50 protein-coding genes, 4 tRNA genes and 1 pseudogene are annotated in these 56,552 nt (G+C 70.9%); 17 read left to right on the forward strand and 38 right to left on the reverse strand.

Features of this window, described 5'->3' with window-relative positions; translation table 11 throughout:
• Window positions 1-100: 100 nt before the first annotated feature.
• The 10 genes from AB0G63_RS29990 to AB0G63_RS30035 form a co-directional block, all read right to left on the reverse strand.
• Window positions 101-4,000, reverse strand: a complete 3,900-nt coding sequence (locus tag AB0G63_RS29990; protein WP_360756507.1) for a DNA-directed RNA polymerase subunit beta' — start codon at window positions 3,998-4,000, stop codon at window positions 101-103.
• A 94-nt stretch (window positions 4,001-4,094) separates the two neighbouring features.
• Window positions 4,095-7,580 (reverse strand): DNA-directed RNA polymerase subunit beta, encoded by a 3,486-nt coding sequence (gene rpoB, locus AB0G63_RS29995; RefSeq protein WP_360756510.1) that lies wholly within the window; start codon window positions 7,578-7,580, stop codon window positions 4,095-4,097.
• Window positions 7,581-8,139: 559 nt separating this feature from the next.
• Window positions 8,140-8,526: a 50S ribosomal protein L7/L12 gene (gene rplL / locus AB0G63_RS30000; protein ID WP_351890856.1), complete on the reverse strand. Its 387-nt coding sequence runs from the start codon at window positions 8,524-8,526 to the stop codon at window positions 8,140-8,142.
• A gap of 110 nt (window positions 8,527-8,636) precedes the next feature.
• On the reverse strand, window positions 8,637-9,167 hold the full coding sequence (rplJ, locus tag AB0G63_RS30005) for a 50S ribosomal protein L10 (RefSeq protein WP_324789198.1): 531 nt from the start codon (window positions 9,165-9,167) through the stop codon (window positions 8,637-8,639).
• 295 nt (window positions 9,168-9,462) lie between these two features.
• Window positions 9,463-10,383, reverse strand: coding sequence for a hypothetical protein (locus tag AB0G63_RS30010; protein WP_360756513.1), 921 nt, complete (start codon window positions 10,381-10,383; stop codon window positions 9,463-9,465).
• Window positions 10,384-10,577: 194 nt separating this feature from the next.
• On the reverse strand, window positions 10,578-11,303 hold the full coding sequence (gene rplA, locus AB0G63_RS30015) for a 50S ribosomal protein L1 (RefSeq protein WP_360756516.1): 726 nt from the start codon (window positions 11,301-11,303) through the stop codon (window positions 10,578-10,580).
• A 76-nt stretch (window positions 11,304-11,379) separates the two neighbouring features.
• Window positions 11,380-11,814 (reverse strand): 50S ribosomal protein L11, encoded by a 435-nt coding sequence (gene rplK / locus AB0G63_RS30020; protein WP_360756519.1) that lies wholly within the window; start codon window positions 11,812-11,814, stop codon window positions 11,380-11,382.
• Between the two features lie 170 nt (window positions 11,815-11,984).
• Window positions 11,985-12,842, reverse strand: coding sequence for a transcription termination/antitermination protein NusG (nusG, locus tag AB0G63_RS30025; RefSeq protein WP_360756521.1), 858 nt, complete (start codon window positions 12,840-12,842; stop codon window positions 11,985-11,987).
• 80 nt (window positions 12,843-12,922) lie between these two features.
• The gene (secE, locus tag AB0G63_RS30030) at window positions 12,923-13,207 is read right to left on the reverse strand and encodes a preprotein translocase subunit SecE (RefSeq protein WP_360756525.1); all 285 of its coding nucleotides are present in this window, start codon (window positions 13,205-13,207) and stop codon (window positions 12,923-12,925) included.
• Between the two features lie 104 nt (window positions 13,208-13,311).
• Window positions 13,312-13,384: transfer RNA gene (locus AB0G63_RS30035), tRNA-Trp, on the reverse strand.
• Window positions 13,385-13,633: 249 nt separating this feature from the next.
• Here AB0G63_RS30035 and AB0G63_RS30040 point away from each other — a divergent pair.
• Window positions 13,634-14,860 (forward strand): pyridoxal phosphate-dependent aminotransferase, encoded by a 1,227-nt coding sequence (locus AB0G63_RS30040; protein WP_324789203.1) that lies wholly within the window; start codon window positions 13,634-13,636, stop codon window positions 14,858-14,860.
• A 133-nt stretch (window positions 14,861-14,993) separates the two neighbouring features.
• On the forward strand, window positions 14,994-16,022 hold the full coding sequence (locus AB0G63_RS30045; protein WP_360756529.1) for an adenosine deaminase: 1,029 nt from the start codon (window positions 14,994-14,996) through the stop codon (window positions 16,020-16,022).
• 225 nt (window positions 16,023-16,247) lie between these two features.
• On the opposite strand, the gene AB0G63_RS30050 is transcribed toward AB0G63_RS30045, so the two are convergent.
• From AB0G63_RS30050 to AB0G63_RS30085, 8 genes are all read right to left on the reverse strand, one after another.
• Complete coding sequence (locus AB0G63_RS30050) at window positions 16,248-17,303, reverse strand: UDP-N-acetylmuramate dehydrogenase (RefSeq protein ID WP_360756532.1); 1,056 nt, start codon at window positions 17,301-17,303, stop codon at window positions 16,248-16,250.
• Between the two features lie 178 nt (window positions 17,304-17,481).
• Entirely contained in the window at window positions 17,482-18,927 is a 1,446-nt protein-coding gene (locus AB0G63_RS30055) for a DHA2 family efflux MFS transporter permease subunit (protein ID WP_360756535.1), read from the reverse strand.
• Between the two features lie 120 nt (window positions 18,928-19,047).
• Window positions 19,048-19,617: a helix-turn-helix domain-containing protein gene (locus tag AB0G63_RS30060; protein ID WP_360756538.1), complete on the reverse strand. Its 570-nt coding sequence runs from the start codon at window positions 19,615-19,617 to the stop codon at window positions 19,048-19,050.
• A 187-nt stretch (window positions 19,618-19,804) separates the two neighbouring features.
• Entirely contained in the window at window positions 19,805-20,233 is a 429-nt protein-coding gene (locus AB0G63_RS30065) for a MaoC family dehydratase (RefSeq protein WP_360756541.1), read from the reverse strand.
• Window positions 20,234-20,240: 7 nt separating this feature from the next.
• Entirely contained in the window at window positions 20,241-20,693 is a 453-nt protein-coding gene (locus tag AB0G63_RS30070) for a MaoC family dehydratase N-terminal domain-containing protein (protein ID WP_360756543.1), read from the reverse strand.
• 187 nt (window positions 20,694-20,880) lie between these two features.
• Window positions 20,881-21,045 carry a 50S ribosomal protein L33 gene (rpmG, locus tag AB0G63_RS30075; protein WP_003948671.1) on the reverse strand — a complete coding sequence of 55 codons (165 nt, stop codon included), beginning with the start codon at window positions 21,043-21,045 and terminating at the stop codon, window positions 20,881-20,883.
• Between the two features lie 90 nt (window positions 21,046-21,135).
• A tRNA-Met gene (locus tag AB0G63_RS30080) sits at window positions 21,136-21,208 on the reverse strand.
• A gap of 46 nt (window positions 21,209-21,254) precedes the next feature.
• Window positions 21,255-21,327: transfer RNA gene (locus AB0G63_RS30085), tRNA-Thr, on the reverse strand.
• A gap of 274 nt (window positions 21,328-21,601) precedes the next feature.
• Here AB0G63_RS30085 and AB0G63_RS30090 point away from each other — a divergent pair.
• Window positions 21,602-22,828, forward strand: a complete 1,227-nt coding sequence (locus AB0G63_RS30090; RefSeq protein ID WP_360756547.1) for a hydrolase — start codon at window positions 21,602-21,604, stop codon at window positions 22,826-22,828.
• Window positions 22,829-23,363: 535 nt separating this feature from the next.
• Complete coding sequence (locus AB0G63_RS30095; RefSeq protein WP_360756549.1) at window positions 23,364-24,020, forward strand: SDR family oxidoreductase; 657 nt, start codon at window positions 23,364-23,366, stop codon at window positions 24,018-24,020.
• A gap of 43 nt (window positions 24,021-24,063) precedes the next feature.
• Here AB0G63_RS30095 and AB0G63_RS30100 read toward each other — a convergent pair whose 3' ends face one another.
• The 3 genes from AB0G63_RS30100 to AB0G63_RS30110 all read right to left on the reverse strand — a co-directional run bounded on the left by AB0G63_RS30100 (window position 24,064) and on the right by AB0G63_RS30110 (window position 25,869).
• Window positions 24,064-24,276, reverse strand: coding sequence for a hypothetical protein (locus AB0G63_RS30100; RefSeq protein ID WP_360756551.1), 213 nt, complete (start codon window positions 24,274-24,276; stop codon window positions 24,064-24,066).
• Between the two features lie 85 nt (window positions 24,277-24,361).
• The gene (locus tag AB0G63_RS30105; protein WP_360756554.1) at window positions 24,362-24,835 is read right to left on the reverse strand and encodes an NUDIX domain-containing protein; all 474 of its coding nucleotides are present in this window, start codon (window positions 24,833-24,835) and stop codon (window positions 24,362-24,364) included.
• 47 nt (window positions 24,836-24,882) lie between these two features.
• Complete coding sequence (locus AB0G63_RS30110) at window positions 24,883-25,869, reverse strand: expansin EXLX1 family cellulose-binding protein (protein WP_360756557.1); 987 nt, start codon at window positions 25,867-25,869, stop codon at window positions 24,883-24,885.
• 584 nt (window positions 25,870-26,453) lie between these two features.
• On the opposite strand from AB0G63_RS30110, the gene AB0G63_RS30115 reads away from it, so the two are divergent.
• The 5 genes from AB0G63_RS30115 to AB0G63_RS30135 all read left to right on the forward strand — a co-directional run bounded on the left by AB0G63_RS30115 (window position 26,454) and on the right by AB0G63_RS30135 (window position 30,286).
• The gene (locus tag AB0G63_RS30115) at window positions 26,454-26,657 is read left to right on the forward strand and encodes a cold-shock protein (protein ID WP_030173817.1); all 204 of its coding nucleotides are present in this window, start codon (window positions 26,454-26,456) and stop codon (window positions 26,655-26,657) included.
• A 247-nt stretch (window positions 26,658-26,904) separates the two neighbouring features.
• Window positions 26,905-28,518, forward strand: coding sequence for a DEAD/DEAH box helicase (locus AB0G63_RS30120; RefSeq protein ID WP_360756559.1), 1,614 nt, complete (start codon window positions 26,905-26,907; stop codon window positions 28,516-28,518).
• Window positions 28,519-28,754: 236 nt separating this feature from the next.
• The gene (locus AB0G63_RS30125) at window positions 28,755-28,943 is read left to right on the forward strand and encodes a hypothetical protein (RefSeq protein WP_360756561.1); all 189 of its coding nucleotides are present in this window, start codon (window positions 28,755-28,757) and stop codon (window positions 28,941-28,943) included.
• Between the two features lie 97 nt (window positions 28,944-29,040).
• Window positions 29,041-29,355 (forward strand): SCO5918 family protein, encoded by a 315-nt coding sequence (locus tag AB0G63_RS30130; protein ID WP_360756563.1) that lies wholly within the window; start codon window positions 29,041-29,043, stop codon window positions 29,353-29,355.
• A 580-nt stretch (window positions 29,356-29,935) separates the two neighbouring features.
• The gene (locus AB0G63_RS30135; RefSeq protein WP_324789217.1) at window positions 29,936-30,286 is read left to right on the forward strand and encodes a MerR family transcriptional regulator; all 351 of its coding nucleotides are present in this window, start codon (window positions 29,936-29,938) and stop codon (window positions 30,284-30,286) included.
• A 24-nt stretch (window positions 30,287-30,310) separates the two neighbouring features.
• Here AB0G63_RS30135 and AB0G63_RS30140 read toward each other — a convergent pair whose 3' ends face one another.
• On the reverse strand, window positions 30,311-31,828 hold the full coding sequence (locus AB0G63_RS30140) for a hypothetical protein (protein WP_360756567.1): 1,518 nt from the start codon (window positions 31,826-31,828) through the stop codon (window positions 30,311-30,313).
• A 143-nt stretch (window positions 31,829-31,971) separates the two neighbouring features.
• Window positions 31,972-33,408 (reverse strand): hypothetical protein, encoded by a 1,437-nt coding sequence (locus AB0G63_RS30145; protein WP_360756570.1) that lies wholly within the window; start codon window positions 33,406-33,408, stop codon window positions 31,972-31,974.
• A gap of 365 nt (window positions 33,409-33,773) precedes the next feature.
• Here AB0G63_RS30145 and AB0G63_RS30150 point away from each other — a divergent pair, with 365 nt between their 5' ends.
• Together AB0G63_RS30150 and AB0G63_RS30155 are read left to right on the forward strand one after the other, a co-directional pair.
• Window positions 33,774-34,112: a DUF6233 domain-containing protein gene (locus AB0G63_RS30150; protein ID WP_360756573.1), complete on the forward strand. Its 339-nt coding sequence runs from the start codon at window positions 33,774-33,776 to the stop codon at window positions 34,110-34,112.
• A gap of 222 nt (window positions 34,113-34,334) precedes the next feature.
• A complete protein-coding gene (locus AB0G63_RS30155) occupies window positions 34,335-36,347 on the forward strand; it encodes a cell wall-binding repeat-containing protein (RefSeq protein WP_360756617.1) in 2,013 nt (670 codons plus the stop codon).
• Between the two features lie 130 nt (window positions 36,348-36,477).
• On the opposite strand, the gene AB0G63_RS30160 is transcribed toward AB0G63_RS30155, so the two are convergent.
• A tRNA-Tyr gene (locus tag AB0G63_RS30160) sits at window positions 36,478-36,559 on the reverse strand.
• Window positions 36,560-36,782: 223 nt separating this feature from the next.
• Between AB0G63_RS30160 and AB0G63_RS30165 the strand changes: the two genes are divergently transcribed.
• The gene (locus AB0G63_RS30165; RefSeq protein ID WP_159668438.1) at window positions 36,783-37,271 is read left to right on the forward strand and encodes a YajQ family cyclic di-GMP-binding protein; all 489 of its coding nucleotides are present in this window, start codon (window positions 36,783-36,785) and stop codon (window positions 37,269-37,271) included.
• Between the two features lie 208 nt (window positions 37,272-37,479).
• Here AB0G63_RS30165 and AB0G63_RS30170 read toward each other — a convergent pair whose 3' ends face one another.
• Window positions 37,480-37,746: a GlsB/YeaQ/YmgE family stress response membrane protein gene (locus AB0G63_RS30170; RefSeq protein ID WP_360756575.1), complete on the reverse strand. Its 267-nt coding sequence runs from the start codon at window positions 37,744-37,746 to the stop codon at window positions 37,480-37,482.
• 160 nt (window positions 37,747-37,906) lie between these two features.
• Here AB0G63_RS30170 and AB0G63_RS30175 point away from each other — a divergent pair, with 160 nt between their 5' ends.
• Window positions 37,907-39,166 carry an APC family permease gene (locus AB0G63_RS30175; protein ID WP_360756578.1) on the forward strand — a complete coding sequence of 420 codons (1,260 nt, stop codon included), beginning with the start codon at window positions 37,907-37,909 and terminating at the stop codon, window positions 39,164-39,166.
• Between the two features lie 202 nt (window positions 39,167-39,368).
• Here AB0G63_RS30175 and AB0G63_RS30180 read toward each other — a convergent pair whose 3' ends face one another.
• From AB0G63_RS30180 to AB0G63_RS30240, 13 genes are all read right to left on the reverse strand, one after another.
• Window positions 39,369-39,932, reverse strand: a complete 564-nt coding sequence (locus tag AB0G63_RS30180) for an SMI1/KNR4 family protein (protein WP_360756581.1) — start codon at window positions 39,930-39,932, stop codon at window positions 39,369-39,371.
• 120 nt (window positions 39,933-40,052) lie between these two features.
• Window positions 40,053-40,445 (reverse strand): YccF domain-containing protein, encoded by a 393-nt coding sequence (locus tag AB0G63_RS30185; RefSeq protein WP_324789226.1) that lies wholly within the window; start codon window positions 40,443-40,445, stop codon window positions 40,053-40,055.
• Window positions 40,442-41,305 (reverse strand): zinc metalloprotease HtpX, encoded by an 864-nt coding sequence (gene htpX / locus AB0G63_RS30190; protein WP_360756585.1) that lies wholly within the window; start codon window positions 41,303-41,305, stop codon window positions 40,442-40,444. Before htpX ends, AB0G63_RS30185 begins: the two co-directional genes overlap by 4 nt.
• Window positions 41,306-41,521: 216 nt before the next feature.
• Window positions 41,522-43,045: an NADH-quinone oxidoreductase subunit N gene (locus AB0G63_RS30195; protein WP_360756588.1), complete on the reverse strand. Its 1,524-nt coding sequence runs from the start codon at window positions 43,043-43,045 to the stop codon at window positions 41,522-41,524.
• Window positions 43,042-44,670, reverse strand: a complete 1,629-nt coding sequence (locus AB0G63_RS30200; protein ID WP_360756591.1) for an NADH-quinone oxidoreductase subunit M — start codon at window positions 44,668-44,670, stop codon at window positions 43,042-43,044. The genes AB0G63_RS30195 and AB0G63_RS30200 overlap by 4 nt, the downstream gene beginning before the upstream one ends.
• 6 nt (window positions 44,671-44,676) lie before the next feature.
• Complete coding sequence (locus AB0G63_RS30205; protein WP_360756593.1) at window positions 44,677-46,671, reverse strand: NADH-quinone oxidoreductase subunit L; 1,995 nt, start codon at window positions 46,669-46,671, stop codon at window positions 44,677-44,679.
• Entirely contained in the window at window positions 46,668-47,084 is a 417-nt protein-coding gene (gene nuoK, locus AB0G63_RS30210; protein WP_360756596.1) for an NADH-quinone oxidoreductase subunit NuoK, read from the reverse strand. The genes AB0G63_RS30205 and nuoK overlap by 4 nt, the downstream gene beginning before the upstream one ends.
• Complete coding sequence (locus AB0G63_RS30215) at window positions 47,084-47,689, reverse strand: NADH-quinone oxidoreductase subunit J (RefSeq protein WP_360756620.1); 606 nt, start codon at window positions 47,687-47,689, stop codon at window positions 47,084-47,086. The genes nuoK and AB0G63_RS30215 overlap by 1 nt, the downstream gene beginning before the upstream one ends.
• Window positions 47,690-47,703: 14 nt before the next feature.
• Window positions 47,704-48,384 (reverse strand): NADH-quinone oxidoreductase subunit I, encoded by a 681-nt coding sequence (locus tag AB0G63_RS30220; protein WP_360756599.1) that lies wholly within the window; start codon window positions 48,382-48,384, stop codon window positions 47,704-47,706.
• A 2-nt stretch (window positions 48,385-48,386) separates the two neighbouring features.
• A complete protein-coding gene (locus AB0G63_RS30225) occupies window positions 48,387-49,355 on the reverse strand; it encodes a complex I subunit 1 family protein (protein WP_360756602.1) in 969 nt (322 codons plus the stop codon).
• Window positions 49,352-50,764 (reverse strand): NADH-quinone oxidoreductase subunit C, encoded by a 1,413-nt coding sequence (locus AB0G63_RS30230; RefSeq protein WP_360756605.1) that lies wholly within the window; start codon window positions 50,762-50,764, stop codon window positions 49,352-49,354. Before AB0G63_RS30230 ends, AB0G63_RS30225 begins: the two co-directional genes overlap by 4 nt.
• The gene (locus tag AB0G63_RS30235; RefSeq protein WP_360756606.1) at window positions 50,761-51,480 is read right to left on the reverse strand and encodes an NADH-quinone oxidoreductase subunit B family protein; all 720 of its coding nucleotides are present in this window, start codon (window positions 51,478-51,480) and stop codon (window positions 50,761-50,763) included. Before AB0G63_RS30235 ends, AB0G63_RS30230 begins: the two co-directional genes overlap by 4 nt.
• On the reverse strand, window positions 51,471-51,863 hold the full coding sequence (locus AB0G63_RS30240; protein ID WP_360756609.1) for an NADH-quinone oxidoreductase subunit A: 393 nt from the start codon (window positions 51,861-51,863) through the stop codon (window positions 51,471-51,473). Before AB0G63_RS30240 ends, AB0G63_RS30235 begins: the two co-directional genes overlap by 10 nt.
• Before the next feature lie 372 nt (window positions 51,864-52,235).
• Between AB0G63_RS30240 and AB0G63_RS30245 the strand changes: the two genes are divergently transcribed.
• The 4 genes and pseudogenes from AB0G63_RS30245 to AB0G63_RS30260 all read left to right on the forward strand — a co-directional run bounded on the left by AB0G63_RS30245 (window position 52,236) and on the right by AB0G63_RS30260 (window position 56,357).
• The gene (locus AB0G63_RS30245; RefSeq protein ID WP_360756611.1) at window positions 52,236-53,450 is read left to right on the forward strand and encodes a sensor domain-containing protein; all 1,215 of its coding nucleotides are present in this window, start codon (window positions 52,236-52,238) and stop codon (window positions 53,448-53,450) included.
• Between the two features lie 69 nt (window positions 53,451-53,519).
• Window positions 53,520-53,847: pseudogene (locus tag AB0G63_RS30250) on the forward strand (hypothetical protein); the annotation flags it as partial.
• 122 nt (window positions 53,848-53,969) lie between these two features.
• Window positions 53,970-55,427 carry a sensor domain-containing protein gene (locus tag AB0G63_RS30255; RefSeq protein WP_360756615.1) on the forward strand — a complete coding sequence of 486 codons (1,458 nt, stop codon included), beginning with the start codon at window positions 53,970-53,972 and terminating at the stop codon, window positions 55,425-55,427.
• Between the two features lie 270 nt (window positions 55,428-55,697).
• Window positions 55,698-56,357 carry a response regulator transcription factor gene (locus tag AB0G63_RS30260; RefSeq protein WP_324789240.1) on the forward strand — a complete coding sequence of 220 codons (660 nt, stop codon included), beginning with the start codon at window positions 55,698-55,700 and terminating at the stop codon, window positions 56,355-56,357.
• Window positions 56,358-56,552: the final 195 nt, after the last annotated feature.

The following is a 56,552-nucleotide window of genomic DNA, read 5'->3' on the forward strand; positions in this document are numbered from 1 at the left end:
CCACACCCTCAAACCCCCCCGGCGGGGCCCGCACCCCCCCGCCCGGGGGGCGGCGCCCGCCCGGGGGCGCCCCCGCCCCTCGCTTCAAGCGGACGCTCGCCTACTGGTTGTACGGACCGTAGTCGTAGTCCTCCAGCGGGACGGCCTGGCCGGAGCCGGTGCCGAACGGCGAGTAGTCGATGTCGTCGTAGCCGACGGCCGAGTACATCGCGGCCTTGGCCTCCTCGGTCGGCTCGACCCGGATGTTGCGGTAGCGGGACAGGCCCGTACCGGCCGGGATGAGCTTACCGATGATGACGTTCTCCTTGAGGCCGATCAGGGAGTCGGACTTGGCGTTGATCGCCGCGTCCGTGAGGACCCTGGTCGTCTCCTGGAAGGACGCCGCCGACAGCCAGGACTCCGTGGCCAGCGAGGCCTTGGTGATACCCATGAGCTGCGGACGACCGGAGGCCGGGTGACCGCCCTCCTGGACCACACGACGGTTCTCCTGCTCGAACTTCGAGCGCTCGACCAGCTCTCCGGGCAGCAGCTCGGCGTCGCCGGACTCGATGATCGTCACGCGGCGGAGCATCTGCCGGATGATGATCTCGATGTGCTTGTCGTGGATCGACACACCCTGCGAGTTGTACACCCGCTGGACCTCGCCGACCAGGTGGACCTGGACGGCGCGCTGGCCCAGGATGCGCAGCACGTCGTGCGGGTTGGTGGCACCCACGGTGAGCTTCTGGCCCACCTCGACGTGCTCGCCCTCGCTGACCAGGAGACGGGCACGCTTCGAGATCGGGTACGCCGTCTCGTCGCTGCCGTCGTCCGGGGTGATGACGATCTTCTTGGTCTTCTCCGTCTCCTCGATGCGGACGCGGCCGCTCGCCTCGGAGATCGGAGCCACACCCTTCGGGGTACGGGCCTCGAAGAGCTCGACGACACGCGGCAGACCCTGGGTGATGTCGTCACCGGCCACACCACCGGTGTGGAAGGTACGCATCGTCAGCTGGGTGCCGGGCTCACCGATGGACTGGGCGGCGATGATGCCGACCGCCTCACCGATGTCGACCAGCTTGCCGGTGGCCAGCGAACGGCCGTAGCACATCGCGCAGGTGCCGACGGCGGACTCGCAGGTCAGGACCGAGCGGGTCTTGACCGTCTCGACGCCGTGCCGGACGAGCTCGTCGATGAGCACGTCGCCGAGGTCCGTGCCGGCCGGGGCCAGCACCTTGCCGTCGACCACGATGTCCTCGGCGAGGCAGCGCGCGTACACGCTCGTCTCGACGTCGTCCGCCTTGCGCAGCACACCGTCCGCGCCCTGCTCCGCGATCTTGAGCTTCAGGCCGCGGTCGGTGCCGCAGTCCTCCTCGCGGATGATGACGTCCTGCGAGACGTCGACCAGACGACGGGTGAGGTAACCCGAGTCGGCGGTACGCAGGGCGGTGTCCGCCAGACCCTTACGGGCACCGTGCGTGGAGATGAAGTACTCCAGCACGGACAGGCCCTCACGGAAGGACGCCTTGATGGGACGCGGGATCGTCTCGTTCTTGGCGTTGGACACCAGACCGCGCATACCGGCGATCTGACGCATCTGCATCATGTTCCCTCGGGCGCCCGAGTTCACCATCATGAAGATCGGGTTGGTCTTCGGGAAGTTCTCGTTCATCGCCTCGGCGACCTCGTTGGTCGCCTTGGTCCAGATCGCGATGAGCTCCTGCGTGCGCTCGTCCTTGGTGATCAGACCGCGCTCGTACTGCTTCTGGACCTTCTCGTCCTGCGCCTCGTAGCCCTTGACGATCTCCTTCTTCGCCTCGGGAACGACGACGTCGGAGATGGCGACGGTGACGCCGGAACGGGTGGCCCAGTAGAAGCCGGCCGCCTTCAGGTTGTCGAGCGTCGCCGCCACGATGACCTTCGGGTAGCGCTCGGCGAGGTCATTGACGATCTCGGAGAGCTGCTTCTTGCCGACCTCGTAGTCGACGAACGGGTAGTCCTCGGGCAGCAGCTCGTTGAAGAGCGCACGGCCGAGCGTGGTCTTCAGCCGGAAGCTGTCACCCTGCTGCCACTCCGGCTCGCCCTCCTCGCGCGCGGGCGGGGTCCAGCCGCGCGGCGGGATGGTGCCCACCGGGAAGCGGATGTCCACGCGCGACTGCAGCGAGAGCTCGCCGGCGTCGAACGCCATGATCGCCTCGGCCACGGACGCGAAGGAGCGGTCCTCGCCCTTCACGTTCCGCATCTCGCCGTCGGTGGTGAGGAAGAACAGACCGAGGACCATGTCCTGGGTCGGCATCGTCACCGGACGGCCGTCGGCCGGCTTGAGGATGTTGTTCGAGGACAGCATCAGGATGCGGGCCTCGGCCTGCGCCTCCGCGGACAGCGGCAGGTGCACGGCCATCTGGTCACCGTCGAAGTCCGCGTTGAACGCGGTGCACACGAGCGGGTGGATCTGGATGGCCTTGCCCTCGACCAGCTGCGGCTCGAAGGCCTGGATGCCGAGGCGGTGCAGGGTGGGAGCACGGTTCAGCAGCACCGGGTGCTCGGCGATGACCTCTTCGAGGACGTCGTACACGACCGTGCGGCCGCGCTCCACCATGCGCTTGGCGCTCTTGATGTTCTGCGCGTGGTTCAGGTCGACCAGGCGCTTCATCACGAACGGCTTGAACAGCTCCAGCGCCATCGCCTTCGGCAGACCGCACTGGTGCAGCTTCAGCTGCGGACCGACGACGATCACGGAACGCGCCGAGTAGTCGACACGCTTGCCGAGCAGGTTCTGACGGAAGCGGCCCTGCTTGCCCTTGAGCATGTCGGACAGCGACTTCAGCGGACGGTTGCCGGGGCCCGTGACCGGGCGGCCGCGGCGGCCGTTGTCGAAGAGCGCGTCGACGGCCTCCTGGAGCATGCGCTTCTCGTTGTTCACGATGATCTCGGGCGCACCGAGGTCGAGAAGGCGCTTCAGGCGGTTGTTGCGGTTGATCACGCGGCGGTACAGGTCGTTCAGGTCGGAGGTCGCGAAGCGGCCACCGTCCAGCTGCACCATCGGACGCAGGTCCGGCGGGATGACCGGCACGCAGTCGAGCACCATGCCCTTGGGGCTGTTGGACGTCTGCAGGAACGCGGAGACGACCTTCAGGCGCTTGAGCGCGCGGGTCTTCTTCTGGCCCTTGCCGGTGCGGATGATCTCGCGGAGGCGCTCGGCCTCCTCCTCCAGGTCGAAGGACTCCAGGCGCTTCTGCAGCGCCGCGGCGCCCATCGAGCCGTCGAAGTAGGTGCCGAAGCGGTCGCGCAGCTCGCGGTAGAGGAGCTCGTCGCCCTCCAGGTCCTGGACCTTGAGGTTCTTGAACCGGGTCCACACCTCGTCGAGACGGTCGATCTCGCGCTGCGCGCGGTCGCGCAGCTGCTTCATCTCGCGCTCGGCGCCCTCGCGCACCTTGCGGCGCACGTCGGCCTTGGCGCCCTCGGCCTCCAGCTCGGCCAGGTCGGCCTCGAGCTTCTTGGCGCGGGCCTCCAGGTCGGCGTCGCGGCGGTTCTCGATCTGCTGCCGCTCGACGGAGACGTGCGCCTCCAGGGAGGGCAGGTCGCGGGTGCGGCGCTCCTCGTCGACGTACGTGATCATGTACGCCGCGAAGTAGATGACCTTCTCGAGGTCCTTGGGAGCCAGGTCGAGCAGGTAGCCCAGGCGGCTCGGGACACCCTTGAAGTACCAGATGTGCGTGACGGGCGCGGCCAGCTCGATGTGGCCCATCCGCTCACGGCGCACCTTGGCGCGGGTGACCTCGACGCCACAGCGCTCGCAGATGATGCCCTTGAAGCGGACGCGCTTGTACTTGCCGCAGTAGCACTCCCAGTCCCGGGTCGGACCGAAGATCTTCTCGCAGAAGAGTCCGTCCTTTTCGGGCTTGAGGGTGCGGTAGTTGATGGTCTCGGGCTTCTTGACCTCGCCGTGGCTCCACTGACGGATGTCGTCAGCGGTGGCCAGGCCGATCCGGAGCTCGTCGAAGAAGTTGACGTCGAGCACTATGCGTCAATCCCTCTCAGGGTTGTGAGTCTTGGGGTCTGATACGGGGGTCCTGGGGCCGGGAGCCTTCACCGGGAAGGCTCCCGGACTCCCGTCAGACCTCTTCGACGCTGCTCGGCTCGCGCCGGGACAGGTCGATGCCGAGCTCCTCCGCAGCGCGGAAGACATCCTCGTCGGTGTCACGCATCTCGATGGACATACCGTCGCTGGACAGCACCTCCACGTTCAGGCAAAGGGACTGCATCTCCTTGATGAGGACCTTGAAGGACTCGGGGATGCCGGGCTCGGGGATGTTCTCGCCCTTGACGATGGCCTCGTAGACCTTCACGCGGCCGGTGACGTCGTCGGACTTGATGGTCAGCAGCTCCTGGAGGGCGTAGGCGGCGCCGTACGCCTCGAGCGCCCACACCTCCATCTCGCCGAACCGCTGGCCACCGAACTGGGCCTTACCACCCAGCGGCTGCTGGGTGATCATCGAGTACGGACCGGTCGAGCGGGCGTGCAGCTTGTCGTCGACCAGGTGGTGCAGCTTCAGGATGTACATGTAGCCGACCGAGATCGGCTCCGGGAACGGCTCGCCGGAGCGGCCGTCGTACAGCCTGGCCTTGCCGGACGGGAGCACCATGCGCTCGCCGTCCCGGTTCGGGATGGTGTGCTGCAGCAGACCCGCGAGCTCGTCCTCGCGCGCGCCGTCGAAGACGGGGGTCGCGACGTTGGTGCCCGGGTCGACCTGGTCGGCGCCGATCGCCTGGAGGCGCTGCGCCCACTCGTCGCCGAGGCCGGAGACGTCCCAGCCGCGGCTGGCGAGCCAGCCGAGGTGGATCTCCAGGACCTGTCCCGGGTTCATTCGGGACGGCACACCCAGCGGGTTGAGGATGATGTCGACCGGGGTGCCGTCCTCCAGGAACGGCATGTCCTCGATCGGCAGGATCTTGGAGATGACACCCTTGTTGCCGTGCCGGCCGGCGAGCTTGTCACCGTCGGTGATCTTGCGCTTCTGCGCCACGTACACGCGCACCAGCTGGTTCACACCGGGGGGAAGCTCGTCGCCCTCCTCGCGGTCGAAGACGCGCACGCCGATGACCTTGCCGGTCTCGCCGTGCGGCACCTTCAGCGAGGTGTCACGGACCTCACGGGCCTTCTCACCGAAGATCGCGCGCAGCAGGCGCTCCTCCGGCGTCAGCTCGGTCTCGCCCTTCGGGGTGACCTTGCCGACGAGGATGTCACCGGCGATGACCTCGGCGCCGATGCGGATGATGCCGCGCTCGTCGAGGTCGGCGAGGACCTCCTCGGAGACGTTCGGGATGTCCCGGGTGATCTCCTCGGGGCCGAGCTTGGTGTCACGGGCGTCGACCTCGTGCTCCTCGATGTGGATCGAGGAGAGGACGTCGTCCTGCACGAGGCGCTGCGACAGGATGATCGCGTCCTCGTAGTTGTGACCCTCCCACGGCATGAACGCGACCAGCAGGTTCTTGCCGAGCGCCATCTCGCCGTTCTGGGTGGCCGGACCGTCGGCGAGGACCTGGCCCTCGATGATCCGGTCGCCCTCGTTGACGATGACCTTCTGGTTGACCGAGGTGCCCTGGTTGGAGCGGGCGAACTTGGCCAGGCGGTACGTGATGTACGTGCCGTCGTCGTTGGCGGTGGTGATGTAGTCCGCGGAGACCTCCTGGACCACACCGGCCTTCTCGGCCTTGACCACGTCGCCGGCGTCGACGGCGGAGCGGTACTCCATGCCGGTGCCGACGAGCGGGGCCTCGGACTTGATCAGGGGCACGGCCTGGCGCATCATGTTCGCGCCCATCAGGGCACGGTTGGCGTCGTCGTGCTCGAGGAACGGGATCATGGCGGTCGCGACCGACACCATCTGGCGCGGCGAGACGTCCATGTAGTCCACCTCGTCGGGCGCGACGTAGTCGACCTCACCGCCACGGCGGCGGACCAGGACCCGCGCCTCGGTGAACCGCAGGTCGTCGTTGAGCGTGGCGTTGGCCTGCGCGATGACGAAGCGGTCCTCCTCGTCGGCCGTCAGGTAGTCGACCTCGTCGGTGACCTGGCCGTCGATGACCTTGCGGTACGGGGTCTCCACGAAGCCGAACGCGTTGACCCGGCCGTAGGACGCCAGCGAGCCGATCAGACCGATGTTCGGGCCTTCGGGCGTCTCGATCGGGCACATGCGGCCGTAGTGGGACGGGTGCACGTCACGGACCTCGAAGCCGGCCCGCTCACGGGAGAGACCACCCGGACCGAGCGCCGACAGACGGCGCTTGTGGGTGAGACCCGACAGCGGGTTGTTCTGGTCCATGAACTGCGACAGCTGGCTGGTGCCGAAGAACTCCTTGATGGAGGCGACGACCGGCCGGATGTTGATCAGGGTCTGCGGCGTGATCGCCTCGACGTCCTGCGTGGTCATGCGCTCGCGGACGACGCGCTCCATACGCGCCAGACCCGTGCGGACCTGGTTCTGGATGAGCTCGCCGACACTGCGCAGACGACGGTTGCCGAAGTGGTCGATGTCATCGGTCTCGACGACGATCGTCTGACCGCTGTCGCCGACCGTCTCGGTCTCACCGGCGTGCAGCTTCACCAGGTACTTGATCGTCGAGATGATGTCCTCGACGGTCAGGATGCCGGCGTCCAGCGGGGCGTCCGCGCCCAGCTTCTTGTTGACCTTGTAGCGGCCGACCTTGGCGAGGTCGTAGCGCTTGGGGTTGAAGTACAGGTTCTCCAGGAGCGTCTGCGCGGCCTCACGCGTGGGGGGCTCGCCCGGACGCAGCTTGCGGTAGATGTCGAGCAGCGCGTCGTCCTGGCCCTGGGTGTGGTCCTTCTCCAGGGTGGCGCGCATGGACTCGTACTCGCCGAACTCCTCGAGGATCTGCTCGGTCGTCCAGCCGAGCGCCTTCAGGAGGACGGTGACGGACTGCTTGCGCTTGCGGTCGATGCGGACACCGACCATGTCGCGCTTGTCGATCTCCATCTCCAGCCAGGCACCCCGGGACGGGATGATCTTGGCGGAGAAGATGTCCTTGTCGGACGTCTTGTCAATGGAGGAGTCGAAGTAGACACCCGGCGAACGGACCAGCTGCGACACCACGACACGCTCGGTGCCGTTGATGACGAAGGTGCCCTTGTTGGTCATGAGCGGGAAGTCGCCCATGAAGACCGTCTGGGACTTGATCTCGCCGGTCTCGTTGTTCGTGAACTCGGCCGTGACGAAGAGCGGGGCGGCGTACGTGAAGTCGCGCTCCTTGCACTCGTCGATGCTGTTCTTCGGCGGCTCGAAGCGGTGGTCGCGGAACGTCAGCGACATCGACCCGGAGAAGTCCTCGATCGGGGAGATCTCCTCGAAGATCTCCTCGAGACCGGACTTGGTGGGGACGTCCTGACCGGACTCCAGAGCCTCCTCGACCCGACTCTGCCAGGCGGTGTTCCCGAGCAGCCAGTCAAAGCTCTCGGTCTGCAGCGCGAGCAGGTTGGGAACCTCGAGAGGCTCCTTGATCTTTGCAAAAGAGATGCGCAGCGGGGCGGTGCTGGCGCCGTTGTTCGTATTCGCGGTCGAGGCAGTGCGCGAGGCGGCCAAGAGGGGGTCCTTCCGAGGGCTCGGACTCACTACGCGCGTACCGGTCCCTCTCCCGTGCACAGAGACAGAAATCCCAGTTCAGAGATCATCCGGTCATCGGTGCTCGAGCGAGGGCATGCCCCTGGTGACGGGCAGGGGACAGCTAACAGGCAGCGCAAAGGGTCAGTGTAGCCACTTGGCACACTGATGTCCAGCCCCGATTTTTCGTGACCCTCGTCGTCCTCAACGCCCTCGGCATGCTGCCCTCAACGCACGTTGATACTGCCCTCTTCGTCGTCGATCCATGCCTCGGATTCGGATCCTGTGACGACGCGTCCTGAGAATTGCGCGCTGCGTGCGGTTCGTCAAGGCCCCCTGCCCGGACCCTGGGCGGCCGGGAGCACAACGAAGATCACCCTACCTCCCGCGCACGCGGGTTCAAGGCAACCGTGGCCGCGCCCCTCGGAACGCAGAGGAGCGACCACCCGGATGGATGATCGCTCCTCGGTGCGTTCGCGTTACATCCCCAAGGGGGACGCGTTCAGCGGTCGCGACAGTGCGGTACGGGACCGCGGAGGTGTTACTTGACCTCGACGGAGGCGCCGGCGCCCTTGAGGGACTCGGCGGCCTTCTCGGCGGCGTCCTTGGCGACCTTCTCGAGGACGGGCTTCGGGGCGCCGTCCACGAGGTCCTTGGCCTCCTTCAGACCCAGCGAGGTCAGCTCACGCACGACCTTGATGACCTGGATCTTCTTGTCGCCGGCACCGGTGAGGATGACGTCGAACTCGTCCTTCTCCTCGACGGCCTCGGCGGCCGGGGCACCCGGGACACCGGCGGCGGCCACGGCGACCGGGGCGGCGGCGGTGACGTCGAACTTCTCCTCGAACGCCTTCACGAACTCGGAGAGCTCGATGAGGGTCATCTCCTCGAACTGCGCGAGCAGGTCTTCCTGGCTGAGCTTCGCCATGACGGGCGATCCTTCCATTCAATCGGCTGGTGCCGGATGTACATGTCTGGCGGGCGTACGTTGGCCCGCTACGACCCCCGCGTCAGGCGGCGGTCATTTCGCGAGCCGAATTACTCGGCACCGCCCTGCTCGTCCTGCTTGGCGCGAAGCGCGTCCAGGGTGCGGACGAGCTTCGACGGGAGCGCCTGGAAGACAGCGGCAGCCTGGGACTGCTTGCCCTTCATGGCGCCCGCCAGCTTGGCGAGCAGAACCTCGCGGGACTCGAGGTCCGCAAGCTTCTTGATCTCGTCGGCGGACAGCGCCTTGCCGTCAAGGACACCGCCCTTGATGACGAGATTCGGGTTGTCCTTGGCGAAGTCACGAAGACCCTTCGCCGACTCCACCGGGTCACCGGTGACGAAGGCGACCGCCGTCGGACCGTTGAACAGGTCGTCGAGCGTCGAGATGCCGGCCTCGTTGGCCGCAATCTTGGTCAGCGTGTTCTTCACCACGGCGTAGGACGCGTTCTCACCGAGAGAACGGCGCAGCGTCTTGAGCTGCGCCACGGTGAGACCGCGGTACTCGGTCAGCACGGCGGCGCTCGAGTTGCGGAACTTGTCCGTCAGCTCGGCAACCGCGGCAGCCTTGTCGGGCCTCGCCATAGAGCCTCGGCCTCCTTCCGGGTGATTCGGACCGCGCGGACCCGAAGGAGGACTGGGGAAAACGAAACGCCCCGGCGCAGGCGCACGGGGCGGACTCGACCGGTCGTACGAGCGCTGAGCGCACGTACTCCGGGAGCTCTTCCACTGTCACCTGCGCGGGTCGCCCGCATTTTCAGCGGATCCTTCGGCCACCGCGCCCTCGTACGAGCGCACGGCAACGACCAGCGGTCTTTGGCTTCAGTAGGAGGGTAGATACATCGGGCCCGTATAGCAAATCCACCCGGGCCGACCGGGATCAGGAGGTCGTGCCGGTCCTGTCCTGCTGCCGCACGAGCGTCGTGAAGTCCTCGGTGTCGCCGGCCGGGGGCTTGCCGGCGGAGACCCGCACGCCGTAGTCGCTGTAGTACGCGGTCTGGGTGTACTCGCCGACCGACATCCGGCCCTTCTCGACCTTCTTCACCAGCAGGTCCCGGTCGTCGACCCAGATGTGGACGGTCTCGGTGGTGACGCCGGCCTGGGTGAGCTGCCTCTTCAGACCGGCCAGCTGGCCCGCGTCGAGGCCGGAGTTCCCGGCGGCGAGGTCGGCGACGTCCACGGTGCCCGCGTAGTGCGTGGTGTTCTCGCCGCGCACCTTCTCCGTGCCGACCTTCTCGACGTCGCCGGAGGCCAGCAGCAGCTTCACCGACTGGTTGGGCGTGGTGTTCCGCATCTGGTCCCGGAGGAAGGCGCCGGAGCTGCCGCCGAAGTCGGCGAGGTCGGCGTAGCCGTACCGGATCCAGTGCTTGCCGCCCGCCTGCTCGGCGAACTTCTCGCCCATCTTCGCGTAGTAGGCGTCGGGCAGGTAGCGCGCCTCCATGGACGTGGTGCCGAGCCCGCGCATGGAGTCGGCGACCCAGCCGCCGGTGTACGTGATGGTGAGGTTGCCGACGAGGCCGTCCCCCCAGCCCATGGCGCCGTCGGCCTTCATCGACATCATCGAGCCCATGGTCGTGACGGACTCGACCCTTGCGGAGTCGGCCCGGTGGGTGGCCCTCTCGGCGCTGCGCAGGGCCGCGACGGAACGCGCGTGCGTCGCTCTCCCGCCGGACACCCCGTCGTCCTTGCCGGAGCCGCCGGAGGCTCCGGAGGCGCCGAGGGGACCGCAGGCGGCCGCACCCGACAGCACGCTCACCGCCGCGACCGAGAGCGTCATCCGGCGCACCGTCGTGCTCTTCATTCGTCCCACCCCTGTGCGGTCGCGGTGCCGGCACGCCGGCACGGCGCGCTGACGGGCGTGCGGAAAGACCGTACAGGCAAAGGCTGTTCGGAAGAACCGCACGCAAACGGAGACGGGCCCCGCAACCCGAAGGTTGCGGGGCCCGTGCTCGCTGCGACGCGTACCGGACGCGGCTGCCGGGGTGAGCTCGAGGCTCAGACGGCGGCCGGGTCCTCCTCCACGAGGAGGTTGCGAGTGCGGTTGGGGTCGACCGGGATGCCGGGGCCCATGGTGGTGCTGACCGCGGCCTTCTTGATGTAGCGGCCCTTGGCGGCGGACGGCTTCAGACGGAGGATCTCCTCCAGCGCGGCGCCGTAGTTCTCCACCAGCTTGGTGTCGTCGAACGACGTCTTGCCGATGATGAAGTGCAGGTTCGAGTGCTTGTCGACGCGGAACTCGATCTTGCCGCCCTTGATCTCGGTCACTGCCTTGGCGGTGTCCGGGGTCACGGTGCCGGTCTTCGGGTTCGGCATCAGACCACGCGGGCCGAGGACGCGGCCGAGGCGGCCGACCTTGCCCATGAGGTCCGGGGTGGCGACGACGGCGTCGAAGTCCAGACGGCCCTTCGCCACCTCGTCGATCAGCTCGTCGGCACCGACGATGTCGGCGCCCGCGGCACGCGCGGCCTCGGCACGGTCACCGGTCGCGAAGACCAGGACCCGGGCGGTCTTACCGGTGCCGTGCGGAAGGTTCACGGTGCCACGGACCATCTGGTCGGCCTTGCGCGGGTCGACACCCAGACGGAAGGCGACCTCGACGGTGCCGTCGAACTTGGTCGTGGAGGTCTCCTTGGCGAGACGGACGGCCTCGAGCGGGGCGTAGAGCTTCTCCCGGTCGATCTTGGCGTCCGCAGCGCGGAGAGACTTGCTGCGCTTGCTCACTACTGCTCCTGTTGGTTCTTAGGAGTTGTGGTCAGGGCCGAGCAGGCCCTCCCACGACTTCTGCGGGTGGGGAAGGTCAGCCCTCGACGGTGACGCCCATGGAACGCGCGGTGCCGGCGATGATCTTCGCGGCGGCGTCCAGGTCGTTGGCGTTGAGGTCGGGCATCTTGGTCTGGGCGATCTCGCGGACCTGCGCCTCGGTGATCTTGGCGACCTTGGTCTTGTGCGGCTCGCCGGAGCCCTTCTCCACGCCCGCGGCCTTGAGGATCATCTTGGCGGCCGGCGGCGTCTTGGTGACGAAGGTGAAGGAGCGGTCCTCGTAGACCGTGATCTCCACCGGGATGACCCAGCCGCGCTGCGACTCGGTCGCGGCGTTGTAGGCCTTGCAGAACTCCATGATGTTGACGCCGTGCTGACCCAGCGCGGGGCCGACCGGCGGGGCGGGGTTCGCCGCACCGGCGTTGATCTGGAGCTTGATGAGCCCCGTGACCTTCTTCTTCTTGGGAGGCATAGCTCTCCGGGTCCTTTCGATTCGGGTCCTGCCTGCACCGGGTACGCGACCCTGACGCAGGCATACCGCACAACGATAACGGGTATAGATGCGCGGCCAAAAACCGGGCAGGTCAGACGGACGCTCGCGCGTCCGCCTGACCTGCCGGTAAGCGGTTCGTCCGGAACGGACTAGTTCTTCTGGATCTGGTCGAAGCTCAGCTCGACCGGGGTCTCGCGGCCGAAGATCTCGACCAGGCCCTTGACCTTCTTCGAGTCCGGGTTGATCTCGTTGATGGTCGCCTGCAGCGTGGCGAACGGGCCGTCGGTGACGGTGACCGAGTCGCCGACCTCGAAGTCCAGCACCTGGACCTCGACCTTGCGCTGCGGGGCCGGCTTGCCCTCGGCCTCGGCGGCCTCGCGGGCGGCCTTCTCCTCGGCCTCCGGGGCGAGCATCTTGACGATCTCGTCCAGGGTCAGCGGGTACGGGTCGTAGGCGTTGCCCACGAAGCCGGTGACGCCGGGGGTGTTGCGGACGACGCCCCAGGACTCGTTCGTCAGGTCCATGCGCACCAGGACGTAGCCCGGCAGCTTGTTCTGCTTGATCGTCTTGCGGTCGCCGTTCTTGATCTGGACGACCTCTTCCTGCGGCACCTCGGCCTGGAAGATGTAGTCCTCGACGTTCAGCGAGACGGCGCGCTGCTCGAGGTTGGTCTTCACGCGGTTCTCGTAACCCGCGTAGGTGTGGATGACGTACCACTCGCCGGGAAGCGAGCGCAGCTCCTCGCGCAGGGCCTCGACGGGGTCGACCGGCTCGGTCTCCTCCTCGGCGGCCTCGGCCTCGGCTTCGGCGGATTCGTCGGCGGACTCGCCGGACTCGTCCTCGGCGGTCTCGTCCTCGACGTGCAGGGCGGCTTCCTCGGCAGGTTCCCCGGCCTCGGCCTCGGCAGCCTCGAACTCGTCTTCCTCGTCCGCGCCCTCGACGATGTCGAGCTCGTCATCCACCGACTCGTCGGGCTCGATGGCGTCGTTCAGGTTCGGGTCAGACACGGTGGCTGCTTCTTCCTGGATACATAGGGGTGGAACACGCGAAAGGGGCGCCGGTAACCACGGCGCCCTTCGCTCTCGGTTCAGCCGAAGACGTACTTGGCGGCGTGGCTGAGCCCATAGTCAATCACGGTCACCAGGGCGATCATGATGGCGACGAAGAAGATCACGACGGTCGTGTACGACGTCAGCTGGTTGCGCGTCGGCCAGACGACCTTGCGGAGTTCCGCGATGACCTGACGGTAGAAGAGGGCGAGCCGCTTCAGCGGGCCCTTCTTGGCACGCTTGCCGCCCTTGCGGGCCTTCTTCTTCTCCTGCGCCTCGTCCTGGGCATCAGGCGTGTCGATGGAGCCCACGGCGTCCGCCATTCGTCCTCACCTGATTCCGGGTCATGGCCGTGCCGCGCCCGGTCTGAGCCGCACGGCGGTGCATTGCTGTACGTACATGCGCACACCCTGGCGAGTGTGTGTAGCAGGGCCGGAGGGACTTGAACCCCCAACCGCTGGTTTTGGAGACCAGTGCTCTACCAATTGAGCTACGACCCTTTGGTTGTCCCCCAACGTACCGCATCTCGGTGGGTGCTCGATGTGCACCGCCCGTGCGCGGCCCGTGTGAGGCCAACGAGGAGAGAGTGTACGTGCTCCGGGGCCGGTCGTCGAACAGAAAGTGCCTGTAGGGACTTTGATCGCGTGGGATCGCCCGGGCCGGTGGCCGGATCCGGACAGTTGTTCAGTCGCTGTTCAGTCTGTGAAACCCGCGTGCCGGGGGAGTTTCCGGTCTGAAACGATGGACTCATGAGCGCTGCAACCCCTCCCACCGAGCGCCGGGTCTCCGCCCGAGTCGGCGCGATCTCCGAGTCCGCCACCCTCGCCGTGGACGCCAAGGCCAAGGCCCTCAAGGCCGCCGGGCGTCCGGTGATCGGCTTCGGCGCCGGTGAGCCCGACTTCCCGACCCCGGACTACATCGTCGAGGCCGCGATCGAGGCCTGCAAGAACCCGAAGTACCACCGCTACACCCCGGCCGGCGGTCTGCCCGAGCTGAAGTCCGCGATCGCCGCGAAGACGCTGCGCGACTCCGGCTGGGAGCCGGACGTGTCGCAGATCCTGGTCACCAACGGCGGCAAGCAGGCCATCTACGAGGCCTTCGCCGCGATCCTCGACCCGGGCGACGAGGTCATCGTCCCGGCGCCGTACTGGACGACCTACCCCGAGTCGATCCGCCTCGCCGGCGGTGTCCCGGTCGAGGTCGTGGCCGACGAGACCACCGGCTACCGGGTGAGCGTGGAGCAGCTGGAGGCCGCCCGCACGGACCGGACCAAGGTCGTCCTGTTCGTCTCCCCCTCCAACCCGACCGGCGCGGTGTACTCCGAGGCCGAGACCGAGGCGATCGGCCGCTGGGCGCTGGAGCACGGCCTGTGGGTGCTGACGGACGAGATCTACGAGCACCTGGTGTACGGCGACGCGGTCTCCGTGTCCCTGCCGGCGCTGCTGCCCGAGCTGCGCGACAAGTGCGTCGTCGTCAACGGCGTGGCCAAGACGTACGCCATGACGGGCTGGCGCGTGGGCTGGATCGTCGGCCCGAAGGACGTCGTGAAGGCCGCGACGAACCTGCAGTCGCACGCCACGTCCAACGTCTCGAACGTGGCGCAGGTCGCCGCCCTGGCCGCCGTCTCCGGCGACCTCCAGGCCGTGGCGAAGATGCGCGAGGCCTTCGACCGCCGCCGCAAGACCATCGTGCGCATGCTGAACGAGATCGACGGCGTGGTCTGCCCGGAGCCGGAGGGCGCCTTCTACGCGTACCCGTCGGTCAAGGCGCTGATCGGCAAGGAGATCCGCGGCAAGCGTCCGCAGAACACGGTGGAGCTGGCCGCGCTGATCCTGGAGGAGGCCGAGGTCGCGGTCGTGCCGGGCGAGGCCTTCGGCACGCCGGGCTACCTGCGGCTGTCCTACGCGCTCGGTGACGAGGACCTCGTCGAGGGCGTGAGCCGGATCCAGAAGCTGCTGGCTGAGGCGCGGGACTGACGGGACTGAGAGGTCCACGCGCGCGTACGGGCCGCTTCCCCCCGGAGGGGAGGCGGCTCGTTTCTTTGTGCGGGCAACACCCCGTACGGGCAATCCGCTACCGGGACCGCGGGGCGTGCGGCAGGATCTTCGAATGGAGCGTGTACGTGATGTCTCTGAGCTGCCGAAGGCCCATCTGCACCTGCACTTCACCGGGTCGATGCGGCCCAGCACCCTGCTGGAGCTGGCCGACAAGTACGGCGTGCGGCTGCCCGAAGCGCTGACGGAGGCGCTGACCGGCGGGGAGCCGCCGCGCCTGCGGGCGACCGACGAGCGCGGCTGGTTCCGGTTCCAGCGGCTGTACGACGCGGCGCGTTCGTGTCTGCGGGAGCCCGAGGACATCCGGCGCCTGGTGCGGGAGGCCGCGGAGGAGGACCTGAAGGACGGCTCGGGCTGGCTGGAGATCCAGGTGGACCCGACGTCGTACGCGCCGCGGCTGGGCGGTCTGATCCCGGCGCTGGAGATCATCCTGGACGCGGTGGAATCCGCGATGCGGGAGACCGGGCTCGGCATGCGGGTCGTGGTCGCCGCGAACCGGATGAAGCACCCGCTGGACGCCCGTACCCTGGCCCGCCTCGCGGTGCGCTACGCCGACCGGGGCGTGGTCGGCTTCGGCCTGTCGAACGACGAGCGCCGCGGCATGGCGCGGGACTTCGACCGCGCCTTCCACATCGCGCGGGAGGGCGGGCTGCTGTCCGCGCCGCACGGCGGTGAGCTGGCGGGGCCGTCCTCGGTCCGGGACTGCCTGGACGACCTGTACGCGCACCGGATCGGGCACGGCGTGCGGGCGGCGGACGACCCGCGCCTGCTGAAGCGCCTGGCGGACCGGGGTGTGACGTGCGAGGTGTGTCCCGCCTCGAACGTGGCCCTGGGCGTCTACGAGAAGCCGGAGGACGTCCCCCTGCGCACTCTGTTCGACGCGGGCGTCCCGATGGCCCTGGGCGCCGACGACCCACTCCTGTTCGGCTCCCGTCTCGCCGCCCAGTACGAGATCGCCCGCCGCCACCACGACTTCTCGGACGAGGAGCTGGCGGAGCTGGCCCGTCAGTCGGTACGGGCGTCGGTCGCACCGGAGGACGTGAAGGCGAAGCTGCTGTCCGGCGTGGACGACTGGCTGGCCTGACCCGGCCCGGGCCCGGTCGGCCGGCGCGCGGGGTCCGCGCCGGCCGAGCGGCGGAGGCATCCCGAGCGGTGGAGGCGTCGGCCGACCGGCGGAGGCATCGGCCGACCGGCGGAGGCGTAGGCGTCCGGGCCGGTCCGCCCGGGTTCCTGCCCGGCCCGCTGGTTGGGGGCCACGCCGGCGCGCGGGGCCACGGACTGGACGGTCGTCCGGTCGCCGGCCGGGGCCCTACAGGCTGACGCCCACCGTCACCGGCTCGTTGACCAGGGTGATGCCGAAGGTCTCGCGGACGCCGGCGACGACCTCGCGGGCCAGCGCCAGGAGGTCCTCGGTGGTGGCCGCGCCGCGGTTGGTGAGGGCGAGGGTGTGCTTGGTCGAGATGCGGGCGGGTCCGGTGCCGTAGCCCTTGGTGAAGCCCGCCTTGTCGATCAGCCAGGCCGCGGAGGTCTTGGTGCGGCCCTCCCCCGCCGGGTAGGCCGGCGGCTCCACGCCGTCGCCGAGCCGTTCCCGCACGCGCGCGCGGAAGGCGGCGAACTGCCCGTCGGTGAGGATCGGGTTGGTGAAGAAGGAGCCGGCCGACCAGGTGTCGTGGTCCTCGGGGTCCAGGACCATGCCCTTGCCGGCCCGCAGCTTCAGCACGGTCTCGCGGGCGTCCGCCAGCGGCACGCGGTCGCCGGGGCCGACGCCCAGCGCGCGGGCGGTCTCGGCGTACCTGATCGGCGCCGACAGCCCGTCCGCGTCCTCCAGCAGGAAGCGCACGCGCAGCACGACGTACCGCTCGGGGTCGGACTTGAAGCGGCTGTGGCGGTAGGAGAACGCGCAGTCGGCGTTCGGGAGGGTGACCGTCTCGCGCGTGGCGCGGTCGTAGGCGACGACCTCGGTGATCGTGGAGGAGACCTCCTGGCCGTACGCGCCCACGTTCTGGATGGGGGTCGCGCCCGCGGAGCCCGGGATGCCGGCCAGGCACTCGATGCCGGCGAATCCGGCCTCGACGGTGCGGGCGACGGCGTCGGTCCACACCTCGCCGGCGGCCAGCTCCAGCCGGGTGCCGTCCAGCGAGAAGCCCTTGGTGGCGATGACGAGCGCGGTGCCGGCGAAGCCCTTGTCGCCGATGACCAGGTTCGAGCCGCCGCCGATCAACAGCAGCGGCGTCCCGGTGTCGTCGGCCTCGCGGACGGCGGCGATCACCTCGTCGTCGGTGGTCGCGGTGACGAGCCGGTCCGCGGGACCGCCCAGCCGGAAGGTGGTCAGCGGGGCGAGGGGGGCGTCGTGGAGTTCCTGCACGGGCCCAAGACTACGAGACGCCGCCGACAGCCCCTCGCCACCGCCGCACCACCGGCGACAGCGCTTCACCACGCGCGCGCGTGCGGCCCGCCCGGTGGGTGGGACCGCACGCGCGCGTGTGCTCGGCTCAGGCGTCGGCCTCGGACGCGTCCGGCGCGGTGACCGGAGCGTGTCCGGGTCAGCGCAGGGCGGGCTCGGCGACCGCGGCGGGCGCCGGTTCCGTCCGGCCGCCCGGGAACTGTCCGGCGCGCCGCCGGGCGGGGATGAGCAGCGCGGCCACCGCGGCGAGCGCGACCATCGCGGAGCCGGTGACCAGCGCGGGCCGCAGGCCGTCGACGAAGGACTGCCCGGACTCGTAGCCGCCCTGGGCGGAGAAGATCGACGACATGACGGCGATGCCGAGCGCGCCGCCGACCTCGCGCAGCGCGTTGTTGGCGCCGGAGGCGATGCCCTGCTCCCCGGGCCGGACGCTGGACATGACCAGGTTGGCGGCCGGCGCGAAGTACAGGGCCATGCCGATGCCGCTGACGATCAGGCCGGGCAGCTGGACGGCGTAGGAGGCGTCGGCGGTGGCCACGGCGGCCATCCAGCCGAGGCCGGCGGCCTGCAGCAAGAGGCCGGTGGCGACGACGGGACGGCCGCCGACGCGGTCGGAGAGGATGCCGGCGATCGGCGCGACGAGCATCGGCATGCCGGTCCAGGGCAGCATCCGCAGGCCCGCCTCGGTGGGCGAGTAGCCGAGGACACCCTGCATGTACTGGCTGAGCAGGAAGATCGAGCCGAACATGCCGAGGAACATCAGCAGGCTCGCCGCGTTGATCCCGGAGAAGGCGCGGGAGCGGAAGAGACGCATCGGGAGCATGGGGTTCGCGGCGCGGGTGCTGTAGAGGACGAAGCCGACGACCAGCGCGGCGCCGGCGGACAGCCCGGTGAGCACCAGCGGGCCGGTCCAGCCGTCGGCAGGCCCGCGGACCAGGCCGTAGACGATCCCGAAGAGGCCGCCGCTGGCGAGCAGGGTGCCGGGGACGTCGAGCGGGGCGCCGGTGCCGTGGGACTCGGCGAGGCGCAGCCGGGCGAGCGGCAGCAGGGCGAGGCCGAGCGGGACGTTCAGCCAGAAGATCCAGTGCCAGGAGACGTGCTCGGTGAGGCTGCCGCCGATCAGCGGTCCGGAGGCCACCGCGAGCCCGTTGACGGCGCCCCAGATGCCGTACGCCGTCCCGCGCTTGGCGGCGGGCACGGCCGCGGTCAGCAGGGTCAGTGTGAGCGGCATCATGATCGCCGCTCCGACGCCCTGGACGGCGCGGGCGATGATGAGGGCGTCGATGCCGGAGGCCATGGCCGCGGCGGCGGACGCGCCGGTGAAGACGGTCAGACCGGCGAGGAAGAGGCGGCGCCGGCCGAAGCGGTCGCCGAGCGCGGCTCCGAACATCAGCAGGACGGCGAAGGTGAGCGTGTAGGCGCTCACGGTCCACTCCAGGTCGTCCAGCGCGCCGCCGAGGTCCTCGCGGACGGAGGGCAGGGCGGTGGTGACGACGAGGTTGTCGAGGGCCGCCATGAATCCGGCGACGCTGGTGATGACGAGGGCCCAGACTGCTCCCCCGCGACGTGCGGTCTGCTCTGACATCGCTCCCCCTGAGGGTTTTCGGCTTCCGTGGCCGGCCGCCGATGATTAGTTATTGATTACTAACTTTTGCGCTCATGAAGAGGCACCCACGGCACCCTTACGGCTCACCGCCGCTCGCCGCTACTTCTCCAGCCGGCCCTTGATCAGCGCCGATGGATACAGCCCTTCCCAGACCCGGTGGCCGGGAGGGAAGCCCATGGCGACCAGGCAGTTGATGAGCATCCCGTACGCCATGAAGGTGGTGGTCTCCTCGGCGTCGGCGCCGAGCGGCAGGTGCACCGTGTCCCACAGCCGCATCCAGCCCGCCCGGACCTCCTCGCCGAGCTCACGGTCGCCGGCCTGCTCGGCGGCGGCCACGGCGACGTACATCTGCATCTGCATCAGCAGCTGCTCCGGCTGCTCCGCGATGGCCTCGGTGTACGCGTTGGCCATGGCGTGCAGCGCCTCTTCGCCCTCCAGCCCCTCGGCGGCCTGCCGGAAGGTGCGGACCGTGTCCTCCATGCAGCGCTGGGCCACCGCGAGGAACAGGGCCTTCTTGCCCGGGAAGAGCCGGAAGAGGTACGGCTGCGAGACGCCGACGCGCTTGGCGATCGCCTCGGTCGACGTGCCGTAGTAGCCGCCGCGGGCGAACTCGGCCGTCGCCGCGCGGATGACGCTCTCGCGCCTCTCCTCTGCGCTCATCCTGACCATGCGAGAAAGTTAGTACTCAATCACTAACTACGTCAAGGCGGTCGCGTCAGGGGAATCCATCGAGGTCCGCGAACCCGGACACGGCAAGGGGCGCCCGGCTGCGGCAAGGAGCGCCCCGCTGTGGAGTGCGCCCCTTACCTCGCGCGGTTCGGCGTCACGCGCGCGCCCGCGCGTGCGCCTGGGCGCCTCAGGCCAGTCGTACGACCGCCCGTGACATGCCGAGCACCTTCTGGCCGGCGCTGGTCGCCGTGAGGTCCACGCGGACCGTGTTGTCGTCGAGCTTGGCCGCGACCTTGGCGCCGACCTCGATCACGGCTCCCTCGTCGTCGTTCGGGACGACGACGGGCTTGGTGAAGCGGACGCCGTACTCGACGACCGCGCCCGGGTCGCCGAGCCAGTCGGTGACCACGCGGATGGCCTCCGCCATAGTGAACATGCCGTGCGCGATGACGTCCGGCAGCCCGACCTCCTTGGCGAACTTCTCGTTCCAGTGGATCGGGTTGAAGTCCCCGGAGGCGCCCGCGTAGCGCACGAGCGTGGCACGGGTCACCGGGAAGGTCTGGGCGGGCAGCTCGGTGCCGACCTCGACGTCGTCGTAAGCGATCTTCGCCGTCATCGGTTCCTCACGCCTCCTCTGCCGCACGGGCGACCAGCTTGGTCCAGGCGGTCACGACGTGCTCGCCGGCCTCGTCGTGGACCTCGCCGCGGATGTCCAGGATGTCGTTGCCGGCCAGCGACTTGATCGCCTCGATGGTCGAGGTGACGGTGAGCCGGTCACCGGCGCGCACCGGGCGGGTGTAGGCGAACTTCTGGTCGCCGTGCACCACACGGTTGTAGTCCAGGCCCAGCTGGGGGTCCTGGATGACCTGCCCTGCGGCCTTGAAGGTGATCGCGAAGACGAAGGTCGGCGGGGCGATCACCTCGGGGTGGCCGAGCGCCTTGGCGGCCTCCGGGTCCGTGTACGCCGGGTTGGCGTCCCCCACCGCTTCCGCGAACTCCCGGATCTTCTCCCGGCCCACCTCGTAGGGCTCGGTGGGCGGGTAGCTCCGCCCCACGAAGGACTGGTCGAGCGCCATGGGCTCGGCACCTCCTGGTGTCTGCTGTGGTTGACCTGGTGGCCCGCCCCGCGGGGACCTGCCCCTGAGGGCCCGTCCCGCCTGGGGACCCGTCCCCGCGGTCACCGGCGGAACCGGCCGGTAACCGGGGCCGAAACGACACGAGGCCGCCCCCGACTGCGGGGGCGGCCTCATGTACGAGCCTTGTTTATCGCGTTTCGCGGTGCGCGGTGTGCGCGTTGCAACGCGGGCAGTGCTTCTTCATCTCCAGTCGGTCCGGGTTGTTACGCCGGTTCTTCTTGGTGATGTAGTTCCGCTCCTTGCACTCCACGCAGGCCAGCGTGATCTTCGGGCGGACGTCGGTGGCAGCCACGTGAGTGCTCCTAAGACGAACAGATGGACTGATTTAACGCAAGAAAGAGTAGCCGATCGAAGGACCGACCCCACAATCGGCTACTGTGAGTAGCGGTGACCGGACTTGAACCGGTGACACAGCGATTATGAGCCGCTTGCTCTACCGACTGAGCTACACCGCTTCGGTGGGATCGGACCCCGCCTGACGGCGGGAACCTCTCTCACCAGAGCCCCAATACGGAATCGAACCGTAGACCTTCTCCTTACCATGGAGACGCTCTGCCGACTGAGCTATTGGGGCGAGCGATGAAGACATTACACGGTCCGCAGCCGTTCGCCCAAATCCGTTTCGCGGCCCCCGTCCGGGAGCGTCCCCCGGCCCTCCCGTGAGCCGCCGCGGCCGCTCCTGCACCACGCCGGACCACGCCGGATCACAGCGGACCACGCCGGTACGACTATTGCGCTCCTCCCCGCCGGGGACAGGTCACCGCCCTAGGCTCGACTCACTCTGCGTGATCTTGTGCCCCTGCGCAGTCCCCGGGCTTGCGCAACCCCGCCCGAGCCTCTGGAGCGCGATGCCCGACAGCCAGCCGCAGCCGCCCCACCCGTCCGCCCTGCTGTTGTCCGGGGCGCGGCTGACCGACGGCCGGACGGTGGACGTGCGGCTGGACGGAGGACGGATCGAGGCGGTCGGCACGGCGGGCAGCCTGACGGCGGGCGGGGTGCGGGGCGGCGGCACCCGCGTGGACCTCAGCGGCTATCTGCTCGTGCCGGCCCCGGCCGAACCGCACGCCCACGGTGACACCGCCCTGTCGGCCGCCGACGACGGCCCGGCGTCGTACGACCCCCACGACGTCCAGCGCCGGGTCACCGAGGCGGCGCTGCTGCAGCTGGGGCACGGGGCTACCGCGTTGCGGGCACACGTGCACGTGGGCGACGTGCGGGGGCTGGGCTCGCTGGTGGCGGTGGAGCGGGCGCGGCGTTCGCTGCGCGGGCTGACGGAGCTGACCGCGGTGGCGATGCCGCGGCTGCTGACGGGCACGGCGGGAGCGGACGGGCTCGCGATGCTGCGGGACGCGGTGAAAATGGGCGCCGACGTGGTGGGCGGCTGCCCGGACCTGGACCCGGACCCCATCGGGTACGTGGAGGCGGTGCTCGAGGTCGCCTCCGAGCACGGCTGCCCCGTCGACCTGCACACCGACGCCGTCGACCCCGCCCGGCTGGCCCGCCTCGCCGCGATGGCGGGCGGGCTGCGCCCCGGCGTCACCCTCGGCCCGTGCGGCGGGCTCAGCCGGCTTCCGGCCGACGCGATCTCGCGCACGGCCGATCAGCTCGCGGCGGCCGGGGTGACGGTGGTGTGCCTGCCCCAGGGCGGCTGCGGCGGCGCCGAGCGCCTGGGCACGGCCCCGGTACGGCTGCTGCGGGCGGCCGGCGTGCGGGTGGCGGCGGGCAGCGGCGCGCTGCGGGACGTCTCGAACCCGGTGGGCCGCGGGGACCCTCTGGAGGCCGCCTATCTGCTGGCCTCCCGCCACGCGCTTCGTCCCGAGGACGCCTACGACGCGGTGAGCTCAGCGGCACGGGCCGCTCTGGGCCTGTCCGAGGTACGGGTGGAGGCCGGCTTTCCGGCCGAGCTGCTGGCGGTGCGCGGCGACCGCCTCACGGAGGCGCTGTCGCTCGCGTACAGCCGGATCGTCGTGCACCGGGGGCGGGTGGTCGCGCGGACGAGCGCGGTACGGGAGTACTGCAGCTCGGCCGCGGCGGAGCTGGGGCTGCCCCGGCAGGGGCGAGGGGAGCTGTCGTGAAGGGGCGCGGAGCTGTCGTGAGGGGGCGCGGGGAACTGTCGTGAGGGCGCGGGACGGGCGCGCCCGGCGCGCTCAGGACGGTCCGGCGCGTGTATGGGTGCGCACGCCCGGCGTGCGGGAGGAGCACTCGCGCCCCGCTTGCGGGAGGAGCACGCACGCCGCTTGCGGGAGGAGCACGCACGCCGCTTGCGGGAGTAGCACGCGCACCCGGCTCGCGGTGCGAGTGCGCAAGCTCGGCGTGTGGCGTAGGCGTGCGCGCCCGGTGCGTGGATCTCGGTTCACCACCTGGTCGGAGACCCGGGCACCTGGGGGAGCCAGGGGTTGTGCGACGGAGGCACACGCGCTCGGCGCGAAACCGCACGGCGTGCGCGCCGGGAGCAGGCGCCCGGCGTGCAGGAGGCAGGCGCCGAGCGTGCAGGAGGCAGGCGCACGCGCCCAGCGCGTGCGCTGGGCGTCCGGGGGAGCGCGGGCGCCCCCTGGGGCGCGGGCTCAAGTCGTGCGGCGGATACGGCCGTCCGGGCGTACGGTCGGAGACATGCGCATTGTCATCGCTGGTGGTCATGGTCAGATCGCGCTGCGGCTGGAGCGGCTGCTCGCCGCGCGCGGTGATGAGGTCGCGGGGATCATCCGCCACGCCGAGCAGGGCGACGACCTTCGGGAAGCCGGCGCAGAACCGGTTCTTCTGGATCTGGAGTCGGTCTCCGTCGAGGAGGTCGCGGCCCATCTGCAGGGCGCGGACGCGGCGGTGTTCGCGGCGGGCGCGGGTCCGGGCAGCGGGGTGGCCCGCAAGGACACGGTGGACAAGGGGGCGGCCATCCTGTTCGCGGACGCCGCGGTCCGGGCGGGCGTGCGCCGGCACGTCGTCGTGTCGTCGATGGGCGCGGATCCGGCGCACCAGGGGGACGACGTCTTCGACGCCTACCTGCGCGCGAAGGGCGCGGCCGACGCCCATGTGCGGAGTCTGGACGCCCTGGACTGGACGATCCTGCGCCCCGGCAGCCTGACGAACGACCCCGGCACCGGTCTCGTACGGCTGGAGGCCCACACCGGTCGTGGCGCGGTCCCCCGCGACGACGTCGCCACCGTCCTCGCGGAGCTGGTGGACACTCCGGCGACGGCGGGCCTGGTCCTGGAGCTGGTGAGCGGGTCCACGCCGGTGTCGGTGGCGGTGAAGTCGGTGGCCGGGCCCTGAGCCGCCCCGCCGCTCCGAAGCGTTCGCGCTCGGTCACGCACGCTCAGAAGAGGGGCAGTTGCCCGGGGAACTCGGGCACGACGTAGCCGTCGAGCGTGGGCTGGGCCGCGTCGGTTTCGGCTTGGCGGCGCGAGCCGGCGCAGGAGACGAGCATCCCGTTCTCGCGCGCCCCCGGCGGGTCGTGCCGGGCGAACCGGCCGGCCACGACGGCGATCTCGCGCCGGCATTCGGGGCAGCGTCTGCGACGAGTGGACATACGGTCAGTGTGCCCCGGACGGAGGCGCGTTGGGGTGGCGGGGCGGCCGCGCCCGCCTGACGCCGGCACCCCGTGTCCGCGGTCGTCAGCCGATGTGGGGGGCGGTCCGCTTCGGGTCCAGGGCGTGGTCGATCCGCAGGCGCATGGTGGGGTGGATGTCCAGTCCGGCCAGGTCGGCCGGATCGACCCAGCGGACCTGGGTGGTCTCGTCGCTGGTGCGCAGTTCGCCGCCCGTGGGGCGTGCCCGGAAGCAGATGCTGAACTGCTGGCGGACCTCCCCGTCGTCGTACCGGATCACGTGGCCGGGGTCGGTGTAGATGCCGGTCAGGCCGACGACCTCCACCTCGATCCCGGTCTCCTCGCGGACCTCGCGCACCACCGTGTCGCTGATGGACTCCCCCACGTCGTGACCGCCTCCGGGCAGGGCCCAGCGTCCGTTGTCGGACCGCTGCACCATCAGCACCCGCCCCGTGCCGTCTCGCACGAGGGCCACGACGGCGGGCACGACGGAGCCGGCGCGCGGAGCGTCGGGGTCGTGCAGGTAGTCGATCCGTCCCATGCCGACGTGCCTACCACACAGCCCTGCCCCACGGCCTCCGCACGTGATCAGTGGGCGGCGAACTGCACGCGGGTGGGCTGCACGGCGTCCGGCCGGAGCGCGATGCCGTCGACGACCAGTCGTTCGCCGTAGATGTCGGTGATCCTCAGCCCGCCGCCGCACCCGCTGCCGTGCTCGGAGAGGAAGTAGTTGAAGTCGGTGCGGGGCAGCGGACTCCAGCCGCCGCCGGTGCGGACCTCCAGCCGCGCCACCGGATTGCGGTGGCCGATCACCTGCACGGCGCACCAGTAACGGCTGGACCCGGTCTTGTAACGGAGCGAGACCGGGTCGGTGGTGCTGGGGCTCAGCAGGCTCCAGGTGATCGAGATGCGACCGCGCGAGGGGGCGGCGAGCTTGGCGAAGGCCTGGACGCTGAGGTCGAGTTGGCCGGGAGCGCAGGGCAGTGGGCATTCGTTGGTGACACGGACCGTGACGGATGCGCCGTCGGCCGTGCGGACGCGCACGTACGCTCCGCACGCCTTGGCGGACTCGTAGTCGGCGTGGTTCATCGCGGCGATCATGAGGTCGTCGGTCGGGCCGTACAGACAGGCGCCGTCCCCGTCACCGGCGTCGTAGTGGGTGGCGACTCCTCGGTAGGTGACCGCGGGCCGGATCCGTCCCGCCAGCGGCGCCGCGCCGGAGCCCGTCCGGGGGACGGCGGCCGTGGCCGACGGCTGCCGGGAGGAGGCCGCAGCGGTCCGGTGGGGCGCCGGGGTGGACGTGGCGGCGGACGAGGACGGGGACGGGGACCCGGATCGGGACTCCGACCGGGACTGGGACGTCTCGGACCGGGTCCGCCGCGGAGACGACGGGTCGCTCGCCTGATCGCCGGTGAGGGACGTGGCCCGGGCGTGCCCGGCATCGTCCGCCCGGTGACCGGGCTGTAACGCGACGACCAGCAGGACGACGAGCCCGGCGGCCAGCACGGCGATGCCGGGGACGAGCGCGGCGCGGCGCTTGCGGGGCGGGCGGCGGCGGTGCGAGGGGAACGCCACGGATGAGTCCTTACCTGACCGGGTTCGGGGGAACGCGTGGTTGCCGTGAGGTACGGGTGGAGAGGGTCTCCGACTCATCAGTGGCCGCGGGTCGCGGAAAGGTTGCCGGAACGGCCCGACGGTGTTGCAGGAGCGGCCCGACGGTGTTGCGGAAGCGGCCCGACGTTCCTCTCCGGCGGAATCGCGGTGCCGGGAGGACGAGGACTGTGACCTTCGTCGCCGCAGGGGGTCCCGGGGTTGTTCCGCGCCCTCCCGGGCATCGGTGGCGCCGGTGGCCGTACGTCCGGCTTCGCGGGAGGTCAGGGCTGCGCGACCGCCCGGCCGCCGCCAGGAAACACCGCGACCGGCGAGTCAATATCTGTGTTCGCGAAGTGAGAATTAGACACGGCGCGCACCGAGTATTCCCGACCACCGGACCAGGTGGAAATCATCGACAGTGCAGGGCCGGTCGCGCCATGCTACTGTCGATCTCAGTTGCAGGTGTGATTGCCAGAAGGTTCATTTCTTCCTACGGCGTCATCATCACGGCGACACGGAACCCGCACAGGGCGGATTCCCGACACCGCCTCCGAAGGAGAAATGAAATGGCTACTGGCACCGTGAAGTGGTTCAACGCGGAAAAGGGCTTCGGCTTCATCGAGCAGGACGGCGGCGGCGCCGACGTCTTCGCCCACTACTCGAACATCGCCGCCCAGGGCTTCCGCGAGCTGCTGGAAGGCCAGAAGGTGTCCTTCGACATCGCTCAGGGCCAGAAGGGCCTGACGGCCGAGAACATCGTTCCCGCCTGACATACGCACCGTCACACACTTCGCAGTTGGGGCCCGCGCCTAGGGGTGCGGGCCCCGACTCGCTGTATTCAGGGGCCGCCCGACCGCAGGCCCCTCCGCATCACCCGCGGTGGCGCGTTTTCTCGTCGCTCCGACCGCCCTTCGACGACTTTGGCTCGTTCTCGCAATTCTCTGCGCCGCTCATTCGCTGCGGGAATTCCTTGCACGTGCCGCATCAATGCCATGTGCCGCGACAAGGAAGGTCCGCATGAATCGCGCCCGCACGTCCCGCTCCTACGACCGCTCCCGAGGGGGCGCCGGCGCCCACCGCTCCGGCTCCCCGCGCCGCTCGCGGGGAGCCGGAAACCGACCGTCCGCGCCCGCCGAGTTCGCGCTGCCGGAGACGGTCACTCCTCCGCTGCCCGCCGTCGAGTCGTTCGCCGAACTCGCCCTGCCGGCGCGGCTGCTGGCCGCGCTCGGTCACGAAGGGGTGACCGTACCGTTCCCGATCCAGGCGGCGACCCTGCCGAACTCGCTGGCCGGGCGGGACGTGCTCGGCCGCGGTCGCACCGGGTCGGGCAAGACGCTCGCCTTCGGTCTCGCCCTCCTGGCCCGGACCGCGGGACGACGCGCGGAGCCCCGCCAGCCCCTCGCCCTCGTCCTCGTCCCCACCCGCGAGCTCGCCCAGCAGGTCACCGACGCGCTCACCCCGTACGCCCGTCCCCTCGGGCTGCGGCTGGCCACCGTCGTCGGCGGGACGTCGATCGGCAGGCAGGCGGGCGCGCTGCGGAGCGGGGCGGAGGTCGTCGTCGCGACGCCCGGGCGGCTGAAGGACCTGATCGGCCGTGGCGACTGCCGGCTGGACGACGTCGACATCACCGTCCTGGACGAGGCCGACCAGATGGCCGACATGGGCTTCATGCCCCAGGTCACCGCCCTGCTCGACCAGGTGCGTCCGGAAGGTCAGCGGATGCTCTTCTCGGCCACCCTGGACCGCAACGTCGACCTGCTGGTCCGCCGCTACCTCAGCGACCCGGTGGTCCACTCCGTCGACCCGTCGGCGGGCGCGGTCACCACGATGGAGCACCACGTGCTGCACGTGCACGACGCGGACAAGCACCGGACGACCACCGACATCGCGGCGCGCGACGGTCGCGTGATCATGTTCCTGGACACCAAGCACGCGGTGGACCGGCTGACCAAGCACCTGCTGAGCAGCGGCATCCGCGCCGCGGCCCTGCACGGCGGCAAGTCGCAGCCGCAGCGCACGCGCACCCTCACGCAGTTCAAGACCGGGCACGTGACCGTCCTGGTGGCCACCAACGTCGCCGCGCGCGGCATCCACGTCGACAACCTCGACCTGGTCGTCAACGTCGATCCCCCCAGCGACCACAAGGACTACCTGCACCGCGGCGGCCGTACGGCGCGCGCCGGCGAGTCCGGCAGCGTCGTCACACTGGTGACGCCCGATCAGCGCCGCGACATGAGCCGCCTGATGGCCTCGGCAGGCATCACCCCGCGGATCACGCAGGTGCGCCCGGGCGACGAGGAACTGAACCGCATCACGGGGGCCCAGACCCCCTCCGGCGTCCCGGTCGTCATCGCGGCGCCGGAGACGGAAAGCTCCCGCCGCGCGTCCTCCTCGTCGCGCAGTCGCGGGGGGCGTGGCGGCCGTGGCGGACGTGGCACAGGCGGCGGTGGTGACCGTCGTGAGGCTCGTGGCGCCCGTGACGGTGGCGGAAACGCCGGAAACAGTGGGAACGGCGGAACCGGTGGGAGTGGCGGAACCGGTCGTGGGCAGCGCGCTGTCGAGGGCCGCCCGGCCGGTGAAGCGGCCCGGCGCAGGCCGCGGCGGCAGCGTGCCTACGGATCGGCTGCGTGACTGCCGTGCGGCGCCAGGCGCCTGCCGCGTTCGTACCTTTCACCCCGCCGGTTGTCCCGCCGGTCCAGCCGGTCCGGCCCGGACGACCCGTCCGGCCCGTCCGGCCTATCCGGTCCGTCCGGGTCAGCGCATCAGGAGGCACCTTGACGCAGGACCAGATTCAGGACCGTGGGCCGGCTTCCGGTCCCGGGAGCCCGGCAGAGGTGGACACATGCGGACCGCGGGTCCGTGACGACATGACCGTCGAGGTCGCTCTGGCCGTCATGGCCGCCGCCCGGGTCGAGCACCTGACCCTGTGCGACAGGGACGACCAGAGCACGGGCCGGATCACCCTGGCCCGCCTCGTGGTCCTCCGCGAGAGTGCCACGTACACGGACCGGATTCGGCTACGGGACGTCCTCGACGGACCGTTCGCCGCAGCCTAGACCGCACGCGTCGCACGAGCCGCACGCGTTGTGGACACCGTCCACCGACCCATCTGACCAGGGCCCCCTCCGTTCCCCCTTCCCTCTGTGAGGCATCATGCGCTGCATCATCGCCCGCTACCCGTTCGAGCTGACCAAGGCCGGAGTGCTGGAGTCGATGAAGGGCGTCACGCCCGAACTCGTCACGGGAGAGTCCGTCACCATCGGCCGCCGCCGCTACCCCGTCAAACAGGTGGGCCAGATCATCACCCGGCAGGACCGCCGCGACTTCACCAGCGGTGAGGTCACCCGCGCCATGACCCGCCTCGGCTTCACCTGCCATGCGGCCCCCTCCGCCGAGCCGGCGCAGGACCTCACTCCCCTCCAGGCAGCGGCGGCAATGCTGGGCGACAGCGGCCCGCTGGGTGCGTGAACCGGCGAATCCGCCGCCGGTAAGAACAGTTGTGGGGGGGGGGGGGGGGGGGGGGGGGGGGGGGGGCGGGGGCGGAGACCGCCCCCCCCAGCGCGCCCGCCACGCCCCGGGGCGGCCGCCCCCCCACCGCCCCACGCCTTAATCTGCTGGGGGGCCCCGCGCGGCGGGGCCCCCCCCCCCCCCACAACTGTCTCTCCAGGCCCTCCATCGTCCAGCGGGACCCTCCGTGGTCCGCCCAGGACCCTCCGAGCCCAAAATCTACCTTTGTCAGAGTAGACATTCGCTTCCCGCAGGCTTACGCTTTTTCTTGCAGACAGTAAGAGACGAAACAGGAACGGAGGAGCAGACGCCATCAGGATCGCCCGGCCCGAACGCCCTCGGACCGGGTACCGCGAGGACCCGGATGGGATGGTGGTCCACCGTCACGGAGCTGCGATCCCCGCACCCGGCCCGTAACGAGCCGGACAGCGGAAAGACGAGGTCGGCGCATCGATAGCGCCGACAGATGGTGTTCAATTTCCTCGGGGCCCCGGTGCCGCACGGCACCAGGGGCCCCTCGACGCGTGCGCAACGAGGTGAAATGACAGCAGACAGCCCCCTCAACGACCGTCTGGAAGACGACGATTACCCCGCATACACGATGGGCCGGGCCGCCGAGATGCTCGGCACGACCCCGGGCTTCCTCCGAGCCATCGGCGAAGCCCGCCTGATCACGCCGCTCCGCTCCGAGGGCGGGCACCGCCGGTACTCCCGCTACCAGCTGCGGATCGCAGCGCGCGCCCGCGAACTCGTCGACCGAGGGACGCCGATCGAGGCTGCCTGCCGCATCGTCATCCTCGAGGACCAGCTCGAAGAGGCTCAGCGCATCAACGCCGAGTACCGCCGCGCCGCGCAGGAGGCGTCCAGCGGTTCCGCGTCCGAATCCGCCTGACCGCGCTGGACCGCCTCCCGGCCGTCAGATCGTGGAGCGGGCTCCGGGGAGCGCCTTGCCGAACTCGATCTCCGAGTACCGGCGCCCGAGTCCGACCCCGGTTCCGCTGATCGTCGTAGAACCGGTGGTCGTGGGGCCGGCCATGGATCCGCGGGCCGTCCACAGCAGACCGTCGAGGTTCTCGCCGGGGACGCCGACCGCCAGGTCCGCCCTGCCGTCCTTGGTGACGTCGACGAGGTGCGTCGCCGCGCCGAACTGGTCCCCGGTCTCCGCGGTTCCGGCCACGCCGGCCGTGTTCTGGGTGTAGGCGCGGGAGCCGGTCGCGGTGAGACCGGCGGCCGATCCGCGCAGCAGCGTCGCCTGTCCCGCGGCCTTGGCGGATCCCAGCGCCTCGCCCGGAGCGCCGACGACGACGTCGGCGTACTTGTCGCCGTTGGTGTCGCCGACGCTGAGCGACGCACCGAACTGGTCGCCGTCCTCGCCCGCACCGGGCACCCCGGCGGTGTCCTGGTGGATGACCTGCGGCTTCTGGTCCGGCGTGATGCCCTGGGGGCCGCCGTAGAGGACCTGGATCTCGCCGCCGCGGTGGGCCGGGGTGGCACCGGACGTCAGGGACGCGTCGTAGGGCACCCCGGTGACCAGGTCGCCGTAGCCGTCGCCGTCGATGTCGCCGATCTGGCCGGACAGGCCGTCGGCGAGAGGCAGTTCGGTGTACCGGCCGTCGTGCCCCTCGGCGAAGACGGGCCCGCTGACGTCTCCGTCGGTGGGACCGGGCAGCCAGAAGCGCTCGGCCCTTCCGTCACCGTCGACGTCTCCCATGACGACACCGCGGTTGGTGCCGAGGTCGTTCACGAAGGCCCGCCGGGCCGGCGCACCGGTGCGGGTGAACGGCCCGTTGTACGTGGTGGCGCCGCAGTTGCCGGTGACCGCGACGTCGGGGGCTCCGTCGCCCGTGACGTCGCCCACCGCGACGCCGGCGGCGAAGCCGCAGCCCTCGTCCAGGCCGGTCGGCGGCGAGACGGCCGCTCCGCCCTTGAGGCCGCCGGCGCCTCCCCACACCACGGTGAGCGAGCCGATGCCCCACATGGTGCCCGCGGACTCGTCCGGGGTGCCGATCAGCAGGTCGGCGTATCCGTCACGGTCCAGGTCCGCGGAGGCGACCGCGCTGCCGAACTCGTCCCATTCCTCCGGCGCGCCGGGAATGCCGGCGGTGGCCTGCGTGATGACCGTGCGGCGGGAGGCCGAGACCCCGCCGGCCGAGCCGTACAGCACGACGACCGCGCCCGCGGCGTCGACCGTGCCGTTGGCGGCGCCGGGCGCGCCGACGGCCAGGTCGCGGTAGCCGTCGCCGTTGAAGTCGTCCTGCACGGCCGTTGTGTTGGCGCCCTTGTAGGGCGCACCGGCCGCCGCCGCGGGACCGGCCGGCAGCGCGACGACGGTCAGTGTGGCGGCCGCGCAGACGGCGATGGCGGAGGCGACGAACCGCGAGGCGAAGGCGCGAGCCGGGACGCGGGGGGAGGTGACGGGGGCGCGGGAGGACATGACGACTCCGGGCTCGGGGGCGGACGGGACGGGCCGGACGGACTGGACGGGGTGGACGGACTGGACGGGGTGGACGGACTGGACGGGGTGAACAAACCGGACAGAGCGGACGGGGTGGACGGGGTGGACGGGCCGGGGGCGCGTCACCGGCTGGTCACCACGCTTCCGAAGCGGCCGGCGCCGGCCGAACCGAGGCCCACGCCGCCGGTGCTGACACTGGTCGCGGCGGCCGCGGTGACGGAGGCCGCCGAGCCCCGCAGCGACCACAGGGCGCCCGCGCCGCCGTTCTCGCCGGGAGCGCCGACGACGAGGTCCGCGTAGCCGTCCTTGTCGGTGTCCACGACGCGCACGGCCGCACCGAACGCGTCGCCCGTCTCCGAACTGCCCGGAACGCCGGAGCTGTTCTGCGTCCAGGTGCGGGCGTGCGCGGTGTCCAGTTCCGTGCTGGTGCCGCGTACGACGGTGACGGCGCCGCTGCCGCCGTTCTCGCCCGGGGCGCCGATCACGAGATCCGCCCGGCCGTCCTTGTCGGTGTCACCGATGGCGACCGAGGCGCCGAAACGGTCCTTGGCCTCGCCGGAACCGGCCACCCCCGGCGTGTCCTGCGTGATCGTCTGGATCCGGCTCGGGGAGCCCGAGTACCCGGCGTCGTAGTAGACGGTGACCCGGCCGCCGAGTGAGGTGTCCGGGCTCTGCGACGGGTCCTCGGGGTTGCCGATGACGAGGTCGGGAGCGCCGTTGCCGTTCAGGTCGCCGACGGCCGACACGGTGCCGGCGGGCAGGTCGGCGCCCTGGAACCCGGCCGGGTCGGCGAGGTGCGTACGGGGGTCGTCGCCGGTGCCGTCGTAGCCCCAGCCGCCGTCCCAGTCGCCCCGGCCGTGGACGATCAGGCGGTCGTCGTCGGTGTCGGGCAGGTCGATCGCGGTCATCGCGACGATGCCGTACGCCGGGTTGAACGCGAAACCGTTGCCGGAGGTGCCGGACTGCGCCGAGAGGTCCGCCGGCATGAAGGTCACCTCGGCGTCGTTGGCGCCGACGGCGATCGACAGCTTGCCGTCGTTGACCGGGTTCAGCCCGTTGTAGACGCCGACGGCGAGGGTACGGCCGTAGGCGTCGTGCGAGTTCGGCCGCGGGTCGTCGACCGTCTTGCCCTTGGTCAGGCCGGACGCGGTGCCGTAGACGACCGTGACCGAGCCGCCGCCGTCGTCGCCGGCGACGTCCTCGCCGGGGGCGCCCACGACCAGGTCGCTGTAGCCGTCGCGGTTGAGGTCGTACACGACGACGGCGGCGCCGAACCGGTCACCGGCCTCGGCGGTCCCGGGAACCCCGGTGGAGTTCTGGGTCAGCAGGGTGCGCTTGGAGGAGTCGATGCCGTGCGAGGTGCCGTACATCACGACCACGGCACCGGCCTTGGCGTGACCCGCCACCTTGGCGTCGGGCGCGGAGACGACGACATCGCGGTAGCCGTCCCTGTTCAGGTCACCCGGCGCGCCGGCGGCGGCACCGGCACTCGCCGCGACGAGCGGGGTGAGTCCCGAGGCCAGCAGTGTCGCGGACATCAGCAGAGTGCGTTTACGCACGGGCTCCTCCAGAGACGGCATCCGGAACGACGATCGACGCGCCGACCGGCTCCGCCCCGACGCGCGACCACGGCAGACCCGACGTGGCACGGCAGGGCATGCCATGGGGTGGCCTGAGGTGGCATGACAGCGTCAAGGCCGGCGAAGAGAAGACCGTCGGAGGGGCCGGAGGGTTGTACGTGAAAGCCGTTGACACGGGATGCGTTGTTCGCCCGTAGCGGAACGGCGCGGACACCGCAGCACAAGCGGGGCGGCGGTGGGGTGGCGCCCTGCCTTCACCGGACGGACAGCCCTCCCTGACCTACCGCACCACTGCAGCACGCCGTCCCGGCCACAGAATCAACAGCTTGGATAGAATCGAACGTGTGAACGACTCCAGCCCCTCGCGACTCACCCTGCTCCGCTTCCTGGAGCGCGTGCAGGTGCGGGACCTGGAGCGCACCCGCCGGTGGATCGCCGACGAGGAACGCCGCGAAGCCGAGCGGCAGCGCGGCGCCAAGGCCCGCCCTCCCGTCCCGGACTGGCTGATCGAACCGGGCCTGAACCGCGGGACCGCGGTGTACGTCCATGTCGGCGGCTGCTGGAACGCGGCCAGGCGCAGCCGCGCCGCGAGCCGGGAGCAGGCATTGCGCGCACTCACCGAGGGCGTCAAACCCTGCCCGCAGTGCCGCCCGGACAACGCACTGGGCTTCCTGGACGGGTGAGCCGACCGCTCGGATGAGGTGGGAGTCCGCACACCACTTCTCACCAGGCACCCCCTGTCCCCCCCTCCGCCCAGCCCCTTGCCGCATACCCCCTGCCTTCAAAGCCGCCGCGGCCCGCCACTAATGTTTCGCCGCTGCCGTGCGGACGATCACGACGCCGTCCGTTCACCTTGGGGGAGAGTGCACGGCAGCCGTCCATTCACTCGTGGGGGCACCTTGAACATGCGTATACGCCGCATACTTGCGGCGCTCACCGGCGCCGCCGCGCTCGCGGCGGGCCTCGTAGCCGCGCTTCCGGGACCGGCGGCAGCCGTCACCGGCAACTGGCCCGCCACCGACGGGAAGCTGCTGTACACGGACGGCGGCGGCTGGATGCACTTCATCAACACCGACGGGTCCTGGCACTCCCAGTTCGGCACGTCCGGAAACCAGGGCGCCTGGTCCGCCGACGGCAGTCAGGTCGCCTTCGTGAACGGCGACCGCATCGGCACGGCATGGGCCGATTCCGAGGACACCGGCATCAGCATCGCCATGCCGTCGGGCAGCGGCTGGCATCCGCAGGATCCGACCTTCTGGTACGGCGGCGGCGACATCGTCTTCACGGCCGGTGGCCGGCTGCGCCTGACCGCGGCCGACGGCACGCGTACGCCCAAGGCCCTGTTCGGCACCGATGTCGACGGCTGCGACTCCCAGCCGAGCGGCGCGGTGAACGGCATGCTCGCCTTCGTACGGACGGGGACGAGTTGCGCCACGGCCGGCGCCCCGGCCGTCTGGGTCTACAACGGCCGTTCCGGCGCGTTCACCAAGGTGGCCGCCGACGCCAACGAGCCGAGCATCTCCCCCGACGGCCAGTCGGTGGCCTTCACCCGGCCGGTCGACGGGCACGAGCAGATCTTCACGGTCAGGACCGACGGCACCGGTCTCACCCAGCTCACCACGGACGCGACCGACCACTACCGTCCCGCCTGGTCGCCACAGGGCGGCCGGATCGCGTACGACATCTACGTCTCGGGAAATCCGGACGTCGCCCAGGGCCCGCAGGTCTGGATCCACGACCTCGGCACGGGTACGCAGACCCAGGTGCCCATGGCCGACGGCACCAACGTCGCCTGGCAGCCGCTCCGTGACAACGCGATCTCCCGTGTCTGGGGTTCCGACAACTACGGCACGAACATCGCCGCGTCCAAGTGGACCTGGAACACCGTCGGTACGAGCACTCCCGGGTTGAAGAACGCCAACGCGGCCGTGCTCATCAGCAAGTCCGACGCGGCGTACGCCACGACCGCGACATCGCTGGCCGGCAAGAAGCGGGGGCCGGTGCTGATGACCTCCCGCACGGTCCTGGACTCCTCGGTGCAGACGGAACTCAAGCGCATGCTGCCGAAGGGCAAGACGGTCTACCTGATCGGCGGGAGCACGATCCTCAACAGCACGGTGGCGTCCAAGGTGACGTCGCTCGGATACGTGGCCAAGCGGCTGTCCGGCACCTCGCGCTACTCCACCTCGGTGGCCGTGGCGAAGACCGTCACCAGCACGCCGAAGTACATCTTCCTGGCAACCGGCACCGACTACCACAACGCCCTGGCAGCGAGCTCCGCCGCCGGTTCCATGGGCGGTTCCGGAACCGCGAGCGTCCTGCTGACCGACGGCACGACCATGACGTCGTCGGTCTACGGGTACCTCAACAAGTACAGCCCGAGCACGACGAAAATCATCACGGTGGGGACCGACGCCGAGTCGGCGCTGGCCAAGGCGTACAACGCCGGCAAGATGCCGAGCTGGCCAAGCAAGTACAGCTATTACCGGGTCGCCGGCGCCACTCCGCAGTCGAACGCCATGCGGCTCGCCGACCTGTGGTGGTCGCTGCCTTCGAACGCCGCGGTGGCCTCCGTGGGCAGCTGGCGCGACGGTGTCTCCGCGTCGTCGGCGATGACCACGTACGGTCCGCTGCTGTGGACCGACCCCACCTCGCTGCCGTACGACACCAAGCGGTACCTGATGCGCATGTCGTCGAGCATGTACCACGTGGCCGTCTTCGGCGGCGGGGCGTCGGTCGACGCGTCCGTCGTCCCCAAGATCGGTGCGGCCATCGGAGTGGGCACCCACTACGTCTACACGCCGTACTACAAGGGCGTGGTGTCACAGACCACGGCTGCTCAGCCGCTGTCCGCCGGCAGCAACGAGCCCGCCCCGAGCCCGGACCTGGCCTCTCTCCGGGTGACGATCACGAGGTAACTGCCACGCCCTGGGCCGCCTACGGCGACGGCGACGGCCCAGGGCGCCGGCGCGCGAAAGATCACCCTGAAACATGAAGAGACCCCCTCCGCTCTGCTTTGTCGCAGTTCGGAGGGGGTCTTCCCCAGTGTGGCGGCGCCAGGATTCGAACCTGGGAAGGCTGAGCCGGCAGATTTACAGTCTGCTCCCTTTGGCCGCTCGGGCACACCGCCGGGGTTGATGCCGGGTGAACCGCTTTTCGGCGGTGCTCCCTGGCAACGACGTAAACAATACCCGATGCACAGGGGTGCTTCGCCACCCGATTGATCTGCTCCCGGAGGGCGGCAGGTGACTAGGCTTGTCCGGATGCGGCCCGGATCACGCCGGGCTCGGCGGTCGCCCCCACGTACGCCGTCACGCACCCGATACGCACTCTGATACAAGGAGCCACAGGACATGGCCGACTCCAGTTTCGACATCGTCTCGAAGGTCGAGCGGCAGGAGGTCGACAACGCCCTCAACCAGGCCGCCAAGGAGATCTCACAGCGCTACGACTTCAAGGGCGTGGGTGCCTCGATCTCGTGGTCCGGCGAGAAGATCCTGATGGAGGCGAACTCGGAGGACCGCGTCAAGGCCGTCCTCGACGTCTTCCAGTCCAAGCTGATCAAGCGCGGCATCTCGCTGAAGGCCCTGGAGGCGGGCGAGCCCCAGCTCTCCGGCAAGGAGTACAAGATCTTCGCGTCGATCCAGGAGGGCATCTCCCAGGAGAACGCGAAGAAGGTCGCGAAGATCATCCGCGATGAGGGCCCCAAGGGCGTCAAGGCCCAGGTGCAGGGCGAGGAACTGCGGGTCAGCTCCAAGAGCCGGGACGACCTGCAGGCCGTGATCGCCCTCCTGAAGGGCAAGGACTTCGACTTCGCGATGCAGTTCGTCAACTATCGGTGAGCGAGTCACCGGCCGGTGCCCCCGGCACGGAGAGGGCGTGAGCCGGGCCGAGGTGCCCGTCTCGCGCCCTCTCCGCGTCCGCCGTCGGCAACTGCGCGGCGGATGCCGGAGGTTGGGACCGGGGAGGCTTGCGTGCCGACGGCAGGGGAGGGCGTATGCCCGACAGGGGCCCGTCCTTCCCCGCTGCCGGCCGCGGTTCAGGGCGCGCTCAGTCGCGCGAGTTGCCGAACAGGATCCGGTAGACGATCAGCAGGACCAGTGAACCGCCTATCGCCGCGGCCCAGGTCGCACCGTCGTAGAAGTCCTTGGTGATCGGGTGGTCCAGCCAACGGGCCGATATCCAGCCGCCGACGAACGCGCCCGCGATGCCGATGAGCGTCGTGCCGATGAAGCCGCCCGGGTCGCGGCCCGGCAGCAGGAACTTGGCGATGGCCCCGGCCAACAGCCCCAGGAGGATCCAGCTGATGATGGTCATGCCGTGAACCTGCCCTTCTTTGCTGTGCCCGCACCGTCCCGGTCCTGTGACTGCGGTCCGGGCCCGCTGTGCGTCGTGCCGCGCCTGTGTTCGCGCTGCGTTGTCGAGGAGGACGTCACCGCGGCATCCCCCGGTTGCGCTGATCAGTAGGGTGCGAGAAATGACACAGTCCGGTTCGGCCGCCGAAACTCCCGAACTACGGCGCACTCTCGGCGTGGCGGACGCCGTCGTGATCGGGCTCGGCTCGATGGTCGGGGCGGGGATCTTCGCCGCACTGGGGCCCGCGGCACGCGCGGCCGGGTCCGGGCTGCTGCTCGGGCTCGCGGTGGCCGCCGTGGTCGCCTACTGCAACGCCACGGCGTCGGCACGGCTGGCCGCCGTTTACCCGGCGTCGGGCGGCACCTACGTGTACGGGCGCGAGCGGCTCGGGGAGTTCTGGGGTTATCTCGCGGGCTGGTCGTTCGTGGTCGGGAAGACGGCCTCCTGTGCGGCGATGGCACTCACCGTGGGGACGTACGTGTGGCCCGCGCAGGCGCACGCCGTCGCCGTCGCGGCCGTGGTGGCGCTGACCGCGGTGAACTACGGCGGCATCCAGAAGTCCGCCTGGCTGACACGGGCGATCGTGGCGGTGGTCCTGGCTGTCCTCGCTTCCGTGGTGGTCGTGTGTCTGGGCTCCGGCGCGTCCGACGCCGGACGGCTGGACGTCGGGGCGTCCGGCGGCGCGGGCGGGGTGCTGCAGGCGGCCGGTCTGCTGTTCTTCGCGTTCGCCGGGTACGCGCGCATCGCCACGCTCGGCGAGGAAGTGCGGGATCCGGCGCGCACCATCCCGCGGGCGATCCCGCTGGCCCTGGGCATCGCGCTCGTCGTGTACGCGAGCGTGGCGGTGGCCGTCCTTTCCGTGCTGGGTGCCGACCGGCTCGGGCACGCGGCCGCTCCGCTGGCCGACGCGGTGCGGGCGGCCGGGGTGCCGGGGCTGGCGCCGGTGGTGCGGGTCGGCGCCGCCGTGGCCGCGCTGGGTTCGCTGCTCGCCCTGATCCTGGGCGTCTCGCGGACCACGCTGGCCATGGCCAGGGACCGGCACCTGCCCGGCGCGCTGTCGGCCGTGCATCCCCGTTTCCAGGTGCCCCACCGGGCCGAACTGGCCGTGGGCGCGCTGGTGGCCGTGCTCGCCGCCACGGTGGACGTGCGGGGCGCCATCGGCTTCTCCTCCTTCGGTGTGCTGGCGTACTACGCGGTGGCCAACGCCTCGGCCTGGACCCTCGACCGGGCTGCGACGGCGCGGGCGCTGCCGGCGCTCGGCCTCTTCGGCTGCGTGGTCCTGGCTTTCTCGCTGCCGGCCGTGTCGGTGGTCGTGGGCGCTGGTGTGCTGGTGGTGGGTGTGGTCGCGTTCTGGGCGCGACGGTGGATGACCGCCCGGTAGCGCGCCGGGGCAAGGGGCGGGCGCGGGATGGGGGGTCACGGCTGTGGGACGTGCCGAGGGCGCGGGGAGGGGCAGGGGGCGACACCTGACGGACCGGGCCGGCGGTCGACGATGTGGGCGCACCGCCGGGCGCACTGCCGCGGGCACCGCCGCGCGTGCGCGGTCGTCCTGTGCTGCCGTCCTGTGCCGCCTCGGGCCCGCGTCAGGCTCCCGTCCGTGTCGTGCGTATGCGGACGTCGGTCCAGGGCGCCAGGTCCATGTCCTCGTTCGTCTCCTCGTACCAGCCCGTGCCGTCGACCCAGGCGCGCAGCCATTCCGTGAGGCTCGGAGCGTCGATGAACCAGGCGTGGTCGGCGTCGTCCGCGTTCGGCTCGAAGAGCAGGACCGGCGCCTGAGGGCTGTGGCAGTCCACGCACGCGTACATGGCGCAGCCCCAGTGGGATATCGGCAGGACGCCCTCGGGCCAGGGCCAGTCGGGGTTCTTGCGGGCGTCGGCGCGGTTGGCGAGGTACTGCACGACGGCGGCGGGCTCGCCGGCGGGCGGGCCGTCGAGCAGGGGCAACAGGCCGTACTCCGGACCGAATCCGCCGTCTCTTATCCGCAGGTAGAGGTCGGCGAGCAGCGGGGGCAGGGGGAAGCCCAGGGCTGCCTCGGCGCGGGTCAGGGTGGCCGCGTCGACGGGGGCAGGGAGCGAAGTCCAGCCCCAGGGACGGGTGTTCCGCGCCTTCTCGGCCACTCGTGCCGGCAACTGCCCGTTCTCGGTCATGGGTTCATGATGCAGCGCGGCACTGACAACCGGGCCGGCCTGTGGACAGCCGTCGGGCTGTGGAAAACCTGGTCACCCGGACGGGGGCGGACGGGCCGCCCCTGACGGCATCGCCCCTGCTCAGCGCGATGCGAAGGCTTGGTCCGTCCGCACGATCTCGCGCCCGAGCGGCATCAGCGAGACCGGGATCAGCTTGAAGTTGGCGATACCGAACGGGATCCCGATGATGGTGACGCACAACGCGAGGCCCGTGACGATGTGCGCGATCGCCAGCCACCAGCCCGCGAGGACCAGCCAGAGGACGTTGCCGAGGCAGGAGGGCGCACCGGCGTCGCGCCGCTCGACCGTCGTGTACCCGAAGGGCCACAGGGCGTAGACGCCGATGCGGAAGGCCGCGACGCCGAACGGTATGCCGATGATGGTGACGCACAGGAGGATGCCCGCCGCCAGGTATCCGAGGAACAGCCAGAAGCCGCTCAGGACGAGCCATATGACGTTCAGGATGGTTTTCACTGGAGACGACCTGCCATCTTCTCGAGCCGGGCGATACGTTCCGCCATCGGCGGGTGCGTCGAGAACATCTTGGAGAGCCCCTGGCCGGGGCGGAAGGGGTTCGCGATCATCATGTGGCTCGCGGTCTCGATGCGCGGCTCGGGCGGCAGCGGCAGCTGCTTGGTGCCCGTCTCCAGCTTGCGCAGGGCGCCGGCGAGTGCGAGGGGGTCGCCGGTGAGCTGGGCGCCGGACGCGTCGGCCTCGTACTCCCGGGAGCGGCTGATGGCCAGCTGGATCAGGCTCGCCGCGAGCGGGCCCAGGATCATGATCAGCAGCATGCCGAGGAGGCCGGGGCCGTCGTCGTCGTCCGAGCGGCCGATCGGGATGAGCCAGGCGAAGTTGACCAGGAACATGATCACGGAGGCGAGGGCGCCGGCGACCGACGAGATCAGGATGTCGCGGTTGTAGACGTGGCTGAGCTCGTGGCCGATGACACCGCGCAGCTCGCGTTCGTCGAGGATGCGCAGGATGCCTTCGGTGCAGCACACGGCGGCGTTGCGCGGGTTGCGGCCGGTCGCGAAGGCGTTGGGGGCCTCCGTAGGGGAGATGTACAGGCGCGGCATGGGCTGACGGGCCTGGGTGGAGAGCTCTCGGACCATGCGGTAGAGCGCCGGGGCCTCGAACTCGCTCACCGGGCGGGCGCGCATCGCGCGTAGCGCCAGCTTGTCGCTGTTCCAGTACGCGTACGCGTTCGTGCCCAGCGCGACCAGGACCGCGACGACCAGCCCCGTGCGGCCGAAGAAGCTGCCGATGACGATGATGAGGGCGGACAGTCCCCCGAGGAGTACTGCGGTCCTCAGTCCGTTGTGCCGGCGGTGCACGGTACGCCCTCCATGTGGTGCAGCAGGGGAACCCATTGCTTGCGGATCTTGCTCGCTGTCTCCGAGCCACCGGTGCCGTGGTGTCACGTCCAGTGGACCCTCCCGCTCTGGTCAACGCCAGGCGAGGGTCGCTAGTTCCCTTGTGCGCGCGGGCTGCCCGTTGAGCCGTCCGGGTGAGGTGAGGGGCGCGGTCGGACGGCCGGGAGCGCCGGAGGCTCAGAAGAGCGTCGTGTCGGCGAACCGCAGGACGAGTTGGGGGGCTCCGGACAGGGCGACGCCGACGACGCCGGTGAGGGTGACGGCGGCGGTGAGCGGCGCCGGGAGGCGGTGGCTGACGGGCTCGCCTTCGGGGGTCCGGAACAGCAGGGCGGTCCACTGGAGGTAGTAGAAGAGCGCGATCACGACGTTGACCGCCATCACCACGGCCAGCCAGCCGAGTCCCGCGTCGACGGCCGCGGAGAACACGGTGACCTTGGCGAACAGGCCGATGACGCCGGGCGGCAGGCCGGCCAGGCAGAGCAGGAAGAAGGCCAGCAGGAGGGCGGCGAGCGGGTTGCTCGCGTAGAGGCCGCGGTAGTCCGTGATGCGGTTGGCGGACCGGGTGCGGCCCACCAGGGCGGCCACCGCGAAGGCGCCGAGGTTGACGGCGGCGTACATGAGGGCGTACGCGAGCGTGGAGCCGACCGAGCGCTCGGCGTCGTCGGAGTAGGCGGCCGCGGCGATCGGCACCAGGAGGTAGCCGGCCTGGCCCACGGACGACCAGGCGAGGAGGCGTACGGCGCTGTACGCGCGCGTGGCCTGCTGGCGCAGGGCGCCGACGTTGCCGACGGTCATGGTGAGCGCGGCCAGGGCGGCGAGGGCGGGACCCCAGACGTCGGCGTACGACGGGAAGGCGACGACGGTGACGAGGATCAGGCCGGAGAAGCCGACCGCCTTGCCGACGACCGACAGGTAGGCGGCGATCGGCAGGGGCGCTCCCACGTAGGTGTCCGGCACCCAGAAGTGGAAGGGCACCGCGGCGGTCTTGAAGGCGAAGCCGACGAGGGTGAGGACGACGCCGGTCTGGGCGAGGGTGTGCAGCTGTCCGTCGACGTGCTGGATCCGGCCGGCGACCTGGGTGAGGTAGAGGGTGCCGGTGGAGGCGTAGACGAAGCTGATGCCGAGGAGGCTGACGGCGGTGGCGGTGACCGACGACAGGAAGAACTTCAGGGCCGCCTCGGAGGACTTCTTGTCGCCGTGCCGGATGCCGACCAGGGCGAAGGCGGGCAGGGAGGCGACCTCCAGGGCGACGACGAGGGTGGCGAGGTCACGGGAGGCGGGCAGGAGGGCCGCGCCGGCCGCCGAGGACAGCAGCAGGAACCAGTACTCCCCTTCGGGGAGCCGCCGGTCGGCGTCCTTCAGGGCGGTGACCGACAGCAGGGCGGAGAGGAGGGCGCCGCCGAGAACGAGGAACTGGATGACGAGGGTGAAGCGGTCCGCGGTGTAGCTGCAGGCGCCGGCGCCGTCCTTCAGACAGAAGGTGGAGCGGTCGCCGTCGAGGAGGGGCAGCAGCAGGGCCGCGGAGGCGGCGAGTCCGGCGACGGAGACCCAGCCGAGCAGCGGTTTCCTGGCCTCGCCGACGAACAGGTCGGCGACCAGGACGACGAGGGCGACGACCGCGGCGAGGGTGGGCGGCGCGATGGCGAGCCAGTCGACGGACTGGACGAGGTTCGCGGCCGCCGGCTGGGCGAGGTGGCTCATCGGGTGCCTCCTGCGAGGAGCTGCTGCACGGCCGGGTCGGTGAGACCGAGGAGAACCTTGGGCCACAGTCCGGCGACGACGGTGAGGGCGACGAGCGGCGTCCACGCCGCGAACTCGTAGGCGTGGACGTCGGCGAGGGCCGGCGCCTGCTGCGGTACGGCGCCCATGCAGACGCGGCGGACCACGACGAGCATGTACGCCGCCGTCAGCAGCGTGCCGAACGCGCCGATGGCCATGAAGGTGAGGAAGGCGGGGCGGCTGAGGTCCGCGGCGGGTTCGAAGGCGCCGAACAGGGCGAGCATCTCGCCCCAGAAGCCGGCGAGGCCGGGCAGGCCGAGCGAGGCGACGGCGCCGAACGCCAGCAGGCCGCCGAGGCGCGGGGCCTTGCCGTAGAGGCCGGCGCCGGTCCGGAATTCATTCGGCGCGGCGGAGCCGCTCGTTGAGGGGCGGTGGTCGGGCGACGGGAGGGCCAGGGTGTCGAGGTCGGTGGTGCCGGTGCGGTCCTTGAGCGCGCCGACCAGGAAGAACAGCAGGCCGGTGATGAGGCCGTGGGCGATGTTGGCGAACAGGGCGCCGTTCACGCCGGTCGGGGACATGGTGGCGATGCCGAGCAGGACGAAGCCCATGTGGCCGACGGAGGAGTAGGCGATGAGGCGCTTGAGGTCGCCCTTCGCGCCCTGTTTGGCGAGGGCCAGACAGGCCAGCGATCCGTAGATGATCCCGACGACGGCGAAGGCGGCGAGGTAGGGCGCGAAGGTGTGGAAGCCGTCCGGGGCCACCGGAAGGAGGATGCGGACGAAACCGTACGTACCCATCTTCAGCAGGACGCCGGCGAGCAGGACCGAGCCGACGGTCGGCGCGGCGGTGTGCGCGTCGGGCAGCCAGCTGTGCAGCGGCCACATCGGCGTCTTGACGGCGAGCCCGATCCCGATCGCCAGAACGGCGATGACCTGCACGGATGTGGTCAGCGACCGGCCGTTGTCAGTGGCGAGTGCCATCATGTCGAACGTGCCCGCCTTGATTCCGATCAGGAGCAGGCCGAGCAGCATGACGACCGAGCCGAGCAGTGTGTAGAGGATGAAGCGCCAGGCGGCGGCCTGGCGTCCCTCGCCGCCCCAGCGGGCGATGAGGAAGTACATCGGGATGAGCACCGTCTCGAACGCGAGGAAGAACAGCAGCAGATCGAGGACGGCGAAGGTCGCGAGGGTGCCGGACTCGAGGACGAGCAGCAGTGCGACGAACGCCTTCGGGGTCGGGCCCGCGGGCATCTTGAAGTAGGAGTACAGCGCGCAGAGGAAGGTCAGCAGCGCGGTCAGGACCAGAAGGGGGAGGGAGATGCCGTCGATGCCGAGGTGGATCCGCACGTGGAGTGCGGGGATCCAGCTGATGTCGGTCGTGGCCTGCATCTTCGACGGATGGTCGTGGTCGAAGCCGAGCGCGAGGACGATCGCGGCGACGAGGACCACGCCGGTCACGGTCACGCCGTGCCGCAGCACGGCCTGCTCGGGCGACTTCCCCTTCAGCCCGGGCGGGGCCGGCAGGAGAGCGGCGGCCGCGCCGAGCAGCGGGCCGACGACGACGAACGCCAGAAGGAACTGCATCACGGACTCGCTGATATCGATCACGCCTGCTCACGCTCCCGTGGCGACGAGGACGGCGGCGACCACCAGGACGACGGTGCCGGCGAGCAGCGCGCTCACATAGGTCTGCACATTGCCGGTCTGGGCGCGCCGTACGGCAGCGCCCAGCAGACGGGGTAGGGCGCCCGCACCGCGTACGTAGGTCTCGACGACCTCGCGGTCGAGGAACCGGACGAGATCCGCCGCGGCTTGGACCGGGCGGACGAAGAGGGCCGCGTACACGGCGTCGAGGCGGAAGCCGACGGCCGCGTGCCGGTGCAGCGGGCCGAGCAGCAACCGTCCGGGGTCGGCCGGGTCGGGTGCGTGGGCGACGCCTCCGTACGCGGGTGCGTGGGCGGCGATGGCTGCGGCCTCGACGTGCCCGGCGTCGCCCTCGGGGTGGGCGGCGACCGCGCCGAGCGGTTCGCGTGCCGCGAGCGCCGTGGTGTGCCGCCAGGCGGCGTAGGTGACGATGCCGCCGACGAGGGCCACGCCCGTGCCGAGGACGGAGGTGGTCAGGGTCGGGGCGAGGTCACGGCCGTCGAACCAGTCGGGCAGGACCCGGAAGGCGAACCCGCCGAAGGCGAGGGACGGGACGGCGAGCACCCAGAGCACGACGGTCATGGTGAGGGGCTGGCGGCCGTGGTCCGGGGCCTCCGCGCCGTGTCCGCGGAAGGCCAGCAGCCACAGGCGCGTCGCGTACGCAGCGGTGAGCAGCGCGGTGAGCAGTCCGGCGACGAGGACGGTCCAGCCCGCCGCTCCGGGTGCGTGCTCGGTGTGGCCGGTGGCGACGTGCTCGGCGGCGCCGAGGACGGACTCCTTGGAGAAGAAGCCGCTGAACGGCGGGATCGCGGCGAGCGCGAGGAGCGCCACGGTCATCGTCCAGTAGGCGTCGGGGACGCGGTCGCGCAGGTGGCGCATGCGGGACATGGCGGCCAGCGAGTTGGTGCCGGCGGCGTGGATGATCACGCCTGCCGCGAGGAACAGCAGCGCTTTGAAGGCGCCGTGGGACAGGAGGTGGAAGACGGCGGCCGACCGGTCGCCGACGGCGAGGGCGCCGGTCATGTAGCCGAGCTGGCCGATCGTCGAGTAGGCGAGGACCCGCTTGATGTCGTCCTGGGCGAGGGCGGCGAGACCGGAGCCGAGCATCGTGACGGCGGCCATGACGGCGAGGACGACCATCGCGGCCGAGGAGGCCTGGAAGACGGGGAGGAGACGGGCGATGAAGTAGACACCGGCGGCGACCATGGTCGCGGCGTGGATCAGCGCGGAGACGGGCGTGGGGCCCGCCATGGCGTCGGGGAGCCAGGTGTGCAGCGGGAACTGGGCCGACTTGCCCGCCACGCCGGCCAGGAGCAGCAGGGCGATCAGCGTCGGGTGGTCGAGTCCGCCGCTCGCGACGGTGCCGAGGATCCTCGTGATGCGGAAGGAACCGGCTTCGGTGGCGAGCGCGAAAAGACCGATCAGGAAGGGGACGTCACCGAGCTTGGTCACCAGGAAGGCCTTGATGGAGGCGGCGCGGGCCTCCGGGGTCTCCCAGTAGTGGCCGACGAGGAAGTACGAGCAGATGCCCATGATCTCCCAGCCGACCAGCAGCACGATCAGGTCGCCGGAGTAGACGACGAGCAGCATCGCGGAGGTGAACAGGGAGACGAGGGCCGCGTACGACGGGTAGCGCGGGTCGTCCCGCAGGTAGCCCGTGGAGTAGATCTGCACGCACGAGGCGACGACGCCGACCAGGACGGCGACGAGGGCGGCGAAGCCGTCGATGTGGAAGGCGAGTTCGACCGGGACCGAGCCGGTGGGAGTGAGCTCGGAGACGGCGTCGACGGCGCGGCCGCCGCCCTGACGCGCGGCGACCAGTACGGCCAGCACGAGGGAGGTGAGGGGCGGCAGGACGGCGAGGGGGCGTACGAACCCGGGCGCCGATCGGCCCAGGAGCAGGCCCGCGGCCGCTCCCAGGAACGGCAGGAGGGGGACGAGGACGGCGAGGGTGGTCGTGGTCACGCGGAGGCCTCAGCCTTCTCGGCCTGCTCGGTCGGTCCGGCCTGTCCGGCCTGGTCGGACGCGGCGGCGTCGCTGTCGGGGTCGTCGGGCCCGTGGCCCTCGGCGCTGTCGCGGAGCTTGTCGATGTCCGCGCTGCCGCGATTGCGGTGGACGGCGAGGACGATCGCCAGGCCGATGCCGATCTCGGCGGCGGCGATGGCGATGGTGAAGAGGGTCAGCGCCTGGCCGGAGTGCAGGGTCTCCTCGACGGTCCTGCTGAGCCAGACGTCGAAGGCGACCAGGTTGAGATTGACGGCGTTGAGCATCAGCTCGACCGACATCAGCACGAGGATCGCGTTGCGGCGGGCGAGGACGCCGTACAGGCCCGTGCAGAACAGGAGGGCGGAGAGGACGGCGGGATAGGCGAGGTGCATCAGCGGACACCACCCTTGGCGGTCTGTTCGGCGCCTTCGGCCTTGGCCTTGCGGGACAGGACGATCGCGCCGACCAGCGCGGCGAGGAGGAGCACGGAGAGGGCCTCGAAGGGGAGGACCCAGTTCTGGAAGAGGCTCGCTCCGGTGGCCTCGGTGGAGCCGGCGGCCGGGCCGTCCAGGTCGATCCAGGTGGTGCGGAACGCGTCGACGACGACCCAGACCAGGGCGGCCGCGGCGGCGACCGCGACCGTGAGGGCGGCCCAGCGGTTGCCGGAGTCGGCGTCCGGGGAGCGGCCGATGGGGGCCTTGGTGAGCATCAGCCCGAACAGCAGGAGGACGACGACGGAACCGACGTAGATGAGGACCTGCACCCAGGCGATGAACTCGGCGGTGAGCAGCAGGTACTCGACGGCCAGGCCGCCGAGGGCCACGACCAGCCACAGGGCGGCGTGCACGAGCTGCCGGGTGGTGACGGTGACGAGGGCGGCGCCGAGGGTGACCAGGCCGACGAGGACGAAGGCGATCTCGACGCCCGTCGGGGAGAGGAAACCGCGGGTTGCGGCCGTCGTGGTCGTGGTGTGGGCGGCCGTCGCGGTGGCCGCCACGGCGGAGACGAAGGTCACGGCTGTCCCTCCTGCCCCGGCCGGTCGGTCTGCTGCGCGGAGTCGCCCACCGCGCGGCCGGGCTGCTCGGCGGCGCGGGCCTGCTCGTCCGCCTGCGGTGCGGTGTCCGGCGGGGCCTGCTCGACCTGCTGGGCCTGCTGCGCCTGCTCGGCCTGCTGGGCCGCGAGCTTTTCGGCGGTCTTGCGGGCGGCGGCGATCTCCTTCGGTTCCTCCGCGCCGGGGTCGAGGGCGGGCGGGGCGGGAACCGTCCACATCCACTCGCGGAGTTTGTCGCGCTCGTGGGTGAGGTCGCGGATGTCGGTCTCGGCGTACTCGAACTCCGGGGACCAGAACAGGGCGTCGAAAGGACAGACCTCGATGCAGATACCGCAGTACATGCACAGGGAGAAGTCGATGGCGAAGCGGTCGAGGACGTTGCGGCTGCGTTCGCGGCCGCCGGGGGTCGTCGCCGGGATCGTCTCCTTGTGGGAGTCGATGTAGATGCACCAGTCCGGGCACTCGCGGGCGCAGAGCATGCAGACCGTGCAGTTCTCCTCGAACAGGCCGATCACGCCGCGGGTGCGGGGCGGGAGGTCGGGCTGGACGTCGGGGTACTGCGCGGTGACGGTCTTCCTCGTCATCGTGCGGAGGGTGACGGCCAGACCCTTGGCCAGGCCGCTGCCGGGGATGGGGGCCATAGCTACTGGATCACCACCTTGACGATGCCGGTGAGGGCGATCTGGGCGAGGGAGAGGGGGACGAGGAGGGTCCAGGAGAGCTTCTGGAGCTGGTCCTCGCGCAGGCGGGGGTAGGTCACGCGGAGCCAGATGACGACGAAGGCGAGCACGGCGGTCTTCAGCAGCGTCCAGACCCAGCCGAGGCCGTCGGCACCCCAGGGACCGTGCCAGCCGCCCAGGAAGAGGACGGTGGTCAGGCCGCACAGGACGACGATCCCGGCGTACTCGGCGAGGAGGAACAGCGCGAAGCGGAGACCGGTGTACTCGGTGTAGGCGCCGAAGATGATCTCGGAGTCGGCGACCGGCATGTCGAACGGCGGTCGCTGGAGTTCGGCGAGCCCGGCGACGAAGAAGACGATCGCGCCGATGATCTGCCAGGGCAGCCACCACCAGTGGAACGCGTCGAGGATGCCCGGGAGCGAGACCGTGCCGGCGGCCATGGCCACCGAGGCGGCGGCGAGCAGCATCGGAAGTTCGTAGGCGAGGAGCTGGGCGGCGGTGCGCAGGCCACCGAGGAGGGAGAACTTGTTGGCGCTGGCCCAGCCGGCCATGAGTGCGCCGAGGACGCCCACGCCCATCACCGCGAGCACGAAGAACACGCCCGCGTCCAGGACCTGGCCGACGGCGCCCTCGCCCGGCCCGATGGGGATGGCGAGGAGGACCAGGAGGTACGGCAGGAGGGCCACGGCGGGGGCGAGCTGGAAGATGCGGCGGTCCGCTCCCGCGGGGACCACGTCCTCCTTCTGCGCGAACTTCACTCCGTCCGCGACGAGCTGGGCCCAGCCGTGGAAGCCTCCGGCGTACATCGGTCCGAGGCGGCCCTGCATGTGGGCCATCACCTTGTGCTCGGTCTGGCCGATGATCAGCGGGAAGGTGAGGAAGACGACGAAGACGATCAGGAGTCGCAGGGCGACGTCGAGAGCGTCGTTCACTGCGGGCCTCCTGCGGGGTGGTCGTCGGGGGTGGGGGTGTCGCGGTCTTCGGGGGCTTGAGCCTCTTCGGGGGCCCGAGCCTCTTCGGGGGCCCGAGCCTCTTCGGCAGGTTCGGAGCCCGCCGAGGCATCGGAGTCCACGGGGGCACCGGAGCCCTTGCCATCGGAGCCCTGCACCTCGGAGCCATCGCCAGCGGAACCCTCGGCTTCGGGGGCGCCGGGGGCCCGGGCCTCAGGGGTGGGGGTCTCCGGCTCGTCGAAGGCCGGGCGGGCGTGGTGCCAAGGGGCGTCCGGACTGCGCGGGGCGTTCGGCGCCGTGGTCGGCGGAGGCGCCTTGGGCGGGGTCGTGTCCCCGGTGCCCGGGGCCTGCGCATCCTCGGCTCCCTCGCCACCGGCCGTCTTCCCGCCCGACGCGGCCCGCTGGCTCGCGGAACCCTCCGAGGCGCTGCGCGCCCGGCGAGGACCGGCCGGGGCAGCACCCGCTCCCGCACGCTGCGACGCCGACCCCTCGCTCACGCTCCGCGCGCGCCGCGGGGCGGCGGGCGCTCCGGCCTCCGCAGCCCTGTCACCGGCACCGGCGTTCGGGGACGCGCCGGCCCGAGGTGTCGCAGGAGATGCCGTCGGGGATGTCGTCGGGGATGTCGTGGGAGATGTCGCACCCTCGCCTGCGGACTCCGTCCCGGCGCCCGCCTGGCTGACGGACCCTTCCGCCGCCGAACGCGTACGCCGGACCGGCCGCTCCCCCGCGGCTCGGGCCGGCCGTTCCCCGGTCGCCGCGCGCACCGGCCGCTCGCCCGCGGCTCGGCCTGCCGCACGGGCCGGGCGGGCCGGGGCAGGGGGAAGCTGGCCCTTGAGGGGGCCCCATTCGTTCGGGTCGGGGACGCCCGGCGGCAGCATCTGGCGGCGCTTGGGGCCGCCGTGCTCCGACTCGCCGGGTTCCTTGGCGCCCGGCCAGGCCTTGGCCACGCGGGCCGCGAGGACGAAGTCCTTGCGCAGCGGGTGGCCTTCGAAGCCTTCCGGCAGCAGCAGATGGTCGAGGGCGGGGTGGCCCTCGAAGGCGACGCCGAACATTTCGTGCGTCTCGCGTTCGTGCCAGGCCGCGCCGGCGTAGACGTCCACCGCGCTCGGCAGCACCGGCGCCTCGTGCGGAACCGTCGTGCGCAGCAGCAGGCGGCGGACCGGCGACAGGGCGACGACGTGCGCCGAGACGCGGAAGCCGGTGCCCGGTTCGTCGACCGCGCTGAGCCAGTCGAAGTAGGTGCAGGAGAGGGTCGTACGCGCCGTCTCCAGCGCGGAGATCCAGGAGGACGGCGGGACGTCGACCGTCAGGACCTCGTACGACTCCTCGGCCATGGCCTCCGCGCCGAAGAGGTCCTCGACGGGGGCGGGGAGCCAGCCGACCGTGCTCATCGGTCCTCCCCCGGGGAAGTCCGGGTTCCGCCGGCCGGCGGTCGCACCAGGTCGCTCTGCAGGGCAGCCGCCGAGGGCCGGCCCGCGCCCGACGACCCGTACCGCTCCCCCAGCGACTCGCGCGCGATCTTCTCCTGGAGCTTGAGGATGCCCTGCAGCAGCGCCTCCGGGCGCGGCGGGCAGCCCGGCACGTACACGTCCACCGGGATGATCTGGTCGACGCCCTTCGTGACCGAGTACGAGTCCCAGTAGGGTCCGCCGCAGTTGGAGCAGGCGCCGAAGGAGATGACGTACTTCGGCTCCGGCATCTGCTCGTACAGGCGCTTCACCGCGGGGGCCATCTTGTCCGTGACCGTGCCGGAGACGACCATCAGGTCGGCCTGGCGCGGGCCGGGCGCGAAGGGGATCACGCCGAGCCGGATGAAGTCGTGACGGGCCATCGACGCGGCGATGAACTCGATCGCGCAGCAGGCGAGGCCGAAGTTGAAGACCCAGAGCGAGTAGCGGCGGCCCCAGTTCAGGACGACCTTCATCGGCTCCGGGGCGAGGCGGGCCAGCGCGCCCAGCCTCCCCCTGCCCTCGGCGGCAGGACCACCGGCCGGCCCACCGGCAGGACCACCGGGGAGACCCTCGGCAGGGCCGCCGGGCTCCGGCAGGAGGACCGGGTCCGGGAGGAGGACGGGCTCCGGCGTGTTCACTTCTGGCGTCACGTCCATGCCAGGACGCCCTTCTTGTATGCGTACAGCAGGCCGACGGTCAGGAAGCCGAGGAAGACGAACATCTCGACCAGGGTCGTCGCGCCGTAGCCGGGGGCGGCGAAGACCGTCGCCCAGGGGAAGAGGAAGATCGAGTCGACGGCGAAGATGACGTACAGGAAGGCGTAGACGTAGTAGCGGACCTGGGTGTGGGCCCAGCCCTCGCCGACGGGGTCGACGCCGCACTCGTAGGTCAGGAGCTTCTCCGGGGTCGGCACGGCCGGGCGCAGCAGGCGGCTCGCCCCGAAGGCGACGGCGACGAAGAGCACGCCCACGACGGCGAGCAGTCCGACGACCGAGTACGACTGGAAGTAGTCCGCCGCGACGACGGTCGGTTCCCGCACGTCCGTCTCCTCGCTCCCTGTCCTGCGACCCCGCGGGCCGCGTCTCCTGTGGCCGTACGCCCGAGACCGTACGACCCGTGACCGTACGAACAGGGCCCTACCACCCGTGACCGTACGGTCAAGGCCCTACGACCGTGACCGTACGACCGAGGCCTTACGACCCGTGGCCGTGTGCCCGAGACCGTGCGGCCCACCTGCGGCCCTGGCCTCGATGCTGCTGTTCGACGATCTGTACGCACGGGAGTCTAGGCCCTGATAAAGAGACGGTAAGCAGCCCGTCACACCTTGAGATGCGGAGGTGGGGTTTTCCCCAGGCGATCGCGGCGGTCCGCCTCATGGCGCGGCGGCGCGGCGCGCGGCACGCTAGCCCATATGACCGAACGCCTCCCGTCATCGAGCCGCGCCCGGGAAACGGCCGCGGACGATCCCCTGCCGCCCGTCCGCTTCGCCTACGACCCGCACACGTGGCGGGAGATCGTGCACCTGCTGGCGAACTTCCCGGTGGCGCTGGCCGGGTTCGTCTACGTGATGACGGTCCTGTTCACCGGGTTCTGGCTGACCGTCACGGTGATCGGCTTCCCGCTGCTGGCGGCCGGGCTGACCGGCTCGCGGCTGCTGGGCAGGATGGAGCGGGCCCGTGCCAGGGCGTTGCTCGGGGTCCACGTGGACGAGCCGAGTCCGCTGCCCCGGCGCGGCACCGGGTTCCTGACCTGGCTGTGGATGACGCTGAAGGACCCGGTGGCCTGGCGCGCGGTGCTGTACGACTTCGTCCGGCTGCCGTGGGGCATCCTCACCTTCGTCGTCACGTTGACCTCGTTGTTCCTGCTGTGGCCGGTGCTGCCGTTCATCGCGCGGGGGCTCGCCAACGCGGACCGGGCGATGGTGCGCGGACTGCTGTCACCGTCGGACGAACTGGAGCGGCGCATCGCCGAACTGGAGTCCGACCGGGGAGTCGTGGTCGACACGGCCGCCGCCGACCTGCGGCGCATCGAGCGCGATCTGCACGACGGAGCACAGGCCCGTCTGGTCAACCTGGCGATGGGGCTCGGCCTGGCCAAGGAGAAGCTCCTGGAGGACCCCGACTCGGCCGCGACGATGGTCGCGGAGGCGCACGGCGAGGTGAAGCTCGCGCTGCAGGAGCTGCGGGACCTGGCCCGCGGCATCCATCCCGCCGTGTTGACGGACCGCGGCCTGGACGCCGCGCTGTCGGCCGTCGCCTCGCGCTGCACCGTGCCGGTGAAGGTGACGGTCGACCTCACGGCGCGGCCGGCCGCGGCCATCGAGGGCATCGCCTACTTCACCGTCTCCGAACTGCTGCAGAACATCAGCAAGCACAGCGGGGCGCGCACCGCGTCCGTCGAGGTGTGGCGGACGCGGGACCGGCTGCTGATCCAGGTGCGGGACGACGGTCGCGGGGGCGCGCGCCTGGACGGCGGCACGGGGATGCAGGGGCTCGCCGACCGGCTGGGCGCCGTCGACGGGCTGTTCGTCATCGACTCCCCGCAGGGCGGACCGACCACGGTCACGGCGGAACTGCCCTGGCGGGAGCGCGCCCCGGAGAAGGGCGCCCCCGAAAAGGGGTTGTGAACTGCCGGTGGCTGACTGCGCACAGGTGCGTTCTGGCGTGCTTGAGTGAGTGTCCGGGCTGTGGCACGTGCAGCCGCCGTGGCGATCGGACGGCGCGCCCTGGGACACCCGATCCGGCTGGGGGTACCTCCCCCAGGCCCTTGAGGCACTGGGGGAGGGCGGCACCGCCCCTGCTCACCGGAGTGACGAGCAGGGGCATCGGACCGCCCAGGCCCGACCGGGCACCCCGGGGCGTGAGGAAACCCGCCCCCGCGTCCCCGGACCACGGACACGATCCGTGCGCGCCGGACACGGAGCGAACGCGGGCGACCAGGACACCCAACACCGCTCGGGGCGTCCGGCTGAGCAACAGCCCTGGCAACAGGACTCACTCCCGCTCAGTCTTCAGGAACGGTAGGGAAAACCCCCCGCCCAAGACGCCGACGGACTCCATGGTCCGCGGACCTGCGGCGCAGCAGTGTGGAGGTACGGACAGGACAGCCGCGGGACCAGCGGGACGAGTAGAACGGGACGGCACCGATGGCCACGGAATACGGACAGGGCTACGCGCACGGAGACGGGCACGGCCACGACAGGCACGACGGCGGGCCCGGATACGGGTACGACAGCGGGCCCGGCCACGGGTACGGCAGCGGGCTCGGGTACGACAGCGGCCTGGGCCTCGGTCTCGCCGGGGAGCGTCGGCGGCGGCTGCCCGCCGGGCTGCGGGCGCCGTTCGAGGCGCGCAGCTGGCGTGAGTTCGGGTACGTGCTGCTGAGTCTGCCGATCGGGATCCTGCTGTTCGTCTACGCCGTCACGATGGTGTCGCTGGGGGCGGGCCTGCTGGTGACGTTCCTCGGCGTCCCGGTGCTGGCGGCGGGACTGGCCGGCTGCCGGGGGTTCGGGGCGCTGGAGCGGGCCCGGGCACGCGGAATGCTGCGGCTGGAGGTGGCCGATCCGGAGCCGCTGCGGATGAGGAAGCAGGGCGTGCTGGCCTGGATGGGGGCCGTGCTCAAGAGCGGCACCTCGTGGCGGACGCTGCTGTACGCGGTGGTGCAGTTCCCGTGGTCGGTGTTCTCCTTCGTCGTCGCCGTGAACTTCTGGGCCTACGGCTGGGCCCTGCTGACGTACCCCCTGTGGTTCTGGGTCTTCCCGGTGTACGCCGGTCAGGGCGGGATCCAGCTGTACGGCGACTCGACGCACAGCGTCTATCTCGACAACCCCTTCGAGATCACCGTCACCGCGCTGGTGGGGCTGCTGTTCACGCTGGCCACGCCGTGGATCGTGCGGGCGCTGACGATGGTGGACCGGCTGCTGGTGCACGGCCTGCTGGGGCCGTCGCGGCTGTCGGCGCGGGTGGTGGAGCTGGAGTCGGACCGGGGGGTCGTGGTCGACACGGCCGCCGCCGACCTGCGGCGCATCGAGCGGGACCTGCACGACGGGGCGCAGGCGCGGCTGGTGGCGCTGGCCATGGATCTGGGTCTGGCGAAGGAGAAGCTGACGGAGGATCCGCAGGCGGCGGCGCGGATGGTGGACGAGGCGCACGGCGAGGTGAAGACGGCGCTGCAGGAACTGCGGGACCTGGCCCGCGGCATCCATCCGGCGGTGCTGACGGACCGCGGCCTGGACGCCGCGCTGTCGGCCGTCGCCTCCCGGTGCACGGTGCCGGTGCAGGTGGAGGTCGACCTCACGGAACGGCCCGCGCCCGCCATCGAGGGCATCGCCTACTTCACCGTCTCCGAACTGCTGCAGAACATCAGCAAGCACTCGCGGGCCACGTGGGCCGCGGTGGACGTGTGGCGGGTGGACGGCCGGCTGCTGGTGCAGGTCGTCGACAACGGCGTAGGCGGCGCCGACGTCTCCGCGGGCTCAGGCCTCGCGGGGCTGGCGGAACGCCTGGACGCGGTCGACGGGATCCTGATCGTGGACTCACCGACGGGCGGCCCGACCCGGGTGACGGCGGAGCTGCCGTGGCGGGGGGAGCGGGCGACGGGGTGACCGGCCGCGCGCGGAGGCGCCGGCGGCAGGTGCGGGGTCCGAGGTGCAGACGTGCGCCTCGGGCCCCGCCTCGGTGTGCGGGATTCGAAGTGCAGGTGGGGCCTCGGGCCCCGCATCGGGTGCGCGGCCCGCCCACCCGAGTCACACCCCCGACCGGATTCGTGCCGCCCGTGCACGGCATGGCTGGAATGCTGGAATGCTGGACCACTGGACCGCAGAAGCAGTGCAGAGGCATTCGGGCGTGGGGGGCCGGGGATCGTGGAGGACAGGGTGCGAGTGGTCATCGCCGAGGATTCAGTGCTGCTCAGGGAGGGCCTGACCCGGCTGCTGACCGACCGCGGGCACGATGTCGTCGCCGGGGTCGGCGACGGGGAAGCGCTGGTCAAGACCATCACCGAGCTGGACGCGGAGGGTGCGCTGCCGGACGTCGTGGTCGCGGACGTGCGGATGCCGCCCACGCACACGGACGAGGGGGTGCGGGCCGCCGTGCAGTTGCGCAAGGCGCATCCCGGGCTCGGTGTGCTGGTGCTGTCGCAGTACGTGGAGGAGCGATACGCCACGGAACTGCTGGCCGGGTCCAGTCACGGCGTCGGCTACCTGCTGAAGGACCGGGTCGCCGAGGTGCGGGAGTTCGTGGACGCGGTGGTGCGGGTGGCCCGCGGGGGCACCGCGCTCGACCCCGAGGTGGTGGCGCAGTTGCTCGGGCGCAGCCGCAAGCAGGACGTGCTCGCCGGGCTGACCCCGCGTGAGCGGGAGGTCCTGGGGCTGATGGCCGAGGGGCGCACGAACTCCGCCATCGCGCGGCAGCTCGTGGTGAGCGACGGGGCCGTGGAGAAGCACGTCAGCAACATCTTCCTCAAGCTCGGGCTGTCGCCGAGCGACGGGGACCACCGGCGTGTTCTGGCCGTCCTCACCTACCTGAACTCCTGATCCCGGGCCGTCCGGACTGCCCACCCCGGCTGACGACGGCCCGGCCTCCGTCCGGTCCGGAACCGGACAACGAGGGGGGAGCGTCTTCAACGTGAGCGCCGAGGGCGGGAGCATGACAAGTGAGGGCGTCGCTGCGTCCCGAATCCGCGTCCATCATGCGAATGGCCGAGGGAAGGCGACCCTTACGGACGTAGG

The sequence above is a fragment of the Streptomyces sp. NPDC020996 genome, from assembly GCF_040641355.1.
Lineage (GTDB): Bacteria > Actinomycetota > Actinomycetes > Streptomycetales > Streptomycetaceae > Streptomyces.

Coding starts and splice junctions, on each gene's coding strand:
- AB0G63_RS30170 (WP_360756575.1), bottom strand. CDS start 37,746: ATGACCATCATCAGCTGGATCCTCCTGGGGCTGTTGGCCGGGGCCATC.
- AB0G63_RS30155 (WP_360756617.1), top strand. CDS start 34,335: ATGCGTATACGCCGCATACTTGCGGCGCTCACCGGCGCCGCCGCGCTC.
- AB0G63_RS30245 (WP_360756611.1), top strand. CDS start 52,236: ATGACCGAACGCCTCCCGTCATCGAGCCGCGCCCGGGAAACGGCCGCG.
- AB0G63_RS30255 (WP_360756615.1), top strand. CDS start 53,970: ATGGCCACGGAATACGGACAGGGCTACGCGCACGGAGACGGGCACGGC.
- AB0G63_RS30040 (WP_324789203.1), top strand. CDS start 13,634: ATGAGCGCTGCAACCCCTCCCACCGAGCGCCGGGTCTCCGCCCGAGTC.
- AB0G63_RS30090 (WP_360756547.1), top strand. CDS start 21,602: ATGCCCGACAGCCAGCCGCAGCCGCCCCACCCGTCCGCCCTGCTGTTG.
- secE (WP_360756525.1), bottom strand. CDS start 13,207: ATGGCGGACGCCGTGGGCTCCATCGACACGCCTGATGCCCAGGACGAG.
- AB0G63_RS30065 (WP_360756541.1), bottom strand. CDS start 20,233: ATGACGGCGAAGATCGCTTACGACGACGTCGAGGTCGGCACCGAGCTG.
- AB0G63_RS30105 (WP_360756554.1), bottom strand. CDS start 24,835: ATGGGACGGATCGACTACCTGCACGACCCCGACGCTCCGCGCGCCGGC.
- AB0G63_RS30140 (WP_360756567.1), bottom strand. CDS start 31,828: ATGTCCTCCCGCGCCCCCGTCACCTCCCCCCGCGTCCCGGCTCGCGCC.
- AB0G63_RS30120 (WP_360756559.1), top strand. CDS start 26,905: ATGAATCGCGCCCGCACGTCCCGCTCCTACGACCGCTCCCGAGGGGGC.
- AB0G63_RS30125 (WP_360756561.1), top strand. CDS start 28,755: ATGACCGTCGAGGTCGCTCTGGCCGTCATGGCCGCCGCCCGGGTCGAG.
- nuoK (WP_360756596.1), bottom strand. CDS start 47,084: ATGCACCTCGCCTATCCCGCCGTCCTCTCCGCCCTCCTGTTCTGCACG.
- AB0G63_RS30045 (WP_360756529.1), top strand. CDS start 14,994: ATGGAGCGTGTACGTGATGTCTCTGAGCTGCCGAAGGCCCATCTGCAC.
- AB0G63_RS30165 (WP_159668438.1), top strand. CDS start 36,783: ATGGCCGACTCCAGTTTCGACATCGTCTCGAAGGTCGAGCGGCAGGAG.
- AB0G63_RS30130 (WP_360756563.1), top strand. CDS start 29,041: ATGCGCTGCATCATCGCCCGCTACCCGTTCGAGCTGACCAAGGCCGGA.
- AB0G63_RS30010 (WP_360756513.1), bottom strand. CDS start 10,383: ATGAAGAGCACGACGGTGCGCCGGATGACGCTCTCGGTCGCGGCGGTG.
- AB0G63_RS30180 (WP_360756581.1), bottom strand. CDS start 39,932: ATGACCGAGAACGGGCAGTTGCCGGCACGAGTGGCCGAGAAGGCGCGG.
- AB0G63_RS30235 (WP_360756606.1), bottom strand. CDS start 51,480: ATGGACGTGACGCCAGAAGTGAACACGCCGGAGCCCGTCCTCCTCCCG.
- AB0G63_RS30175 (WP_360756578.1), top strand. CDS start 37,907: ATGACACAGTCCGGTTCGGCCGCCGAAACTCCCGAACTACGGCGCACT.
- AB0G63_RS30100 (WP_360756551.1), bottom strand. CDS start 24,276: ATGTCCACTCGTCGCAGACGCTGCCCCGAATGCCGGCGCGAGATCGCC.
- AB0G63_RS30220 (WP_360756599.1), bottom strand. CDS start 48,384: ATGGCCCCCATCCCCGGCAGCGGCCTGGCCAAGGGTCTGGCCGTCACC.
- rplK (WP_360756519.1), bottom strand. CDS start 11,814: ATGCCTCCCAAGAAGAAGAAGGTCACGGGGCTCATCAAGCTCCAGATC.
- rplL (WP_351890856.1), bottom strand. CDS start 8,526: ATGGCGAAGCTCAGCCAGGAAGACCTGCTCGCGCAGTTCGAGGAGATG.
- AB0G63_RS30230 (WP_360756605.1), bottom strand. CDS start 50,764: ATGAGCACGGTCGGCTGGCTCCCCGCCCCCGTCGAGGACCTCTTCGGC.
- AB0G63_RS30115 (WP_030173817.1), top strand. CDS start 26,454: ATGGCTACTGGCACCGTGAAGTGGTTCAACGCGGAAAAGGGCTTCGGC.
- AB0G63_RS30095 (WP_360756549.1), top strand. CDS start 23,364: ATGCGCATTGTCATCGCTGGTGGTCATGGTCAGATCGCGCTGCGGCTG.
- AB0G63_RS30195 (WP_360756588.1), bottom strand. CDS start 43,045: ATGAGCCACCTCGCCCAGCCGGCGGCCGCGAACCTCGTCCAGTCCGTC.
- rplJ (WP_324789198.1), bottom strand. CDS start 9,167: ATGGCGAGGCCCGACAAGGCTGCCGCGGTTGCCGAGCTGACGGACAAG.
- AB0G63_RS30070 (WP_360756543.1), bottom strand. CDS start 20,693: ATGGCGCTCGACCAGTCCTTCGTGGGGCGGAGCTACCCGCCCACCGAG.
- AB0G63_RS30135 (WP_324789217.1), top strand. CDS start 29,936: ATGACAGCAGACAGCCCCCTCAACGACCGTCTGGAAGACGACGATTAC.
- AB0G63_RS30055 (WP_360756535.1), bottom strand. CDS start 18,927: ATGTCAGAGCAGACCGCACGTCGCGGGGGAGCAGTCTGGGCCCTCGTC.
- AB0G63_RS30060 (WP_360756538.1), bottom strand. CDS start 19,617: ATGGTCAGGATGAGCGCAGAGGAGAGGCGCGAGAGCGTCATCCGCGCG.